Below are 52,365 nucleotides of genomic sequence, written 5' to 3' on the forward strand. Positions count from 1 at the left end.
GTGAAAGCTGTTTAATGATGCCTCTTAAGCAATTACGAATACTCGATTGTTGTGGTGGCGTGAGGGCAAGCGCCACATGATTGGCTTGAATTCGCACCATAATCGCGTCTTGATTCGGTTGTTGTTGCCATTGCGGAGTATTGACCCAGAGATGATTACCGTCATCGAGCATTAACTGAGTCATGGCATATTGTGGGTGTTGGTTTGCGACTCGGGTGTGGATTAAGGCGCTTAACTCTTGTGGTGGCATCCAAGGCCGCATCTGTTCACTGTTCCAAACTTGTGCCAGTGGGCCTGCGGCAATTAACTCGCCTTGGTTGAGAACCAGCATATGATTAGCGAGTTGTAAGATCTCATCTAAGCTATGGCTAACATAGACGATAGGCAGTTTTAGGTTGCGAGCAAGCGTTTGCAAATAAGCGATTAATTCGCGTTTACGGGGCAGATCAAGTGAGGCTAGTGGCTCATCCATTAGCAGTAAGTCAGGTGAGGTGAGTAAGGCGCGACCAATGGCCACTCGCTGTTTTTCGCCTCCAGAGAGAGTAATGGGGTAACGATCAAGTAGATGTTCGATACCGAGTAATTTGACGATATTGGCAAATTGGGTGGGGTCTTGGTGGCGATTACCATAGTTAAGATTGCCGCGAACTTTATAGTGCGGAAATAAGCGAGATTCTTGAAATACATAGCCAATATGGCGTTTTTCAGGTGGGAGATTCACTTTGCCTTGTTGGTAAAGGACTTTATCACCTAATTTAATTTCACCACTGTCAGGCGTCGATAATCCGCCTAGAATATTCACTAATGAGGTTTTACCAGCACCTGAGCGGCCAAATACCGCGGTAACACCAGATAACGGCAACTCGGCATTGATATTCAGCAGGGTTTCACCTAACTGTTTTTTGATATTAACGACTAGCATACTGATGCGGTTCTCTGTTGTGCTTTTTTGGTGAGCCATTGTGATGCCATGAGTGACATAAGGGCGATAACGACTGAAATAACACATAAACGCATGGCTTGATATTCTGCGCCCGGTGTTTCAATAAATGAGAACATCGCCAGTGGGATGGTTTGGGTTTGCCCCGGAATATTTGAGACAAAGGTGATGGTGGAACCAAATTCGCCTAAGCTGCGAGCAAACGCGATAATCATACCGGAGACAATTCCCGGTGACATTAATGGTAAAGTAATGGTGAAAAAAACGCGCCATTTCCCGCTGCCAAGTGTACGTGCAGCCTGCTCAAGACGAATATCAACCGCTTCGATTGATTGCCTGATCGCACGTACCATTAATGGAAATGAGACGACAGCCGCTGCTAACGCTGCGCCGCGCCAACTAAAGCTAAAACTGATACCAAACCAAGCATAAAGATAGTGACCAATCAGGCCTTTTTTCCCCATAGAAACAAGTAATAAGTAACCCACTACCACTGGCGGTAACACCAATGGTAGGTGGATGATGCTATCGACTATCGATTTACCACGAAACTCTAAGCGGGCTAATACCCAAGCGCAAAAAATACCAAACGGAAGGCTGGCAATTACTGCAACACTGGCCACCTTTAAACTTAATAATAATGCGGTAACTTCATAGTCAGTGAGCACCATTTAGTTCACTCCAAAGCCATACTGAGCAAATACCGCTTTAGCCGCTGGAGTTTGCAAATACTGGTAGAAGGCTTGAGTCGCTGCATTTGGGTGTTGTGCCACAATGGCCAGTGGATATTCAATTGGCTTATGGCTATTTGCAGGGAAGGTTGCCACGACTTTCACATCTTTAGCAATTTGTGCATCGGTTGCGTAAACAATTCCTAATGGTGCTTCACCGCGCTCAACTAACGCTAAGGCTGCGCGAACATTGTTAGCACTAGCGAGTAATGGCTGTGCTTGTTGCCATAACCCTAAGTTCTCTAATGCCTGTTTGGCATAACGACCCGCAGGCACGTGCGCAGGATTACCTACCGCTAAACGACTATCACCGACAGCGGCTTTAATATCCCATTTGCTATTCAACTGAACTTGCTTGATTGGGCTCGATTTTGGCGCAATTAGGACTAATTGGTTTTTCAGTAAGGTCACTCGAGTTGTAGCATCAACCGCTTGATGGTCTACCAAATAATCCATCCATTTTTGGTTGGCTGAAAGGTAAATGTCTGCGGGCGCACCTTCTTCAATTTGACGTGCTAGCGTTGATGATGAGGCAAAAGAGAATAGCACTTGAGTGGGGTGGCTTTTATCGTATTGTTGGCCAATTTCTGTTAAGGCATTTGTGAGTGATGCCGCCGCAAAAACGGTGACCTTATCTTGTGCAAAGCTTTGGCTCATACCAAGAGTCAGTGTTAACAAGGCTAATGCGGACGTTTTTAAGAGGCGAATAAATGATGATGCAAACATAGGGTGATCTGCCTGAGTTGAAAAAGTTAAGCGATATATACATTACTACATATCGATTGCGCAAGTTATTTACTGCTTTTCCGTGAACATCGTGGTTTTTATAAACGGAATGGGTAGAATATGAGGTTATATTATTGTTGGATAAAATAACGACTCATGGACTTAAAGGCCTCATTAACACTGTCATCTCAGGATAAGCTATTTGCTAACCCTCGCCGAATCGCATTACTGCAGCAAATCGCTGTCACAGGTTCAATTAGCCAAGCGCAAAACTAGCAGAAATAAGCTACAAAGCGGCTTGGGATGCCGTTAATGATATGAACGTCGCTTTCAGCCATAAGGTCGTCAGTAGTGAAAAAGGCGGCAAAGGCGGCGGTGGTGCTAAGTTGACCCCATTTGGGCTGCGTTTATTACAAGTTTATTCAATTACAGAGCAAGTACAGAATATGGCGCTAGATGCGTTATTGGATGATGCTGTTGGCATGGATAACTTGCTTGAATTAATGGCGCATTTCTCATTAAAGACCAGTGCTCGCAATCAGCTTACTGGTGCAATTAGCGCCATTCATCGACAAGATTTAAATGATCAAATTGAAGTGCAGCTTGGCAGTGGTCAAATGGTGACTGCCGTTGTAACTCATGCGAGTAGTCAACGTCTTGGTTTAGCCTTGAATAAATCGGTATTACTATTATTTAAAGCCCCAGCAGTCACAATTAGTGCTACTCCTATTGTTGAGTGTGGCTACAATCAAATCGAAGGTCAGTTGCAGCATATCAATCATCTAGCGATAAAGTTGAATTGGCGTTACAGATAGGCACTAATAGCCAAGTACACGCACTAATGAGTAATCAAGTCCTTGATGGTATGCAACTTAGCCTTGGTCAAACCTATTTTGCCCGTTTTGATGCCAGCCAAACCATTGTGGCTTGCATGGATTAATACCTATTCATCAATAATGAAGGGTCATCAGATAGATGACCCTTTTTGTATGTGGGTTATTTGGTTGTATTTGTTACAAAGCCATAAGATTGCAGTATCTGTTGCCCTTTAGGTGACAGAATATACATAGCGAGTTGCCATGATGGAGTCATTGCATCTTTATCTACAATCAGACCGTAATTAGCGCCAACAGCAAGTGCTGCTGGAATTTGAATAATGTTCAGCTCTGGAACCTGTTTTTGAGCTAATACCGCATTGGTACAATAAGTTAAGAAAACATCGGCTTGCTTCTCACTCATCACCCAACCATATTGATTTAACCCTTTTGGTGCTTTAGGGCTTGTTGGGCCACCTGTCAATTGCAATGCTTTGTCAGATAATTTCTGGTAACTGCCGGGGATTAATTGTTCTGCCAATTCAAATAGCTTCCAAGCATAGTCGCCACTAGGATCGGCTTTGGGTGTCGATGTTCCTAGCTTGGTATTTTGATCAAGCATCACATCAAGTAAGGTTGCACTGCTGACATTCACTTCTGGCTGAGTGAGGGCGCATAATTGATTGCGGGCAAATAATACAACAGGGCCGCCCCAATCTGCTTGTTGCAGTGCTTGTGGATGTTTCATATTCGCTGATGCAAATACTGTGGCATTGGCATCTGCTTCAATCTCTTTACGTAATAGTCCACTCGGGCCAAATTTATTGCTCACAGTCACTTTATATTGCTGTTCATATGCATGAGTCACATCATTGAGCGCGGCTTTTAAACTGCCAGCGGCATAGAGTTCCACAGGTTGTGCAACCGCGGCGAATGAGCAGAGAGAAAGTGCTGTTATTAGATAGAGTGGGCGACTAATTTTCACTTGATGATCCTTATTTATGGTGAACAATTACGGCTTAATTGTGGGAAAAATTTAGTGCAATGACGAGTGATGAAGCGCAGGCATAATGCCAATATTAGAAGATTAATAATGTGCTTTAATTAACATAGTGAAGAGAATTTGTTGGTATTAATAATGCATTGATTTTGATTGTTGTTAGTGCTTGGCTAAATTAGAATATTGTATTATAAACAATATGTTGCGAGTTACTTCTCAGAGTTTATAAAATTTATTATTACATGATATACAAGTTGTTTTAGCTCACAGTTATATCTTGTTATAAGCCTATATTGACTATTTTTTAGCAATTGGTGATTAGAATTTTATGAGTCAAGTTGATGTTCTCGGTCAGTTATCTGACGAAATGAAACAAGTCATGGATTATATCAATCAGCATGCGGCTCCTATTAGTGACGTTGCTGAGCCTTTAACGTATCCACAAATGCGCCTTAATTATCAGCAAGAACGACAGTTTTGGAATGAGGGTGGGCCAGAAATGGCAAAGACCCTTAATGAACAGATCCCTGTAGCTGACGGTCAAGTCGCAACTCGTGTTTATTACCCCAATAATAATCCCACCAATAATTGTATTTTCTTTATCCACGGTGGTGGCTTTATTGTGGGTAATTTGGATACTCATGATAGGGTGATGCGTTTAATTGCAGCTCAAAGTAATTGTGTCGTTATCGGTATTGATTACAGCTTGTCACCTGAAGCTAAATTCCCTCAAGCGATTGAAGAATGCGTCGCCATTACTCGTTATTATCGCCAACATGCTGCTGAATATGGCATTAACCCTCAACAAATGGGGTATGCCGGTGACTCTGCGGGTGCCTATCTATGTTTAGCGACATTTTTATGGCAGCGTGATGCAGGTGATGATGTCAGTTTTGTCAAAGGACTATTGTTATATTACGGTTTGTATGGCTTAAAAGATTCACGTTCAATGCGCTTATATGGCGGCGAATGGGATGGCTTAACGCCTGCCGATTTAATCTATTATCGTGATATGTATTTGGCTGATGAAACTCAGGCTGAGTCACCATACTACTGCTTATTCAATAATGATTTAACTAAGAATATGGCGCCTTGTTTTGTTGCCTCATGCGAATATGATCCGTTAATTGATGACAGTGAAACTTTATATGCCATCCTCAAAGATCATCAAATTTGCTGTGAATATAAGATGTATCCCGGCACTTTACATGCATTTTTGCATTACTCAAAAATGATGCCTACCAGTGTAACTGCATTGGATGACGGTATTAAGTTCTTCTTAAGCCAGTTAGATTAATTAAATCTAGCCAAGCCTTAACTCAGATGATGATTAAAGGTTTGGCTTTTACCTTTATTTTCATCCACTTCCACTCTCTATTCTTAACATGATTGAATTCCCTCTAAATCCAGTTACCATATGCTCATATTTAATGAGTTAGCACTAGCAGAGATACCCTATGAAAGCCCATTTAATTACGCGTAAAGGGTGGGAAGCTTTAGATAAAGAATTAAAATATCTTTGGAAAGAGTATCGCCCTGAAATCACCTTAAAAGTACAAGAAGCTGCGGCGCAAGGTGATCGCTCAGAAAATGCCGATTACACCTATAATAAACGTCTATTACGGCAAATTGATCGCCGCGTTCGTTATCTTGTGAAGCGTTTAGAAGAGCTTAAAATTGTTGATTATGGACCCGAGCAAGAGGGCAAAGTCTTTTTTGGCGCATGGTTTGAGCTTGAAAATGAACAAGGTGATGTGGTGCGTTACCGGATTGTCGGTAAAGATGAACTTGATACCAAGCTAGGCTATATCACCATTGATTCACCGATGGCTCGAGCATTATAGGCAAGCAAGTTGATGATGAAATTGTGGTGCAAACGCCGTTAGGACCAAAAGAGTGGTATGTGAATAAGATTCAATATCAAGCTTTTGAAGAAGATAGCAGTAATTGATAGTGCCAAAGATGAAACATGCCTTATGGCTGTGGTATCGTGGCGTAAATTTTATATAAATTAATGAATTCAGGCTCCAATCCTTATGCACAATATTGCAAAGATTATTGCTCAAGAGCTTAATGTTCGTGAGCAGCAAGTTAGCGCAACCATCACCTTATTAGATGATGGCGCAACCGTTCCTTTTGTTGCTCGCTACCGTAAAGAAGTCACTGGTGGACTTGATGATACTCAATTACGTTTGTTGTTTAGTCGCCTCGGTTATTTACGCGAATTAAACGAACGTCGCCAAGTGATCCTGTCTAGCATTGAAACTCAAGGTAAGTTAACCGCTGAGTTAAAACATGAATTATTAACGGCTGATAGCAAAACCCGTTTAGAAGATCTTTATTTACCTTACAAGCCTAAACGCCGTACTAAAGGGCAAATTGCGATTGAAGCGGGAATTGAACCGCTTGCAGATCAATTATTGGCAGATCGCCAAGCTGATATCGAAGCAGTTGCGAGCCAATATATTAATCTTGATGCAGGTTTTGCTGATAGCAAAGCTGTACTTGATGGTGCTCGCTATATTTTAATGGAGCGTTTTGCTGAAGATGCTGCGTTATTGCAAAAGGTACGTCAGCATTTAAGCCAACAAGCGATGTTGGTGAGCAAGGTCATTAAAGGCCAAGAGAAAGCGGGCGCTAAATTTAGAGATTACTTTGAACATAGCGAACCATTTGGCAAAGTCCCTTCACACCGTGCATTAGCTATGCTTCGCGGTCGTAATGAAGGCATGCTTAGTTTAAGCATGAATGCGGATCCTGATACTGACGCTAAACAAGGCAGTTATTGTGAAGTGATTATTAGTGATCACTTTAAACTGAATATTGGCGAAGGTGCGGTTAATCAGTGGCTGAAAACGGTAGTAACAGCGACATGGCGCGTAAAAATTGCATTGCAGATGGAAACTGAATTTCTATCTAAAATGCGCGAATATGCTGAAACAGAAGGTATTAAAGTGTTCGCTCGTAACCTTGCTGATCTGTTAATGGCACCGCCTGCTGGTGCGTTAAATACCATGGGGTTAGATCCTGGATTACGCACTGGAGTTAAGATTGCGATTGTAAACAATACTGGTAAGTATGTGGCTCATAGCGTGATTCATCCGCATGCACCGCAAAACCAGTGGGACAAATCACTGCGCACATTAGCTAACTTAGTGAAAATGCATAAAGTTGAGTTGATTGCGATTGGTAATGGCACTGCATCGCGCGAAACTGACAAATTAGCGGCTGAATTAATTAGTTCACTTAAAGCGGAACATCCAACACTGACCAAAGTGATGGTGAGTGAAGCCGGTGCATCGGTTTATTCGGCATCTGAGTTAGCAGCGGAAGAGTTTCCTGAGTTAGATGTGTCAATTCGTGGTGCAGTGTCAATTGCGCGTCGTTTACAAGATCCGTTAGCTGAATTAGTTAAAATTGAGCCAAAATCAATTGGTGTGGGTCAATATCAGCATGATGTGAGTCAGAGTCAGCTCTCTAATTCATTGGACGCTGTGGTTGAAGATTGTGTAAACAGTGTCGGTGTTGATTTGAATATGGCATCGGCGCCGTTGTTAGCGCAAGTAGCGGGTTTAAATAAGACATTGGCACGTAATGTGGTTGCTTACCGTGATGAACATGGCCAATTCAACAACCGTAAACAGTTACTTAAGGTGACTCGTTTAGGCCCTAAAGCATATGAGCAAGCGGCTGGATTCTTACGTATTAGCGCCGGTGAAAACCCATTGGATAGCTCAGCTGTTCACCCAGAAGCATATAAGTTAGTGCAAGATATCGCTGTTAAAGCCGGTGTTGATGTCGCTCATTTAGTGGGTAACTCTGAGGTATTAAAACAACTTAATCCTGCCGACTTCACCACTGAGCAGTTTGGTTTACCGACGGTAACTGATATTTTGGCCGAGCTTGATAAGCCGGGTCGAGATCCTCGTGGTGAGTTTAAAACCGCACAATTTAAAGATGGTGTTGAAGATATTAAAGATCTTAAGTTAGAGATGGTACTTGAAGGTGTCGTGACTAACGTGACCAACTTTGGCGCTTTTGTCGATGTTGGTGTTCATCAAGATGGTTTAGTGCATATATCTTCGTTAACTGACAAGTTTGTGAGCGATCCTCATACCGTTGTTAAAGCGGGTGATGTGGTTAAAGTGAAAGTGATGGAAGTTGATGTTGAGCGTCGTCGTATCGCGTTAAGTATGCGTTTAGATGAAAAGCCGCAAGCTAAAACGGCAACAACTCGCACTGCGCCATCTAAAGCTGCGCCTAAGTCACAGTATAAAGCCCCTAAACAGACCGCCAATGCGGCAATGGGTAATGCTTTTGCTGATGCATTTGCAAAGTTAAAGAAATAGCCTAACGTGGCTCCTTCTTCTAAAAAAAGCGCCTGTGGCGCTTTTTTTCTATCTGGTATATATCAACCGCTGGTTGAATGTGTTTAATCTTATTATGCTGCTATGATTTAAAATTAACATAAAAATAACAAGTAAGGGTAGCAATGAAAACGACTAACCCGCTAAAGTTAATTATATTTTTTGGTCTTATTTGTTTGCTGGTAATGACCCTAAGTCGGTTGGGATTAAGTTTATGGCAATTTGATCGAGTCGCTCAAGTTGATGGCTTTATCCCCGTATTTTTGCAAGGTTTTCGGGTGGATATAGCCACTTTATGTTGGTTATTAGCTCTGCCAGCATTAGGGTCACTGATTTTTGCTACGGGTGGCCGCATCGGTGAGTATTGGCGAACGATCTTACGGTTATATTTAACCCTATTATTGCTGCAAATCGTATTTATTGAATGTTCAACTCCCTCCTTTATTGAAGAGTATGGTCTACGTCCTAACCGTTTATATGTGGAATATCTGGTTTATCCAAAAGAGGTATTCTCGATGCTATGGGCTGGCCGAAAATTTGAAATATTATTAGGTTTAGCTATTGCTGTTAGCACGGTATGGGCTGGCTGGCGTTTATCTGCTGGATATCAAGTCAGCTCACATAAATTTAGCTGGCGCATCATTAATTTATGTTTAGTGGTATTGGTGGTGGTGTGTGGTGCGCGTTCGAGTGTCGGACATAGACCGTTAAATCCAGCTATGGTCGCATTTAGTGTTGATCCACTCGTTAATGGCTTGGTCGTTAACTCAAGTTATTCTGTGCTTTTTGCCATTAGCCAAATGCGTAATGAAGCCGATGCGAGCCAAATATATGGAGATATGGCAACTGATGAGATTATTGATTGGATAAGGCTTGAAGCCGCTCGACATCAAGATCATTTTATTTCTAGCGATTTCCCTTCGTTATCGGTTAATCATCCCTCTGCGCCAGCGAAAGCTAAAAATTTAGTGATTATTCTGCAAGAAAGTTTAGGTGCAAGATTTGTGGGATGTCTAGGTGGTAAACCATTAACGCCCAATATTGATGAGTTATCTAAACAATCATGGAATTTCAATAGGTTGTATGCGACAGGCACTCGCTCAGTCAGAGGTATTGAAGCTATTATTACGGGCTTTACGCCAACACCTGCTCGCTCAGTAGTTAAACTAGGTAAAAGCCAAACTCATTTTTTCACGATTGCCCAGTTGCTAGCAGAGCAGGGCTATCACACTTCATTTATCTATGGTGGTGAAAGTCACTTTGACAATATGCGTAGTTTTTTTCTAGGTAATGGCTTTAATCATATTATTGATGAAGATGATTTTGTGGATCCCGTCTTTAGCGGTTCATGGGGCGTCAGTGATGAAGATTTAATGGTTAAAGCTGACAGTACTTTTAGCCAGCTGCAGCAACAAGGTAAGCCTTTCTTTAGTTTGGTTTTTAGTTCAAGTAATCATGATCCATTTGAGTTCCCAGATGACCGTATTGAGTTATATGAACAACCCAAACAAACCCGAAATAATGCCGCTAAATATGCCGATTATGCTGTGGGTGAATTTTTTAAGTTAGCGAAACAATCCAATTATTGGGATGACACACTTTTTTTGGTGATTGCTGATCATGATAGTCGTGTCGGTGGCGCACAACTTGTGCCTATTTCGCGATTTCATATTCCTGGAATGCTGATTGGTAAACAGATAGATGTACGCCAAGATGACCGATTAGTCAGTCAAATTGATATGGCGCCTACACTATTATCTTTATTGGGCATTACAGCTCATTATCCGATGATTGGTCGAGATTTAACCGCACAAGCTGACGATTGGCCGGGGCGAGCAATGATGCAATATGATCGCAATTTTGCTTATATGCAGGGTAATGATGTTGTTGTATTGCAGCCGAATAAGCCTGTAGTTGGTTTTGAATATAATTTTAATAATCATGATCTTATACCAAAGTCACAACCTGAAAAATTAGCCGATCGCGCACTGGCTATCGCACTATGGGGCAGTATGGCTTATCAAAATAGTTTATATCAAATACCGACTAATTAGGCGTAAGCAGTTAATTTTGCTGCTGGTCTTGGGCTGACTTTAGTTTGATAAAATTGGTTAAGATTGGCACTGATTTTTTGATAACGTTCGCTCAATTCGCGATTGGTAAGTTCGTTGGTGCTGGGTAAAATGCTGATACTCTTTTGCCGAGATTTAGCTGCAAGCGAGAGATCTTGGCGAGATAATACCGGTTTAAATGGTAGCGGGCAGGTTTGCTGCCCCTGTTTTTGGGCATGTTGTCGTTGTTGTTGCTGTTGTTGACCTGCTTGTTGCTGTTTCTCATTAACCTGCTTTTGCTGTAACGACTGCTCAGTGCGCTCATGCTGAGCATTAAACTGGCGCTCTTCATGGGCTTTGGTTGGCTCTTTAGGTGGGATAATCGGTGGCCGTTGCTGGTTATCAAGGCGCGCAGCATCAGTGGCAACGTTAGTCGTTGTCAGTGGCTGCTGCGGATAATGACTGACCAGTAACATATTGGCTCGATAGCTGGTTAATAAATGTGCTAATTCAATGATAATATATTTGCAGTAAAAGTAAATTTTTTAATTGATAAGCAACCACTTATACAACTTTTGTATGCACTCATGACGATGTGAGATAAAGGGAGCATGTGATGCTTTCGCGAGTATTTCATTATCACCATTATCAGGCATCAGTTCGATAACGCGTTTGGGTACCAGTCCATCTAAACGTCCCCAAATGCGCAACCACGGTTGCGATATCTCGCTAATTTGCTGACGAAGATCGACATCTTGTAGCATTTCTAAGCCTTGATTTAGGGCGATAGGTTGGGCTTTAGGTTTAGTTTCTAACAGCTGCTTTAACTGCTTAATATCGGCTCTGGCATCTTCACTGCCCATTGCTTGAATGGCTAAGAAGCGTTCTATGGTTTTGTCAGTATGTAGGCTCAATTGATGTAAAAATTGCTCAAGAATTTTAGGTGCAATCCCCGGCCATTGCTGTGTTTCGTTAGCCATAAAGCAGGGGGATGAAGCCACCGTAATGAGTTTACTCACTTTATTGGGATACTTGATGGCAAGATCCATAGCGACTAATCCACCCAACGACCAACCAAGCACAATTACCTTATCCGGTAACTGCGCGGCAATCATATCGGTCCATTGTGCTAGCCCACCAAAGCAAATCGGGCTGTCGCCAAAGCCCGGCAAGTCAATATTGAGTACCGTATAATGTTGGCTGAGCTCTTGAGCTAATGGGCCAAATACCGCTGAATTGACCCCCCATCCATGAAGTAATACGAGGCTTGGACCTTGTCCTTGTTGTTCTATATGAAGTGGTGCTACTTGCATGGTGAGTGCTCTTGTCAAAATAAGAAACTATGGTACCTAATAATATGAAGTTATTGCCAAAATTATTACAGGCTAAATTATCATATTGGCGTTTATTATTACCTAATCGCTGTATTTGTTGCGGCTTAAAAATTGAAGAGGCGCAAACGGGTTTATGTGGCACTTGTATTACTGCGACCTGTTACCAAACGCCAATTTGCTTAGGTTGTGGTAAACCATTGGATTTTATTGCTGATTACTGTGGCCACTGTTTAGCAAAGCCGCCACTAAAAGTCGTTGCTGCCTGTAGTTATCATGCGGGGCTAGGTGGACATATTGCGTCAATGAAATATCAGCAGCAGTTAGTGGTGCTTAGCCCCTTAATTGATGCTTTAACATTACGCATTAAAGCGCTAGCCAAGCAAGGCGCAATTACCTTACCGCAAGCGATTGTCGCGGTGCCGCTGCATCCCAAAAAATTAGCCTCGAGGGGCTTTAATCAAGCATGGTTGATCGCTGAGGGGTTAGCGCTAAGGCTTAATTTGCCGCTGTGGGATAATCAAGTTGTTCGCTTAAAACAGACGCCTGCACAAGCAGGGCTATCCGGTAAACAACGACGGCAGAATATGCATAAGGCTTTTGCACTACGCTCTGTTTGCCCATATCAACGCATCGCCTTGGTTGATGATGTGGTGACAACTGGCACGACAACCAATGAAATTAATAAACTGTTTGAGCCAGATTATATTGATGTGCAAGTGTGGTGCTTAGCCAGAGCTGAAGCACCATCTTTAAAATAATAATTAATGCAGGCCTTGTGGCATAAAATAGAGGGCGTTATTGATTAGCCTTTCAGATCCTAGCCAGAAATTTCTAAACATTAAGTTATCAGTTATTGCCACTAAAGCCCCTTTACCTTGTTTAACAACGACGATCGCAGGCGTATTGGCAAAAGCATGCTGATATTCATCAGCTAAATAACCACTGCTAAGCGGAGCCGCAGAGTAGCGGGCGGCAACAACAAAAGGCTCATCAATAGGTTTAAAGCCTAACACTTTATTTTTCATTACTTTGAGTTGGTTATCTTGGTAGCCGTATGCTATTGGATGACTGGTGTCTAATTGTAAGTTCACAATCGCGCCGCCAATGGCTTCTTTGGCTTGTAATTGCTTGCGCTCAGCAAAGCTAATGTCGTCAGTGATAAACAGTGATTGATAAAAGCCTTTATGGCGCATCTTAAAAGATAATATGTCATGTTTTTCTAACCAGACTAAAGCCCCTTTCTGCGCGATGATTGTGCCGCCCTGTTGCATAAAGTTTTTAAGCTTTGTTGCACTATTATTGCTGAGGGTACGGTAGTTGCCATCCGCTAAAATAATGTGGCTATAGTCATGTAAATTAAGCAAATTGAAGTGATGCGTATTGATTAGGCTAACATGTTGGCCCAAGGTTTTATCCAAGTGATACCACAACTGACCTACCTCAGTACTTTTAGTACCGCGGTCGCTGAGTATTAGAGGCATGACGGGTTTAATTAACTTAAAGTTTGGGCTGCCAAGATCGCTACCGGTAATGGCTGCAAAACTAGTTGTAGAGACAATATTTAACTTAAATTGCTGATTAAGATCTAAGATTTGTTGTCGCAATTGTTGATTGTCACTAAGAGGGATAATCAAGCTTCCTTCGCTAAAATCAACCACACCTTGTGGCGTGGCTGCACTAAATGCTGAGGTGGCAAATTTAACCCTAATTTGTTGTCGCAGTAATGCTGCTAGCATGGGCGCCGCTCGGTGCTGCTGCCAATCAATCATCAATACCACTGCATCTTGTTGCCACTGAGAAAGCGCTAGGCTTGGCGCTGTATCACTGAGTTGGTTCTGTGTCAGCTTGGCGCTTTTATCTATCTCTAAATCAAAAGCCGCCGCAAGATCCCAGCTTGATACATCGTAAAATGTGGCGTCATCAAATTCGGTTCTTCGGTCAAATAGCGCGAGTACGAGATCTCGTTGTGGTTGGTTGAGCGGAATAAATAAACTGCTAGTTTGTTGATAATCATGCTGTTGCTGGGATTGCGTTGCTGTTAACCATTTAAATGCAATTTGGTGCTGGCTAAGTAGTGATTCTAATTGTTGGCGCATGCCGATGTCATTGGTATCGATTAAGTAACCACGACTAGAAGTGCCTTGTTTCTTGTTACTATTAAAAAAGTCAGTTTGATAATCAATTAAGGTTTGTTTGAGCGCTAAATTGCCCTTTAAGGTCGAAATTGAAGTGGTGAATTGATTATCTATCGCCTTGGTTAACGTCAAAAGGCCATTAACCGTGTTTTGCTGTTGGCCACGGGCGCTAGCTTGTTCGAATAAAACGCCGATGGCACCATTAATATCTGGGTAAGTGGAGCCTTTGCCATAAAAGAAATCATCAAATGATTGTTTTGAATAATAAGCCTGGCCTTTTCGGTCTAGTGCTTGGCGGTGGAAGTTGGCTAACTCATCGGTAATTTGTTGGTTTTTATTGGGCGTTAATGGGTGAGTTCGCAGCGGTACACCTGGCTGAAAGAAGTAACTGGAGTGATGACCCATTTCGTGAAAATCGCCGACATAGTGCGGCTGCCATTTATGAAATAACGCCACTCGTCCTTGTGATTCTGGATGGCGTAAAAACAACCAATCGCGATTGAGGTCTGCCAAATAGTGGTTGAATCGGCCTTTAGCCCAACCTTGCTTGTGTTCTCTATGGTAGGGATCGCCGTGTAATGTTTGATTGCGATTATTGTTCGCCCAATTGGCAAATCGATCCATGCCGTCAGGATTCTGTGAAGGGGTAATCAAAATCACGGCTTGTTCTAATAGTTGCTTGACCCAAGGCTCTTGGCTGGCGGTTAGGTAGTAACTCAGAGCCATTGCAGCATGACTGCCACTGGCTTCATCGCCGTGGATTGAATAGGCTAACCAAATAACCAAGGGACCCTGCTGTGGTTGGCCTGATTTGACCTGTGAACGCGCGAGTAAAATCTGCTTAAGTTTAGCTTGATTGGCCGCTGAGGTTACCACCAAAGTTAACTGTTGCCGCTGTTCATGACTTAAACCGGTATCTTCTAGACTGGCTTTATCGCTTTGTTGGGCTAATTGTTTCAAGTAGACATTAATTTGATCGTGTCGAAGATGCCAAGTGCCGATAGGGTAACCTAGAAATTCAGTGGGCGTTTCAATCTTACTGTCATACATTTTAGCGGGCAGTTGGAAACTGGCCCAGCTGCTCATTGAAAAAAAACTGCATATAAGCGCGAATAAAGGTAGTAGCTGTTTCAACATTCCATTGCCAGATTAGATACTCATTTGCTTAATAAATTAACAGTTTGTCGTTTAAGTGACCAGCCTTGGTTGGGGTTTAAACGAGATCTCGAATTAAAAAATTGGGAACTGATAGAGCTCAGGACTACAACAATGTTACAGAGCGAGGTATTATGTAGTTAATTCTTACTGAAATACTCAGGAATAACCTGATGGAGCCGCAAGCAATGATTACCATTTCCGATGCAGCTCAGGCACATTTTGTTAAGCTATTAGCAGATCAGCCTGAAGGAACTAATATCCGCGTTTTTGTTATCAGCCCAGGTACTGCTTCGGCAGAGTGTGGTGTGTCATATTGCCCACCTGATGCAGTTGAAGCTGATGATATTGAAATTGAATTTAATGGCTTCAATGCCATGGTTGATGAAAAAAGTGCGCCATTCTTAGAAGAGGCTAGCATTGATTTTGTGACTGACCAATTAGGTTCACAATTAACGCTTAAAGCGCCTAACGCTAAAATGCGTAAAGTGGATGACAATGCGCCATTAAAAGAGCGTGTTGAATACATGATCCAAGCTGAGATTAATCCGCAGCTTGCTAGTCACGGTGGCCACATCATGCTAGTTGAAATCACTGAAGAGGGCATTGCAGTGCTTCAATTCGGCGGTGGTTGTAACGGTTGTTCAATGGTTGATGTGACCTTAAAAGATGGTATTGAAACACAGATGCTAGATCGTTTTGCTGGTGAGTTAACTGGCGTACGTGATGTCACTGAACACCAACATGGTGACCATTCTTACCAATAATTGATTATTGTGTACAATATAAAAAACGCAGCTTAAATAGCTGCGTTTTTTTATGTCTTTAGGCTTTAAAAGTCTGACTAAATTTATAATGAAGCAATAGGGTTAAGCTACGTGCGAACATAAAGCAGCTCATTGCTAACCATAATGCATGATTCCCTTGTGATTGGAATAACCACCAAACAGGGAAGAACACACCAATACTGGCAATAATCATACTATTACGCATAATTCGGCCTTGTGCTGCACCAATATAAACCCCATCAAACAGATAACTGCAAAATGACAGAACCGGTAGAGCAATGACCCAAGGTAAATAGGCTAATGCGGTTTGTTTTACTGCATCGATATCCGTCATTAAGTCGATAAATGGAGCACCAAAAAGCCAGAAGAATAGACTAAAGCAGACGGCGATAATAGCAGACCATAACCAAGCGAGAGTGACTGCATCACGCATCTGCTGGCGATTATTTTGACCATAACTACGGCCAACTTCTGCTTCTGCATAATAAGCGATACCGTCTAAGGCATAAGAGATTAATAACATCAGGTTTAATAGCACAGCATTGGCGGCTACCGTTGCATCACCTAAGCTGGCACCATGTAAGGTCATAAATGCAAAGGTGACTTGCAAACATAAACTTCGAATAAAAATATCGCGATTTAATCTGAGTAATTGACCATAACCTGAAAAGTTAAGATGTTTTTTAAGTTGGTCTATATGGAAGTTACTGTCTTTTCTTAATTGGCCCGTGACCATATAGCTCGCCACAATAAAGCCAACAATATCAGCACATACTGATGCCCATGCAGCCCCTTTTACGCCCCAATCAAACACTAATACGAATAATAGATCGAGAATAACGTTAGTTAAGTTAGCAAAAATTAATTGCCACATAGCCGCTTTAGGTTGTTGTCGGCCTAATAGCCAGCCCAGTAAAGCAAGGTTCATTAATGCAAATGGACTCGACCAAATACGAATAGAGAAATATTGCTGACAATAAAGTTGTACCGCTGCACTGGCATCTGAAAAACTTAATGCTAGCTGTAAAATAGGCCATTGAAGTAGAATAACCGCGCTGCCAAGCAATAACGCTAAGCTGCAGCTTTGAACTAATAATTTATATTGTTGGTCATTATTTTGGGCACCATATGCTTGTGCGACTAAGCCTGTGGTTGCCATGCGCAAAAATCCGCATAACCATAATATAAGGGTAATAATCATCGACCCTACAGCGACGCCACCAAGGTAATAGGCATCGCTTAAATGACCAACTACAGCGGTATCGACCAAGCCTAATAATGGGATGGTGATATTCGACAAGATCATCGGTAAGGCTAATGCTAATAATTGCCGATTTTTTTGTTTATTAAATAATAATTGAGCCGCTGTCATAATTCTCTTGAGGTTAATAATTAAATGATTAAGACCCTATTAATTGGGCTTTTATTGCTTGCATGCACGTCTGCTCAAGCTGCGGTTATTTTGCAGTATCATCATGTATCTGCAACGACGCCAGCATCAACCAGTGTGACGCCGAAACAATTTCGTGAGCAGATGCAGTATTTATACGACCATCAATTTAACGTGCTGCCATTATCAGACATAGTTAATGCGATAAAGTCACAACAGACTTTACCAGCTAAGACGGTGGCGATTACTTTTGATGATGGCTATCGCAGCATTGCTACAACAGCGCATCCTATTTTAAAGGAATATGGTTTTCCCTACACCTTGTTTGTATCGGTTGAACCCATTAAGCGTAAATATGGCAACATGATGACGTGGAATGAGTTAATTGAGTTGTCTAAAGATGGTGCTGAAATTGCCAATCATAGTTGGGGACATGAACATTTAATCCGCCGCTTACCGCAAGAAACACAAGCGCAATGGATAAAACGGATTGAGCAGAATATTGATCAAACTGAAGCCGCTATTGCAGAGGCTACTGGACAAAATTTAAAAATGTTGGCTTATCCTTATGGCGAATATAATGCTGATATAGAGGCTATGTTGGCGAAAAAAGGTTATGTCGCATTAGGCCAGCAATCAGGCGCTGCAGGGATCTATTCTTCATTAACGGCCTTACCAAGATTCCCGGTTGCAGGTGTTTATGCCAATTTAGATACGTTAAAGGTTAAGCTGAATAGCCTTAATATGCCTGTAATTAATCAAAATACGAGTAATCCTGAACTCACTAAAAACTGGCGCCCTAAACTTATCGTGACCTTGGATATGACAGATATTTATCCGCACCAAATGATGTGTTTTATTCAAGGGCAAGGTGCGCAAAAGCCATTATGGTTAGGTAAAAATCAATTTAGTATTCAAGCAGAAACTGACCTGCCAGCAGGACGCTCTCGTTACAACTGTACTGCACCAAGTAAAACTAAATCGGGTTATTACTGGTTTTCACAAGCTTGGGTGCGTCCTTTTGATGATGGTTCATGGCCCAAAGAATAGCGAAATAGTAGAGAAATAAGATAAAAGGCATCATTAATGATGCCTTTTATCTTTGTGTATGCAAGAGCTTAGTAATAATCAATAATGCGCTGCATATCTTCAATCAGTGCATCTGGATTAAATGCCCCTATACCGCCAAGTTCTGATGGCGAGGGTTTTAAAATAGCAACTCGTTGGCCTTGTGGTGAAATAACCACTAAGCCGCTGCTATGGTCAACATCATAATTTTCACCTTCACCTACCATGGTATAGATAAAACCAAGCTGCCGACTAAAAGGAAATAGATCAACATGGGGCCCGTGTAGTGCAATAAAAGCAGGATTAAAGAATTCAATATATTGCCTTAATTTAGCTTGGTCATCGCGCTTAGGATCGACTGATAAGAAAATAAATTGAATATCTGCGAGTTGTTCTAACTCAGGATAAGCCGCCGTCAAATTGGTCAGTGTGGTCGGGCAAACATCCGGGCATGATGTATAACCAGCAAAGATTAAACTCCATTTTTTTTTAAATTGCTGTTGCGTGAATGGCTCCCCATATTGATCGGTTAAGACAAAAGGGGTGATATTTGTCGGTTGGTCATAGAAATAGCCACTGATTAAAGTGGGCTTCTCACTACTTACTAGCCACTCTTTAGCGACAATACCTAAAATAAAAGTACTTAATAGTAATGCGGCAATTACTAACTTATTTTTCATATACGAGCCTATACCCAAAAATAGTGATCGACCAATAATGCAATAAACAACAGCATTAATTGATAAATAGAATATTTGAATACATTCATCGCTAAACCGGGACGGTCAGCATATTTTAATTGCCAAGCTTTATAGATAAAAATTGAACTTAAAATACTTGAGCTAACAAAATAGATTGGGCCGCTCATACCGACTAATACTGGCAGTAAACAGGCTAACGTCATTAATATGGTGTAAAGCAAGATACAGGTTTTAGTAAATTCAATGCCATGGGTGACAGGTAGCATAGGAATATTTACTTTGGCATAGTCATCTCTGCGGTGGATAGCGAGTGCCCAAAAATGGGGCGGTGTCCAAGTAAAGATGATAATCACTAATAGCAATGCATGACCATGCAGCTCATTGGTCATTGCTGTCCAGCCTAGAAGTGGTGGCATTGCCCCAGCTAATCCGCCAATCACAATGTTTTGCGATGTAGCACGTTTTAAATAGCTGGTATAAACCACCGCATATCCAAGTAGACTCGCTAAAGTTAGCCATGCCGTTAGTGGGTTGGCCCACAGATATAAAATGCCAAATCCGATGATTGCCATACTGATAGCAAACACTAAAGCCTTATTGGCACTGACTTTACCTTTAGGAAGTGGGCGATTGTAGGTGCGAGCCATTTGCGCATCAATCTGGCGATCAATTAAGTGATTCATTGCTGCGGCAGCACCAGCCATCATGCCTATTCCAATCATTCCGGCTAAAAGTGGTTGCAAGGGTAAAGCGCCCGGCATCGCCAAACACATTCCCACTAATACGGTGAGTAACATGAGTGCAACCACTTTGGGCTTAGTCATTTCGAAATAGGCACGCCATTGCCAATCAAACTTAATATTCGGGCGAGTCAAGCTAATCGGTTTGGCCATAATGGACTCCCTATGCTTTACGCCAAGTAGCGTAATTTAAATAAACAAGATTGAGTAATAATAAAGCGGCTATAGCGTTATGTGCGACAGCAATGGCAAGTGGTAAATTGAGTACGATATTGCTAATACCAAGTGATATTTGCAGTGTTAATAAGACGAATAAGTAGATAGCCGCTTGGCGCATCATATTTGAATGCGCGTGACGAAATAGTTTGATAGCAAGTGTTAATAACACGATAGCGGTGATCATGGCACCAATACGATGACTGATATGAATAGTCATTCTGGCAGGATACTCTAATACACCAAATTCAAAAGTTTGGTGAGTGCCTTGGTCGATACTAAATGCTTGTATAAAATCAAGTTTTGAATACCAGCCAGATTCGCATAAAGGTAATTCTGTACAAACTAATGCAGCATAATTAGTTGAGGTCCAACCGCCTAAGACGATCTGAATAATAAGTACTAATAATGCAATGAGCGCCAGAGGTGCTAATTTTCGAGCGCCAATATCACCACCAGGAATTCGCAATGGTTTAGTCCGTAAATACAATATAAAAAGCAGTGAGAAAATCGTAAATCCGCCGACCAAATGCAACATGACAATAAATGGCATTAATTTCATGGTGACAGTCAGCATACCTAGTGCGGCTTGAGCTATTACAATAATAGCGATGAATAATGGCAGTACTTTAGGGGCATGATCTTGTTTCCAGCTCATGATTAATAGCGCTAATATCACCAGCCCAAGTAAACCGGCAATATAACGATGTATCATCTCTAGCCAAGCTTTATCTGCTTCAACCGGGCGCTCGGGAAAAGCTAACTCAGCCGAGGTTATATCTTCATTTTCTGACGGCACCATTAATTGACCATAACAACCTGGCCAGTCTGGGCAACCAAGTCCAGCGTCAGATAGACGTGTGTATGCCCCCAGCATGATGACGAGTAAAGTTAGTACCAGACTGAATTTTACTAATCGATTCAATCTCATTAACCAACCCTTGAAAGCTTAAGTAATTTTCGCAAGTCACTGAGAATCGCTTTACCTTGTAATATTGCTTGTTGATGTTCTGGTTCTAATTGATAGCGCATAACCAGTTGCCCCAAAGGATCTACAATCACGATTTGCTGCCCTACAAATTCAACCAAGTCATTGGAGGCATAGCCAAATAGCCACTGTTCTAGATCATTGACTGCGGGATCACTGCTTTGAGTGAGAAGAAGCGTTGGTTTGACGCGAGATTGATATGGACCGAGTGCAGTGTGACTTTGTTTTATCACGTATAAGTTAGTCTGACATTGTTGATTACAGTGCTGGGGAACAATATAAAATAGTTGCCAAACACCTTGTTGAGGATTCGTCATGGCAAAAGACTGGTAATGAGTTTCAGGTGTGATCAGTTTGCCTTGGTTGGTACTGCCACCTTGATAAAAATTTAATTCAAGAATAATTTTTGCGGCAATAACAGGCACAGCAAATACCAATAAAATAAGTATTAACTGGCGACGACCTTTACGTTGTGGGGAGTCCATATGCTCTCCTCTTGTTAATAATATTAGTGCCCAAAAAATCCTAAGATATAGTGTTAACCTATACTGACTCGATAAGTATGGCAATGTATTTATTGATTATTTTTTGTTCTACCCTTGAGTTTGAATAACACCACTAAAATGATAAATGCAGCAGCTAAGCCAAACCATTGCACTGCATAACCTAGGTGTTTTTTGGCTGGCATTGGAATGGGCTTCCAAGGTTTCACCAGCTGATTAAATTGGCCTGCCTGCAGTTGTAGCGCAAAAGGCAAAATGGGCTTATTAAGTTGTTGGCTAAGCAGTTTGATATTTAAATTTTGAATACGTAATGACTGCGCAAAAGGTTCTGCGAATAGTTGATAGCTGACTGGATTTAACTGCTTTTGATAAAGCTTGCCCTCGATCACTATTGGGCTAGGAATACGCTTTATCTTAGGGAGTTTACTGCGGTCATGTTGGCCAGCAATAAAGCCAAGCTCGACCAGTAATAGCGGCGCATGAGTTTCAATTTGCATTAATTGGTAGACTAAATAGCACTTGACCTTGATAGGTTTGATTATCTAAATAAATTAATGGGCTATAACTGGGGCTAACCGTGGTTTTAGCTTGGTATCCGGTTACATCAGTCGTCAGCGTTAATAATTGTTGTGAGGTTAGGGGCGGCTTATTAGCTCTTAATGCATAGTCAGCTGCTAATTGTTGTTTATGTTGCGCTCTATCTAGCTGCCAAAATCCTAGCTTGACCAATAATAAGAACAAGGCCAAAGTAATAACTGTCAGTAGTAACGACAACCATTTTCGACCCACAACAGGAGCGGTTATGTCGGTAGCATTGTTATTTAAACTGGTTTTATTACTGCTATTGTTTTTCATTATTTTTAATTTAGCTCGAGCCTTATTTATGATGGTGAGAGGTAAAACACAGCGACCAATGAGTGACTATCTTGGTCGCCGAGTGTTGTTTTCCGTTATTGTTGTGGTGGTGCTTTTATTGGCATTAAGCTCAGGCGTCTTAATGCCTAATGTTCGTCCCTACTAAAGTACATAAACGAAGATAAATAGGCAGAGCCATACCACATCCACAAAGTGCCAATACCAACTACCCGCTTGAAAGGCAAAGTGCTGCTCAGGGCTGAAATGTCCTTTGAGTACCCTAACAAATAGAATAATCAAAAACACCGTTCCTAAAGTCACGTGCATGCCATGAAAGCCCGTTAATAAGAAGAAAGTATTACCATAGACACCTGCATCTAAAGTTAATCCCATCACTTGATACGCGTGAACATATTCTTCAACCTGTAAGGTTAAGAAGGCAATCCCGAATAGAATTGTTGCGCCTAGCCATAGCTTTAAGGGGGTACGCTTATTTTTTTCTAATGCAACGTGGGCAAAGTGCAATGTAATTGACGAGATTAACAGTAAAATTGTGTTGTATAAGGGTAATCCGGTCCACGGCATTGCTTGAGTTTCTTTGCCATCGGGAGTCATGATTAATGGCCATATGGCTTCAAACCCCGGCCAAAGTAGCGCGTGGGTCATCTCATTGTTTGAACCTCCGGCTAACCATGGTACTGACACCATTCTGGCGTAGAATAATGCGCCAAAAAAGGCGGCAAAGAACATCACTTCAGAAAAAATAAACCAACTCATTCCTTGTCGGAAGGAGCGGTCTAACTGCTCTGAGTACAATCCTTGTTGCGATTCGCGGATTACATCTCTAAACCAGCCAAACATCATAAAAATAATGACGGCAATACCCGCGGTAAGAATATAGCCGCCACTTGATTGGTCATTGTTTAATTGTTGTACATAAAACCCTGCGCCAAAGGCGATTAGAAATAACCCCACAGCACCAACAATGGGCCAAATACTTTGGGCGGGGACATAATAATTTTGAGGTTTAGTAGTCATCTTGCTGCTCCTTGAGTGAGTGCAGTACCGAGATGACGCTCGGTGATGTCATAGAGGGAGTAAGACAGAGTAAGGGTATTGATATGCTCAGGTAATGCGTTATCTACATAGAATATTAGTGGTAGATCAGCACTGCTATTGGCATCAAGAGGTTGTTTATTAAAACAAAAACACTCGGTCTTATTAAAGTATGCTGCGCCTTGCCCTGGTGAGACAGAGGGCACTGCTTGGCCAATAATATGAGTGCTACCGTTATTGATTGCTGAAAATGAGGTTCGGATTAATTCACCCGGATGAACCTGCATCTTGGTGACTGTGGGTTCGAACTCCCATGGCATACCATTTTGCACATGGGAGATAAATTCGATGGTCACTAAGCGATCGGTATCTATAACGGTGGGCTCATACACTGCTGCATTAGCATTGGTTTTGCCATTAATGCCTAGTTGCTCGCATAACACATCATAGAGCGGCACTAGTGCAAAACCAAAACCAAACATGGCTACAGCACCCAATAAGAGTAATTTAACCAGCTTTTTATTCGCAGCAGTTTGACTCATTTATTTCACCTCTGGAGGTGTGCTAAATGAGTGATATGGCGCAGGGCTTGGGATTGTCCATTCTAACCCTTCAGCTCCTTCCCACGGTTTTGCGGGGGCTTTCTCTCCGCCTTTAATACACTTTAGGACAACAGCTAAAAAGATTAATTGGGATAAACCAAAGGCAAATCCACCAATAGATACGATTTGGTTTATGTCTGCAAATTGCACCGCGTAATCAGGGATCCGTCGCGGCATACCCGCTAAACCAAGGAAATGCATAGGGAAAAACAGCACGTTAACGGAGATTACGGAGCACCAAAAATGCAGCTTGCCTAAGCGCTCATCATACATATGGCCAGTCCACTTCGGTAACCAGTAATAAGCAGCAGCCATAATTGAGAATATCGCGCCAGTCACTAGTACATAATGGAAATGAGCGACGACAAAATAGGTATCATGATATTGGAAATCAGCAGGGGTAATGGCGAGCATCAAGCCAGAGAAGCCACCGATAGTAAATAAAATGATAAAGGCGATTGCAAATAACATGGGCGTTTCAAAGGTTATCGAACCACGCCACAGGGTTGCTACCCAGTTAAAGACTTTTACCCCAGTCGGCACCGCGATTAACATGGTGCAGTACATAAAGAATAGTTCAGCAAATACAGGCATACCTGTAGTGAACATATGATGCGCCCATACTAAGAAGGATAAAATCGCAATACTGGCTGTGGCATAAACCATTGAAGAATAGCCAAATAGCTTTTTACGACTAAATGCCGGAACAATGGCTGAAATAATACCGAATGATGGCAAAATCATAATGTACACTTCTGGGTGACCGAAGAACCAGAAAATATGCTGGAACATCACCGGATCGCCACCGCCAGCAGCATCAAAAAAGCTGGTACCAAAGAATTTATCAGTTAGTACCATTGTCACTACGCCGGCGAGTACGGGCATCACGGCAATTAACAAGAAAGCGGTGATTAACCAAGTCCATACAAACAGTGGAAGTTTCATCCACGTCATGCCCGGAGCACGCATATTGACGATAGTGACAATGACATTGATGGCACCCATTATTGAACTGATGCCCATAATGTGGACTGAGAACACAAAGAGTGCGGTACTGTCATTACTATAAGTTGTGGATAGTGGCGCATAGAAAGTCCAACCAAAGCTAGGACCGCCCCCCTCCATAAAGAGTGAGCCTAACAAAATCAGAAAGGCGAAAGGTAAAATCCAAAAACTCCAGTTATTCATTCTTGGCAGTGCCATATCTGGCGCACCAATCATCATAGGGATAAGCCAGTTAGCAAGACCGGTAAAGGCAGGCATTACCGCACCAAATACCATAATCAGACCATGAACTGTCGTCATTTGATTAAAGAAATTTGGGTCAACGAGTTGTAAACCTGGTTGGAACAATTCGGCACGAATGACCATCGCCATTGCACCGCCAATAAAGAACATGATTAAACTAAACCAAAGATAAAGACTGCCTATATCTTTATGGTTAGTGGTGAGTAACCAACGCATTATTCCTTTCGGTGGCTGGTGGTGGTCATGCTCCTGATGCGCTTCAGGTTGGCTATCGATTTCGGGAGTCAGCGTTTTCATTTTGCCTCCTGCTTAGCGTGATTATTGATATCTGCGGCTTGTACCATATCGCCAGTATCATTGCCCCAAGCGTTTCTTTCATAGGTGATGACAGCAGCGAGTTGTTGTGCGGTAAGTTGTTTAGCAAAAGCTTGCATCGCAGTACCTGCTTTACCATTGATAACCACATCGAGATGCTGATTGAGCATATCTGTCTGAGTTGCTACAGCACTGTCTTTCAGCGCAGGGAATACACCAGGAAGTCCCATACCATTAGGTTGATGACATGCAGCGCAGCTGGCGAGATAGACAGCTTCGCCTTCCGTCATCAATTGTTCCATTGATAGTGTTTGACTGAGGGCTGCCTGAGCTTGTGCCTTTTCAGCCTCAGCTGTTTGCTTTTGAGCGCTTAGCCAAGCTTCATACTCTTGTTCTGAAACGGCTTTGACAACAATGGGCATAAAACCATGATCTTTACCGCAAAGCTCTGCACACTGGCCTCGGTAAGTTCCGGGCTTATCGATTTTGGTCCAAGCTTCGTTAATAAAACCGGGGTTAGCATCTTTCTTTACTGCAAAAGCGGGTACCCACCATGAGTGGATGACGTCATCAGAGGTCATTAAGAAGCGGATTTTTTTATTAATTGGCAGCACTAAAGGTTTGTCTACTTCAAGTAAATAATGCGGACCTTTTGCCTGTTGGTTTTCGATTTGTGCTCTAGGAGTAGACAGTAAAGAATAGAATTCAATATCCTGGTCGAAATAGCGGTAGTGCCATTTCCATTGTGAGCCAGTGACCTGAATAGTGATATCTGCATTGGTTGGATCTTCCATCGCGATTAGGGTTTTAGTCGCAGGAATTGCCATTAAAATGAGGATGATAAATGGAATAACGGTCCATGCTACTTCAACCTTGGTGCTTTCATGGAAGTTCGCAGCTTCTGCACCTTTTGATTTTCGATGATAAATCAATGAGTAAATCATCACAGCAAAGACGACAACACCAATAGCACAGCAAATATATAGAATGGTCATATGCAGGTCATATACCCGTTCACTTATATCTGTTACACCACGTGTCATATTGAGCGGCATCTCTTCCGCCAATGAGGCTGGTGTTATTATTAACGCCAGTAATATAAACAAGTTGCGTATCACAAGACATCTCCTCTGTTCATTGCAACTGCAATTACAAGGAAAAGTCACACAGTAATTCATAGCCCTATGCAAACTTTTTCGGTTTCCCAAAAAGCAACGATGGCTTCAAAGTGCTGGCATAGTGATATTTCTATATCTATTTGGTGGTAACTTGCTCTGCCTGCACCTACATCTGAGCACTATCTGCTTCAATATTTTTGAAAAATAGTAACTTAGTGTTAATTCTTAATTGATTGTTATATCAACATAGAGCTAACTAACCCTAACCTACCATTGTTTAAATATTGATCAAGAATGTTTTTTTTGCGAATGTAAACTAAGGTTCTGCAGAATATCAGCCGAACCTTAGTACATATGAACTAGTGCATACTGTTAGAAATAGTATGATTTTGATTGGATATAGAGTTTGAGAGCGTAGCTGTATGAGTTTGATCTTCAATGATGAAACCAAACGCTCTTGCATGTTTAGTGACGAGTTGTAAGCGACGATTCTCTTTTGCGTCGAGTTCATCACACCAACTGATCACTGCACTTGATGTACCGCTTGTTAATGCTTGTTCCATTGCCCAAAGTGTTTCAACTGAGTCTTTGGTATGCACTAATAAAATACGATCCATTCTGACGCCTGCTGCGGCAAGTAACTGCTTATAAGCAAAATTAGGTGGGCTAATCAATACAATCCATCGCCCTTGTTGGCTTAAACGTGCTAACTGACCGCTTAATTGCTGTAATTCATGCTGGCCACGGGTTGCGCTCGACATGGTTGCAATAGCATTGTTAGAGTTAGTCGTTAATGGCAAGTCTTGCCATAAACCCGGATGTCTTGGTGCCTTACCTAAAATTGAACTCATAGCCAGTCTCCGTTACGAATGACGCCTACAGCAAGTCCTTCAATATTAAATGCTTGATAACTTAGGTCGACAACAATAGGTTGATAATCTTCATTTTCTGCATGCAGATAAATGATATTACCTTTCTTCTCAAATCGTTTTACTGTCACATCGTCTTCTACACGAGCGACGACGACTTGACCATTTCGGGCTTGATTGACTTTATGTACTGCCAGTAAATCGCCTTCTAAAATACCAATATTCTTCATACTGTCGCCACGAACACGCAGTAAAAAGTCCGCATTGGGCTTAAACATACCGGGATCAACTTGATAATGTTGCTCAACATGTTCTTGAGCCAAAATGGGTTCACCCGCTGCAACTTGGCCAATTAAAGGCAAGCCTATTTCGGCATCATTAGCTTCTTCTGCCGTTAGACGAATGCCACGTGAAGTGCCGGGAATAATTTCAATGTGGCCTTTTTTTGCCAAAGCTTTCAGATGTTCTTCTGCTGCATTGGCACTTTTAAAGCCTAGTCTACGTGCAATTTCTGCTCGTGTTGGTGGCATTCCGGTTTCTGCAATATTACTTTTGATGAGTTGCAGAATTTCGGCTTGGCGTGCTGTTAATGGTCTCATAGTTGTCCCTGTCTTTTCATACAGTAACTGTCAGTATATACAGTATTTTATACAGTGCAAGTATTAACCAATAAATTTGTCAGAGAAATTTATAAAATGATTCAGAATTGAGCAGTAAACAAAACTTAACTGTTATTTTTCAAACAGTTTATTACTTGGTAGAAGATATGAGAGTTGATTGTTTGTGTGAGTATGAAAGCATAATTTAGCAATTATATAGTGGTTATATAACGGCCAATTTTTGATAATTACGACGAATTCAACAGTGAATTAGCAACAATGCAATGTTGTCTGGTATTCTAGCCGATAATATCGTGGCTAATTATAGAATCAATCATGTCAAAAAAAGACTCTATTTGGTTTAAATCATTACGTTGGATCCAGAATAAATTGGTACACACCATTGTGGTACCGCAAGATCCTTTTAGCGATCTAAATTTAGATCCGGCTAAACCGTTAGTGTATGTCCTTAAAACAGAATCATTAAGTGACGTTGCTGCACTTTACGAGGTCACTAAAAAATTAGGCTTGCCTAGCCCATATGATGAGCTGCAAGTTGATGGTTTACGTACGCCGAGAATCGTTTGTATCGAAAGTGCCAAACCGGTACGTGGCGAACGTGATGCTAATCTATTTTTATCTGGCTTTATGGAGCTATTACACGCGCATCAACAGAAGCCTGATTTAGATGTGCAATTGGTTCCTGTCAGTCTTTATTGGGGTCGAACTCCGGGTAAAGAAGATGACACCATGAAGGCCGCAGTGCTTGAGCGTGAAAATCCATCTCGTATCCGTAAAGCCTTAATGATTCTTTTCTTAGGTCGTCATAACTTTGTGCAGTTCTCTAATGCTGTATCACTACGTTATATGGCTGATGAACATGGTACGGATAAGAAAATCGCGCAAAAGCTAGCACGTGTTGCAAGGGTACATTTTAATCGTCAACGTAAAGTGATGACGGGCCCTGAACTGCCAAATCGTCAAGCGTTATTTGACAGCTTGTTGCATTCACAAAACTTGAAAAAAGCGATTGCTGAAGAGGCTGCGAATAAGAATATCTCAGAAAAAGAGGCTCGCGAAAAAGCAGTCGCATATCTTGATGAGATTGCTGCTGACTATTCAAATAGCTTGATTCGTATTGCTGAGCGCTTTTTAACTTGGTTATGGAATAAGCTGTATAAGGGCATCAATATTAAAGGTGCTGAACAGGTAAGACAGCTGCATCATGATGGCCATGAGATTGTATATGTGCCGTGTCATCGTAGTCATATGGATTATCTATTACTCTCTTATATTCTGTATTTTGAAGGCATGGTGCCGCCGCATATTGCCGCGGGGATTAACCTGAACTTCTGGCCTGCGGGTCCAATGTTCCGCCGTGGCGGTGCTTTCTTTATTCGCCGTAGTTTTAACGGTAATAAACTTTATACCGCCGTATTTAGAGAATACTTAGATCAGCTATTTACTAAAGGCTATTCAGTTGAATACTTTACTGAAGGTGGCCGTTCTCGTACGGGTCGTCTATTAACACCTAAAACAGGTATGTTAGCGATGACCATGAATAGCGTATTACGTGGTGTGGAACGCCCTGTGACACTGGTGCCCGTTTATTTAGGCTATGACCATGTTATGGAAGTGGCGACTTACCACAAAGAGTTAAGTGGTAAGAAAAAGAAAAAAGAATCGGTATGGCAGATTTTTGGTGCAATTCGTAAGCTGGGTAATTTTGGTCAAGGTTATGTGAATTTTGGTAAACCAATCACACTGCATAATTTCTTAAATGGTCGAGTTGAGAATTGGCGTGATGATGTTAAGGCCGATCCCGATCAAAAGCCAACATGGTTAACCCCAACGGTTAATGCTTTAGCAAATCAAGTGATGACAAATATTAATGGTGCTGCAGCCGTAAGTTCTGTCACCTTAATTAGCATGGCATTGTTAGCAACAGAACAAAATGCAATGGAACGTACTCAGCTTGAAAAGCAGTTAGATCTGTACTTAAAGCTACTGAAAGAAGTGCCATATACACAATATAGTTCTGTTACTGAGGGGGATGGTAAAGCGCTGGTACAAGAAGGCTTAGAACTGAAAAAATTCGTGCTTGAGACGGATCCTTTAGGTGATATTGTGGCGATTGATGATGCGATTAGCATTACCATGACCTATTACCGCAATAACATTATTCACTTAATGATTTTACCATCGTTAATTGCTTGCTGTTTTACCCATTACCGTAAAATGACTCGTGATCAGCTAGGTCAAATAATCAGTGATTTTTATCCGCTATTACAAGCTGAGTTGTTTATGCAGGTTGATGACTTAACCAGTTATGTTGAACAACTTATTGCGGTGTTGGTTGAACAAGGTTTACTTGAACAGCAGGATGATAAGATTTTTGCCGTTGAGCGAAATAATCAGGCATTAATTTTATTAGCAGAAACCGTTAATGAAACCATGCAACGTTATTCAATCATCTTTAACTTATTAGCGGCACATCCTGGCATGGAGCGTTCTGATCTTGAGAAAGAAAGCCATTTATTAGCACAAAGACTGGGTGCGCTTCACGGTATTACTGCACCAGAGTTCTACGACAAGAAACTTTATGCAACACTCAGTATTAAGCTTAAAGAGCTAGGGTATTTATGTGATACCGATTTAGATAATACTGAGCATGTTAAACGTATTCGTAATCATACTAATGCATTACTACGTCCAGCAGTGAAGAAAACAATTGTAGATAGTGTGGCGACGGAGCATACCACTTAAAATGGCAAATCATATGAACGGTGCTAAGCGCCCTGTTGCTGGAAAATCTGTATTAGGCGGAGCAATGATTATTGCTGGTACCACTGTTGGTGCCGGTATGTTTTCATTGCCAGTTGTTGGCGCTGGTATGTGGTTTGGCTATGCCATGATCATGTTGGTCGGTATTTGGTTCTGTATGTTGATGTCAGGTCTACTATTGCTTGAAACCAACTTGCATTTTGAACCTGGTGCTAGCTTTGATACCTTAACGAGAGAAACCCTTGGTCAATTTTGGCGCATCGTTAGCGGCCTTTCAATTGCTTTTGTACTGTATATTTTGACCTATGCGTACATCAGTGGTGGTGGCTCGATTGTTAATCATAGCCTGCAAAACCTAGGTATTGAATTACCACAAAGTGTTGCAGGATTAGTGTTTGCATCAGTGTTAGCTCTGATAGTCTTAGTCAGTACTAAAGCTGTCGATCGTATTACCACCATTATGCTTGGTGGTATGGTGATTACCTTCTTTTTGGCCATTGGTAATCTATTGCTAGATGTTGATGTGACAAAGTTAATGCAGCCTGATGGTGAGGCTCGTTTTGTGCCTTATATTTTAGCGGCATTACCTTTTGGTTTAGCCAGTTTTGGTTATCATGGCAACGTGCCAAGCTTAGTCAAGTATTATGGCAAACAGCCAAATACTATTATTAAAGCGATCTTCATTGGTACCTTCCTTGGACTCGTTATTTATACCTGTTGGTTAGTTGCAACCATGGGCAATATTCCTCGTAGCCAATTTATCGCGATTATTGCCCAAGGCGGTAATATGGGCGTATTGGTCGGGGCATTAGCAGATGTGATGTCAAGTCAATGGCTTAACACCATGCTGACCCTATTTGCCAACCTTGCTGTGGCATCATCATTTCTAGGCGTTACACTGGTTTATTTGACTTTTTAGCGGATCTATTTGGATTTGATGATTCAATTAAAGGTCGTACAAAGACTGCCGCTATTACCTTTATTCCACCGACTGTAATGGGTTTACTTTTCCCTAATGGCTTCTTAATTGCCATTGGTTTTGCCGCATTAGCTGCTGCAATTTGGGCCGTGATGGTACCCGCAATGATGGCTTACAAAGTACGTAAAATGCATCCGGATTATCAAGGCTTTAGAGTTCCTGGTGGGACACCGCTGATAGGTTTAATTATATTTTTTGGGATTGTCACTGCGTCATGCCATTTACTTGCGATGGCTGGCTTACTTCCAGTATATGGTTAAATAATGCAATTGGTATAACCCATAAAAAAGCGCCTTAGGCGCTTTTTTTATCAGATAAATTCAAGTAATTAAAATGTCTTAGGTGACATTTTTACTGTGTTATGAGCCATATGAGATAGGTAATCATTAAGCTCATAAGCCGCTTGAATCGCCCCAAGCGCATCAGCATAAACAATGTGCTTTAAGATTTTTGAGTGGCATCTTGCGGCCATTTTAAGGTCAGAATTTTGATTTTTATAAGCAAACCAAAAACGACGAGAGAGACCTTGCAAAGGAATTATTGCGAGCTGCAGATACTCGTTATTAGCGGCTTCAACTAGAATAAGATGAATGTTTTTCAGTAGTTCAGCGAACTGATGATCATCTTGATTATTAGCGCACTCAATTAACTCTTTTCCCATTTCTACCATACGTTTTTTTTGCGCTTCGCTAGCGCGCATGGCAGCAAATTTTACGCATAGCGCTTCAATATCGCGACGTACTTCTAGAATTTTTAATTGAGTTTCCAATGAAATCATTGGCACCATGATGCCGCGGCGAGGATGGATCTCTACCATGCCTTCATATGATAAGCGTTGCAGTGCTTCTCGAACTGGGGTTCGACCCAGATCTAAACGTTCACATAGCTGTTTTTCACTGATCATACTTCCAGGTGTTAATTCTCTGAAAACAATCAATTTCTCAATTTTATGATATGCGTATTCTGCCTTGTTGGCCGCATCAATATTGACCGTCATTCGCGCTCCATTTATCACAGTGATCCTAATCACGCTCTCGTGAACATCATTCTTGTAGTGGTGTATTTTAACAGTTATTTGCAAATTATCTGAAGTTGCTATTTCAGAAGATATTAAGCAAGTTCAATTCTCGTGGTATCTCCGTAAACGTTGAGAAACCTCATGCATAAATTGGGCTTGCTTAAGACTTTCTATATTCGATTTTGATCCTATTTAATTAAGCGCGACTGATTTTAATAAACCGATAATCATTTATAGCCCTTATGGCTTTGATTAAATCATTTCTACTGATCCTGCGACTTCAATTCACTTGGGTATATATATCACAAATAGTATGGATAACTGAGTTAATCTCGCCGAACACTCTCTTACGATGATTCATATCTGATTACTTGATATGCAAATATCGATTTATTGCTGATATATCAGGATTATTTAATTGTGTGACATCGATCATTAGTTAGTAAATATCCAGTGATTTACATCACAAATCAGTGTGGATCTGTTTAATAAATAATATTAGATCGTTATATTAGCGCTAATCTTAACTGATATATCAGTTATATATCAAAAATATTTCAGAGGTTACTGTGAAAGGTTGGCAAATAATTCAACGCTATGAGTCTGTACCTGACTTGCCAGTGTTAGCAGCAATTGATGTGTTGGTCGTTGGTGGTGGGCCTGCTGGTGTGGCTGCCGCGCAAGTGGCTGCAACGCAAGGTAAACAAACCTACCTAATTGAGAAGTATGGCTTTTGTGGAGGTGCTGCGGTAGCTGGTTTATCTGGCACGATTTGCGGTATGTATAAAGCCACAGATGACACGCAAGCTGCACCTGAGCAAGTGGTATATGGGTTTACTGAAAAATTCCGTCAGGCGCTAGTGCTACGTAATGGTGTTACTGCGCCGCAGCAATATGGCAAAACATTTACTGTAACCCATGATCCACTTGTTTGGCGTGAAGTTGCAGACGACATGTTAACCGAGGCTGGCGTTAATATTCTTTACCATACCGCGGTTATTGCCGTGATTATGGACGGTGACAAATTCCAAGGTGTTGTTATTGAATCTAATGCTGGTCAAAGCATCATTCTAGCGAAGATCATTATTGATGCATCTGGCGATGCAGCAGTGGTTGCTCGTGCAGGTTTAGATACTTATTTTGGTGACGAAGGACGTATTCAAAACCCAACCATGTTCTTCCGTATTGCCGGTGTTGATATGGATAAGTATTTGGCCTATTACGGTATGGATACTATCTGCCCACCTAAAGTGACTGAAAATATTCAAAAGGCTAATGCTGAACTTGGCTGGGAATTACCGCGTCACAAAATTTGGATTTTCCCAACAACTCGCCCGAATGAATTAATGGTGAATGCGACCCGTCTTGCTGGTCAAGATGGTCGAATGTTGAATGTGATTGATCCCGTTGATTTTACTGAAGCTGAAGTATTTGGTCGTCGCCAAGTGCGCGCTTATGCCAAATTCTTAAATGAGTTTGTGCCGGGCTGTGAAGAGGCTTACGTAGTTGATACTGGCGTTGAAGTTGGCATTCGTCAAACCCGCTCGATTAAGGGGATTGAAACCTTAACAAATGATGATGTGGTCAGTTGCCGCAAGCGCAGCGACGGTATTTGCCGTACGCCTTGGCCGATTGAACTGCATTCAGGTGATAAGCCGAAACTGCATTGGTTAATTGATGATTACTACGACATTCCGTTCGGTACGCTAATCCCACAAGTGGGTGAAAATATTATTGTTGCTGGTCGCTGTTTAAGTGCAGAGCATGAAGCATTAGCTTCAGCACGTGTTACCGCTCAATGTTTTGAGCTTGGTCACGCAGCCGCTGTTGCAGCCGTGCTTGCCATTAATACTCAACGTAAAATCCGCGACCTTGATGTTGCCGTTATCCGCGCCACCATGATCACCAATGGCAGCGCTCTGTAATAATAAGAAGAATAATAAGGTTTATCATGAAATTTGATAATTTAGATCACAAGCTATTTTGGCCCTCGATCTTAGTAACATTTTTGTTATTAGGAATGGCAGTGATGTTCCCTGAAGCGACAAATAACGTTGCTCATTCAGGTATGAAATGGGTAACTAATGATATTGGTTGGTTTATTCAACTAGCAGGCTTAGGCGCGCTAGTATTCCTGATGTGGTTAGCGTTGAGCCGCTTTGGTTCAATTAAATTGGGTGCTGATGACGATCAACCTGAATTTAGTTATTCAACATATTCCTTTATGATTTTTACTGCAGGTGTTGGTGCGGCATTAATTTTCTGGGCTGTTGGTGAACCTATGTATTATATGCAGAGCCCACCGATGTTTGCAGAAGCTGGTAGCCCTGAAGCATCACAATGGTTAATTACGTATACATTATTCCATTGGGGACCAATTGGCTGGGCTATTTTCTGCTTACCATCAGTACCATTTGCATATTATTTACATAAGAAGAAAAAGCGTAATTTACGTTTAAGTAATTTATTAGAAGATTTAATTGGTAAGAAACATGCCAATGGACCAGTTGGTTATGTGATTAACGTTATTGCTATCTTTGGTACATTAGGTGCATTTTCAACATCAATGGGCTTAGCGGTTGATCTGATTGGTTCAGGTATTTATAAAGTTACTGGTATTCCTAATGATATTTTATTGCAAGTCGGCCTGATTGTACTGTTTATCGTTTTTTATGCGATCGTTATGATTGCAGGTATGAAGGAAGGTGTGGCTAAACTGGCTAATTGGTGTGTTTATGCTGCATTTCTATTAGGTATCTTTATTTTACTTGCAGGCCCAACAGCTTTCATTTTTTCATACTTCTTCGATAGTTTAGGTGTGATGATTGATAGCTTTGTACGCATGAGTTTATGGACAGATCCTGTTCAACAATCAGGCTTTCCTCAAGCTTGGACTATGTATTACTGGGCATGGTATTACGCATATTTAGTCATGATGGGGATCTTTTTAGCTCGAATTTCTAAAGGCCGAACAATTAAACAATTAGTACTGACGACTATTTTCTTTGGCTCTGCTGGCTGTGCTTTCTTTATTGCGATTTTTGGTAGTTATTCTGTTTACAGTGAACTGTTTAACGTACTGCCAGTATTGGAATGGATGAATGAAAGTGGCGTATCCATGGCAGTAATTGAAGTGATTAATGCTTTGCCCTATGGTGCCGCTCTTTTAGTTGTATTCTTGATTGTAGAATTCTTCTTAATGTCTACAACTATGACATCAGCAGCAGTCTCTATCTCTATGATGACAACTAAACAACTGGATGCCGATGCGGACCCTGATGTGGCGGTGCGTTTAATTTGGGCAATTGGTATTGGTGCTGTATCTATGGCTGCATTCTTCATGGGTGGCAGTATCGATACCATTAAATCAATGTGTATTATTGTTGGTGTGCCAATGATTATCTTAAATATCATGATGGTAATGTGCTTAATGAAATGGATTAAGCAAGATCACCCTGAACTTGTTGCGGCTAAGGTGTAGTTTATGCGTGCGAATATTGCTTCTGTTGAATTTATTCCTGTTAATGTGGCTGCCACGAATTGGAGTGAAAATACTGTTATTGTCAAAGTGACAGATGAAAATGGTTTATACGGATTGGGCGAGGCTGATGGTCCGCCAGAATGTATGAAAGCTTTTTCTGAGATCGAAAATGAGCATAAGTGGCTTAATAACATCAAGGATGCTGTGATTGGTTATGATCCATTAGAGTTTCGTGCTAACTGGAATCGGATGTATAACACGACCCAGTGGATTGGTATGCGCGGCTTGGGGTTATTTGCGATATCAGGTATTGATATGGCGCTATATGACCTAGCGGGTAAGCAATTAGGTGTTCCAGCTTATAAGTTAATGGGTGGGGCGCAAAAATCTAAATTAACGCCTTATTTCACCTTGTACCCATCAGTAGCCGCTAATGCAAGTCTATCTGAGATAGTTGAAGCCTATAAACCGTTAATTGAAAAAGCTAAAGTGAATGGTGCTAAAGCTGTAAAAGTGTGCATTATTCCAAACGATAATATTACCGATAAAGAAGTTGTCGCATACTTGCGTGAATTGCGTGAAATCATAGGTTGGGATATGGACATGATGGTTGATTGTTTATATCGCTGGCATGATTGGCAAAAAGCACGTTGGACCTTTAGACAGCTAGAAGATATTGATTTGTACTTTATCGAAGCTTGTTTACAACATGATGATTTAATCGGACATCAAAAGCTAGCAGCTGCAATTAATACGCGTTTATGCGGCGCAGAGATGTCTACTACTCGTTTTGAAGCATTAGAGTGGCTTGAAAAAACGGGCGTATCTGTTATCCAATCTGATTATAACCGCTGCGGTGGTATTACGGAGTTATTACGCATTGCCGACATGTGCGAGCATCATAATGCACAATTAATGCCACATAACTGGAAGACGGGTATTACTGCGGCGGCTGCTCGCCATTTTGGTAAAGTTTGTCATATTTCTGAATATATTGAGTACTTACATCCAGACTTTTGGCAGGGGGCATTGACTCAGAATTTAACCTTAAATGAACCCGCGATCATTGACGGTGAAATCGCTGTGTCAGAACAAGCAGGTTTGGGTATAGAACTTAATATTGAGTATGTAAAGCAGGTGACTGGCTACCAGTTTTAACACCATGCATGAGTATCTAAAGGCCGCAGTCAATTGCGGCCTTTTTTGTTAAAAATTAACATTTATAAGCGAGATTTTTTGGACTGACAGAGAGCTGAATACTTGCTGATTTAGCAAGTTGGTAACTGACAGTATACAATGTTAGGTGCCGTTCTGAATAAATGCTTTAACTGAATAATTATTCTAAATATATCCGTTACCGTTTGAATTTAGCATGAATATATTTAAATTGTGATTTTAAAATCACCTATTTTGAATAGTTAAATATAATTACCTCCCTGTAATTATATTCTCTGTGTGATTTAAGCTTGATCGATTTTAAAGTAACGAGGGCAATTACCTTGGCGTGATTTATTGACTCGTTTTAGTAAATCACTGATTGGTGTCGTACCATCTTTAATCTCTTTTGGCAGATTAATTTGAATTTCGGTCAGCATATCTTTGCGACATTGAAGACGAATTCTTTTATGACTTTGACGACCAAAACTTTGATCAAATGCTTGTTCAAAATCTTTACGACTGACCTTATCACCAATATTATCTTGAATAAATTGAGTCACAAATGTCGACTGATTGACTTGTTGGACTAATGCTGTTGAAACTGCAAAATAACCATTAGCATCACGGCTATCACAGCTACCATGTTTCCAATATTCATGACGTTGCAAACAAGTACCATATTTTGCACTTGGCATCACGGTATTCAGCTCTTGTCTAATATCATTATCTAATGGCACTTTTGGATAGCCACAAAATCCCTTTGGTTTAGTTTCTACGATGCCACAAAAGCCATATTTAATGCCACAACTGCGTTTGTTGGGCCATAAACCATGCAGGGTAAAGTGACCCGCACCATAGCTATCATCATCAAGTTTACGACACTCTGTTTTACGCTTTCCACCGAGTTCACAAAATGCCGGTTGCCAGCTAATGGCTAGCACATATGAGTCATAGTTGCCGCGGGTACTACAGCTGCCTTTATCACTATTCGCTGTTTGCTGCTTTTTACTTGAGTTACTGGTGCCGAGGCTAGCGCCAGAAATGGTACCGCATTGTGCTTTGACCCAGCGCATTGCTGAGTGACTTGCAGTTGTTTTAATGCGTAGCCAAGTTGGATTCGCACTATCGCCCAAATATTCATGAATTTGGTATTGTTGCTGTGGTTTTGTATTGATATTTTCAGGGTTTGTGAGCTTATTTTTAGATTGATAAGCTGCACATTCTTGAGTGGCAGTAAAGGTACCCTGCATTGGTGCTGCAACGGTTGTGGTACTGACCAATAGCAATGATAAGAAAGTAATAATTACGCGCATTATTTTAATTATGGTAATAAATTGAATGGCGCGAAGTATAGTCGAGCTATCCAATATACTCAAACTTACTAAATTGAGATTTAGCGATAAAAAAAGCCGCACAATGGCGGCTTTTTATGGGGGTTAACTTCGTATTTAAGCAGGCATTTTTTTATCGTCTCTAGCGGCGATAAAGCCGTAGAAGATATAGCCAATAAAGGTCACAATTGCACCGTAGAATACAGCCTGCTGGCCACAAGCATAAACGCCATAGATGCTGTAGGCTACCGCAAATGTACCGACAACGGCTCCAATTCTGTACTCTTTTGAAGAGACATTGTTGTTGCGTAAAATAGCTTCCAGACCAGTAAGCGATAGGATGTATGGCACCATGTTAATAAATACCGCTAAATTAACCAGTACGTTGAACTGTTTGATCAGTGTTGGCGAGATGGTTAAGACGGCTAAACCAAGCTCTAGCGCTAACATGATAAGCATGCCTTTTACTGGAGCATTATCTTTGGTTACAGAAGAGAATATTTTAGGGAATAGGTTAATATCAGCTGCTGCTTTAGATACTTGAGCGTTGGTAAATTGCCAACCGAGTAGAGAACCGATACAAGCTGTTACTGCGAGTGCTGTAATGATTAAACCAACAGTTGGGTTAAACATATAAGTGTAAACTAAACCGAAGGGAGCGTCTGAAGCGGCTAGGGCTGCATTAGGTACAATACCCTGAATTACTGCGGTTGAAGTAATATAAACAATGGCTGTAAAACTGGTTGCTAGCATACAAGCAAGTGGTACATTTTTCTTAGGGTTCTCAACGGTAGCTGAGTTTGCACCAGCAGATTCAATACCTAGGAAAGCCCATAGCGTTAACGCAATACCGCTTGAAATTGCATCCATCGTACCTTCTTGATGTGGATTCCATGCAGAAGCGAAGATTTTTGGATCAAACCAGAACCAACCAATAATTGATAAACCAACAACCGGGATAATTACGCCCCATACGGTGAAGGTTGAGATTTGGCCAGTAATCTTAGGTCCTTTAAAGTTAGCTACCATCGTAACCACTAGAATCACGACTACACCGATGAACGTATTAAATGAGCTCGCTTTTAACCATGGAATAAACTCTTCCAAATAACCCACACAAGATACTGCAATTGCCACCGCACTAATAACGAGACAGACATAGTAAGTATAAGAAGCAATAAAAAATGATGATTTTCCATGTGCTTCACTGGCATAGGCTGACATGCCTCCGTCCCTGTCGCAATACATACCACACTTAGCAAAAGCATAAGCAATACACATTGCGCCAACGGCGGTAACTAACCAAGAGAGTAACGAGATTGCCCCTGTTTGAGCCAAACTTGCTGGCAGCATAATAATGCCTGAACCCATCATATTGACTGTTACAATTGTGGTGAGTCCCACCAGTCCCATTTTATTTGCTTCAGAAGCCATTCTTAAACTCCAAATATAAATAAGCGGTAAAATTTTAAAATTGTTATTTAGGTTATAGTCCAAAAATGGAGTTCATACAAAGCGAGCTCTATATATGAATATAAAATTCATGTGACTATTTAAGTACAGATAATAAGATTTCATTCGTTACACTGTGTATCATGCAATATTGATGATGTTTACTTTCAGTGACTTATGATCTTAGTCTGAATGAATAAAATTGCATTAAAAATATGGATGTTTTTTTATGTGAATTATAATTTATATTTAAAATAATGGTTAAGTGTTGATTTGATACATATTTTTATATTTAATCAATTAAAGTTTGTTTATTTTAATTTTAACCTTGGAAGTATTGCTCGAGTTAATCTATAACATAAAGGGTGATTATTAACTTACAGGTTAATGGAGTTTATTTGAATGAGTAGCTACGGAAAAAAATATACAGCCTTAATTCTTGAAGATTTATCCAAAGAAGGTGTTGTAGCTAATGCAATTAGTCGTTTAGTTGAAGAGTTAGAAAACGAAGGCGCAAATGTGATTGTTGCGACTTCTTTTGATGATTGTTATTCACTGTTTAACGCTAACACAGCAATTGATTGCTTAATGTTAACGTCACGCATGAGTGGATCTCAACAAGAAGAAAATGAAAAGTTTTATGTCTTGATTGAGAAGCTAAATCGACGCCAACAGAATGTTCCTGTGTTCTTACTTGCTGAACGTAAGAAGATCACGTTGAGCGTTAACCGCGAATTAATGGAAAAAGTCGATGAGTTTGCATGGATTTTAGAAGATACTCCTGATTTTATTGCGGGCCGTGCGTATGCAGCAATGGCACGTTATCGCGAGCGTGTACTTCCACCATTGATGTCAGCATTAATGAAGTATGATGATGTTCATGAGTATTCATGGGCAGCACCAGGTCACCAAGGTGGTGTTGGTTTTACTAAAACTCCAGCGGGTCAGCGCTTTTATAGCTATTACGGTGAAGGTATCTTCAGAACCGATATGGGCATTGAGCGTGGCAATTTAGGTTCTCTACTTGACCATACTGGGTCATTTGGTGACAGTGAAGCCTATGCGGCTAAAGTATTCGGTGCGAATAAGTCATATTCATTGGTAACCGGTACTTCTGGTGCGAACCGTACCATTATGGCTGCTTGTATGAATGAAAATGATTTAGTGATTGTTGACCGTAACTGTCATAAGTCAATTGAGCAGGGCTTAATGCTTTCAGGTGCGTTACCTATTTATATGGTACCAACCCGTAATCGTTACGGCATTATCGGTCCAATTTTCCCTAATCAAATGGATCAAGCAGCACTAAAAGCCAATGCTGCTGCCAGTGTCTTAACCAAAGATCGTAAAGATCAACGTGCAGTGTATGCGGTACTCACTAACTGTACTTATGATGGTCTTTGTTATAACGCTAAACGTGCACAAGATATTTTAGCTGAAAGTAGTGACCGCGTTCACTTTGATGAAGCTTGGTATGGCTATGCACGCTTTAACCCTATTTATGCTGACCATTATGCAATGCGTGGTGAGCCAATGGATGATTATGAAGGCCCAACCGTTTTCGCGACTCATTCAACTCATAAATTATTGAACGCACTATCACAAGCATCTTGGTTACACGTGCGTCATGGTAAGAGCTCGATTGATTTTTCACGCTTTAACCAAGCGTATATGATGCATGCAACAACTTCACCATTATATGCAATTAGCGCCTCAAACGATGTGGCGGTATCGCAAATGGATGGTAACCGTGGTTTATCATTAACGACTGAAGTTATCCGTGAAGCGATCGATTTCCGTCAAGCAATGGGTCGTTTATATCGTGAGTATCAAGAAGATGGTAACGATTGGTTCTTCAAACCTTGGAATGCTGAGACAGTAACAGATCCTGCAACAGGTGAAGAATATGCCTTTGAAGATGCACCAACTGAGTTATTAGCAACTGAACAAGATTGCTGGGTAATGCATCCTGGTGATAGCTGGCATGGCTTTGCAGATATGCCTGCTGACTGGTGTATGCTTGATCCAATCAAGGTCAGTATTCTAGCTCCGGGTATGGGCGATGACGGTCAATTACTATCATCTGGTGTACCAGCTGCTTTAGTGACATTGTTCTTAGGCCGTTTTGGTATTATCCCAACTCGTACCACTGATTTCCAAGTGATGTTCCTATTCTCTATGGGTATCACGAAAGGTAAGTGGGCAACGTTAGTTAATACATTACTTTCATTCAAGCGCCACTATGATAGCAATGCACCGTTATCAGAAGTGCTACCTGATTTAGTGAAGTCTCACCCTGAAGCATATGGTGAACTAGGCTTGAAAGATTTAGGTGATAAGATGTTTAACTACTTACGCCAACACAATCCTTCAGAGAAGTTAAACCAAGCTTATTCAAACTTACCTGAAGCTGTGATTACACCTCGTAAAGCATTCCAAGCCATTGTGGATAATACGGTTGAGATGGTGCCATCGCACCAATTAGAAGGTCGTGTTGCCGCAAACGCTGTTATTCCTTATCCACCTGGAATTCCAATGCTAATGTCTGGTGAAAGCTTTGGTGACCATACAAGTCCTCAGATTAATTATCTGAAGAGCTTAGAAGTTTGGGATAAAGAGTTCCCAGGTTTTGAGCATGAGACTGAAGGTACTGAAGTAGAAGACGGCGTTTACTACGTAATGTGCGTAAAGTAATACCTTGCTAAGCAATTAATCAAAAGGCCTCATTTGAGGCCTTTTTTGTTTATGCTTGCAGCTTGCGCTTATAGATTAAGAGGTAAAGTACCGGCAAGACAAACAGAGATAGTAATGGCGCAGTAACCATACCGCCAACCATTGGCGCGGCGATTTTTTGCATCACATCATTACCACTACCTGCACCCCACATAATCGGCAGTAAGCCAAAAAAGATGGTTGCGACTGTCATTGCTTTAGGGCGGATACGCATGACGGCACCTTCCATTAGCGCATCTTTTAAATCTGCAACTGTATGATATTGATCTTTAGCTTGTTTATATTTGATCGCATTATTGAGATACACCAGCATCACCACACCAAATTCGGCGGCAACACCCGCCAGCGCAATCATACCGACAGCAACCGCGACTGACATATTAAAATCTAATAGGTACAGCAACCAAGTACTGCCGACCAATGCAAACGGTAGGGTAGCCATAATTAAGCTAGCTTGTAGGCTACTACCAAAGGTAAGCATTAACAGAATAAAGATAACGCCTAATGCCATTGGGATAACCTGTTTTAATTTGGCATCAACCCGTTGCATATACTCATATTGACCAGCAAAAGTGTAACTATAACGCGGAGGAAGCACTAACTCGCTATTCAGTACTGTACGTGCTTCATCAATATATTGGCCGATAGAGGTGCCTTCAATATCCACAAATACCCATGAAATTAAACGACCATTTTCGCTTTTTAGCATAGGTGCGCCATCACTAATTTCAATATTGCTAAATCGCCTAAAGGTAAATAGTGACCCGTTTTAGTGATAACAGGTAGCTCTTGTAGCTTATGAATATTATCTCTAAGTTCACGTGGGTAACGTAGGTTAATAGGATAGCGTTCAGCCCCTTGCACTGATTCACCAATTTTCATGCCGCCAATTGCATGACGTACCACATCTTGAATATCAGCGAGGCTCATGCCATAACGCGAAGCAACATCAAGTTTTGGACTGATATCGATATAACGGCCGCCACCAACACGTTCAGCGTAAGCTGACTTTGTGTGAGGTAATTTAGTTAAAATGGCTTCAACTTCAGTACCGATTTTCTGTAATTCATCAACATTAGCGCCGGTAATTTTTATGCCAATAGGGGTTTTTACACCAGTAGAGAGCATATCAATACGAGTTTTAATCGGTTGTACCCAAGCATTGGTTAAGCCCGGCACTTTAACGGTTTGTTGTAATTGCTCAATAATCTTGTCGAGTGTCATGCCATCACGCCATTGCTCCTGTGGTTTGAGCATGATAGTGGTTTCAAGCATAGTAAGCGGCGCAGGATCGGTCGCAGTTTCTGCTCGCCCCACTTTACCAAACACCCGTGCAACTTCAGGGACAGTTTTGATTAAACGATCGGTCTGTTGCAGGATTTCAGCCGCCTTACTGGCACTAATACCGGGCAGTGCAGTAGGCATATACAGCAGGTCACCCTCTTCAAGATCCGGCATAAACTCACTGCCCATTTTAGTCAGTGGGTAAGCTGCACTAATTAAGATGATAAGTGCGAGTACTAAGGTTGTTTTTGGGAATTTTAATACCCAATTAAGTGCCGGGCGGTATAGCGCAATTAAGAATCGGCTAATCGGATTACTGGTTTCTTTAGGGATTTTGCCGCGAATAAAGTAACCCATTAATACCGGCACTAGCGTGATTGATAAAATCGCCGCAGCAGCCATGGCAAAAGTTTTAGTATAGGCCAGTGGACTAAATAAACGGCCTTCTTGGGCTTCTAAGGCAAATACCGGAATAAAGCTTAAAGTAATAATTAACAGTGAGAAAAACAGTGCTGGGCCGACTTCAATAGATGAGGCGGTAACCACTTGCCAATGTTCTTTGGTTGTGGGGCGACGCTGATGTTCTTGCTCAAAATGCTCAAGGTGCTTATGTAAGTTTTCAACCATTACAATCGCGCCATCAACCACTGCACCAATTGCAATTGCAATACCGCCTAAACTCATAATATTGGCGTTAATTCCCATCTTGTTCATCACAATAAAGGCGATAAGGATTGATAGTGGTAAGGTAATAACCGCCACTAATGTTGAACGTGCATGCATTAAAAACAGTAAGCAAACTAAGCCTACGACTAACATCTCTTCAACAACTTTACTGAATAAGTTATCAACTGAATTTTGGATCAATTGTGAGCGGTCATAGGTCGGAACAATCTCAACCCCTTTTGGTAAACCCGCTTTCAGTTCATTTAATTTGGCTTTTACCGCTTCAATTGTTGCTAGCGCATTTTCACCATAACGCATGACGATAATACCACCAACCACTTCACCTTCACCATCAAGCTCGGCAATACCACGTCGTGCAGCTGGGCCTTTACGTAGGGTCGCAATATCTTTTAAAAGCAAAGGTGTGCCTGATGGACTGGTAATTCCCAGTGGAATTTGTTCAAAATCGGCTAATGTTTGACGGTAGCCTTTTGAACGCACCATATATTCAGCTTCAGCCATTTCGACGACAGAGCCGCCAGCTTCGCTATTGGACACATTAATGGCATTTTTTACACTGGCGATATCAAGCTTATAAAGTGCTAACTTATCGGGATCGAGGACGATTTGATAGGTTTGCTCCATACCGCCAACGGTAGCAACCTCAGATACGCCCGCAACACTTTGCAGTTCTAGTTTTAAGTACCAGTCCTGTAAACTTTTTAATTGTGATAAATCTAAGCTGCCAGAGCGATCGACTAAGGCATATTCATAAATCCAGCCAACACCAGAGGCATCAGGCCCCAGCGATGACTGCACTCCTTGCGGCAGACGACTGCTTACTTGGCTTAAATACTCAAGTACGCGGGAGCGAGCCCAGTAGATATCGGTACCATCTTCAAAGATGACATAGACATAGGAATCACCAAAAAAAGAGTAGCCTCGAACCGTTTTGGCTCCCGGTACGGCCAACATTGCTGTAGAAAGGGGATAAGTGACTTGTTCCTCAACCAATTGTGGTGCTTGACCTGGATATGAGGTTTTAATAATCACTTGTACGTCCGATAGATCTGGGAGTGCATCTAATGGCGTTTTACGTAATTCTTGCACACCCCAGAGGGTGATCATGGCAGCAATAATCAGCACCATGACTCGCTGTTTAAGCGAGCTTTCAATTATTCGCTGTAACATATCGGCTCCTAGTGCTGGTGGCCACTACTTAAACGCATCAAACTGCCTTTAAGACTGGCTTCAGAATCTAATAAGAATTGACCAGAGGTAACGACTTTATCGCCCTCAGCCAAACCCGATGTGATTTCAGCTTTATCTTGACTGAACATGCCAACCGTAACATTGCGTGCAGTAAAGGTTTTATCGTCAAGTTTGACAATCACTCGGTTAGCCTTACCTGTTTGGATCAGCGCTTCTTGTGGGATCACTAAGGCGCCACGTTTAGCACCGCCAAATAGCGATATTTTGGCAAGTGTTTTGGGACGCAATTCAATATCAGGATTATTCAGAATGATCCGCACTCGTAAACTACGAGTCACGGGATCAAGTTCTGGATAGATATAGTCAATGGTGCCTTTAATGTCGGCTAAATCCATTGCAGGTACTGAGACTTCTGCTTGCATCCCGACTTTGATCCAGCTTTGCTCATTTTCAAATACATCGGCAATAACCCAGACTTTGGATAGATCCACCAGTGAGAACAATTCAGTTTGTGGCTGAATATACATACCGTCACGAATAGATAATTTTTTAACGACACCATCATGCTTGGCATAGAATGGCACTCGATATAGCTTTTGCCTGATTTTGACAGCTGCTTAATCTGCTGTTTAGTCATCCCTAATAGTTCTAGACGCATTGCTGCTTTACGAACGAGTTCACTATAGTCAGCATTATTTCTAGAGGCTTTGTAGGTGGACTGCGCCAGTAAATAGTCGTCTTGGGCGCTAATTAATTCAGGCGAATATAGTTCATATAGCAATTGTCCTTTAGTGACATTATCACCTACAGCCGTTACCGCTAATTTTTCGATCCAGCCGCTTACGCGAGAATGAATATGGTTAATTTGGCTTTCATCAAAATCAATCTGGCCAACAGTTTTGACATATTTCCATAGATTCTTACGCTCTACAGGAGCCACTTTAAGGGCTAATGCTTGCTGCATATCACCCGAGACATTGATCTCAATTTGGCTGCTATTACCTGCAACTTGTACTTTTTCTAAATCCATTCCACAAATAGGGCAACTTCCCGGCTCATCGCTGATGATATGAGCATGCATAGCAGATGTATTTGATCCCACCTTCGCTATTGAGTGGTGCAGGCTTTACTGTGATTGGATCATGCGCCGGTTTTTCCGTTTTTAATTGGTGCTGACTATGGTCTGTGACGACTTGTTCTTCTTCCTCTTCTTTAACAAGAAACATTTTACAAATTGGACAGCGTCCCGGTTTGTCACTGGTTTCTTCAGGATGCATTGGGCAATAGTAATGCGCTGCATGCTGCTGATGGGTAGTAACTGGTTGTAATTGGTTCGCATATATAGTGAACGGTTGAGCCGCCAGTAATAGTGATGCTGCGCCAATAATTAATGGTTTAATTGGGTGCTTAATTGTCATGCCTCATCTCCACGGCTAATTAATGATGTTGGTGTGCTTTATGCGTGTTAGCAGGCTCTAAATCCATGCCACATTTAGGGCATGAGTCGCCTTTTTCGCCAACCACTTCAGGGTGCATAGGGCAATCATAATTAGCAGTTTGAGCTAGGTTTTCATTGCTATGGTTTGCATGTGATTTTTGACTGTTCGGGCAGTGTTTTTTGCCATTGTGGCCGTTGTGTCGGTCACATTTAGCGCAAGACTCGTCTTTATTTGCAGATGGACAGTGTTTTTTACCTTGGTGTTTGTCGCACTTATCGCAAGATTCATCTTGTTGAGCAGATGGACAATGCTTTTTTTGAGCGTGCTTGTTAGTAGGTTCTAAATCCATACCACACTTAGGGCAAGAGTCACCTTTTTCGCCTACAACTTCTGGGTGCATAGGGCAATCATATGTTGCTTGATGTTCGCTATGACCGTGATGTTGGTGAGCATTTGCAAATGCAGGTGCCGTTGAGAAAATCAATACAGCAGAAAATAACGCAGAGATTAGAGATTTCATATTACACTCCATCGAGAAGATGGCCGCAAGGTTGCCAATAAGAGCTGACCTATTAACGGCGATAAATTGCCAAAGTTTTAGAATTTTTTGATTGATTGTTAGCTAAACTAACAAGTTTTAAGCAATCGGAGGTCTAAAAGCCTGAGGTAGGGCTATCGAGTGGAAATGAGGCATTAACATGGCCAATACATGGTGGGTACCACTAAAGCTTGGCCAAGTTTCAGTGGCTGGTAATGTGCCTGTCACCGAGATTGTTTGGCAATGGCCACAATCAGACATGCACACACCATTACTACCATCACAACAGGGTTGCGATGATTGTTCATCACAGCAATCATGACGATTTATCATTGATTGTGGGTCACAGTGTGACATTTGATGACTGGTATGATGTTTAGCCATTTTAACATCGTCAGTTTCGCCCATAGCAATACTGCTCTGCCCAAATGTAACGAGTAGAGTGAGTATGATAAGTGCGTAATGACTCAATGTTTTCAGCATAAACCTTTCATTAATTCTGTTAATTGAGCTGATTCTAGCATAAAAAAAATATAGAACAGCAAGTTTGTTGTCATATTTAATCTTTAAAATAGATTAAATAATATATTTGTAATTGTTAGCATGCAAATTAATATGATCAGTGTCACATATTACAATGCAATAAATATTAGATATATCTTAATTATCTAATTAAAAATAGATGGCTCTATATCTATTTATTAATACTATTGGGTTATATATCACGAATAAAGTTCAATTCTATGATGAAATAAATATGATCAATATCTCATTTTTATAAATTTATATTAATTTCAGTGCTAAAACTTGTTCTGGCTCCAAAATTTCATTATCTGAAATGACATAATATGAAAATAATAATTTTGGAGAGTAGCGTAATGAATTTCTTGCGTAAACTATTAAAGCCGAGCGCTAAATTATCAATTCTTGCCCTAGTGGTAATTGGTATTGTGATTGGTGCCGTGGGTTTTTTTGCAACCCAACAGACTTTACACGCAACCAGTACTAATGCTTTTTGTATGAGCTGCCATAGTGGCCATTCATTAGAACAAGAAGTACTAGAGTCACCACATGGTAACAACAACGCAGGTATTGTGGTTCAGTGTCAACAGTGTCATTTACCACCACAACCACTACAGTATCTTGTTAAGAAAGTTATTGTTTCTAAAGATATTATTGGTTATCTAACTATCGATGGTTTTGAAACTCAAGATTGGTTAGAAACAAACCGTAAGCAACAAGCTGACTTAGCGTTGAAATACTTACGCTCAATTGATTCTGCGACTTGTCAAAACTGTCACAACAGTATCTACACTAATCCACCATCAAATATGAAGAAGATGGCGGTAAGAATGCATGCAATGAACTTCAAGAAAGATCCTGAGAAGAGAAAGACATGTGTAGATTGCCATAAAGGTGTTGCACACCCTTATCCAAAGAAGTAATTCAATAATTAATTCTTTAAAGAGCCCCTTATATAGGGGCTTTTTTTATTATTTAAAATTGTTAGCGACTAATTAAATTAGCTTATTCTAATAATCGTGAATTAAAGTATAGTTTGAGATAGTTGATGCTAATTAAATATTTCTTTTGAGATCGTTGTTTTTAATTGTTTATGCTAGTTAAAAATAACGATATTGAATGACGCTTTAAAAGAGAAAAAATACCTTATTAATCTTGCTTCATTTTGCCGCCTTCACCTTGTCGAAATTTCATTCCAGTCTTATCATGCAAGCCATTTTTTGAACAAAGGTACATTGCGTTAGCTTGTATTACTTTGAGCTATATCCAAGCTATTTGAAGTTGCAAGATTCAGTGGGAGTTTAATGTATTTTAGGTAAAGCATTGATTGAAGTTAATGGTTATTCCTTTATCAAAATCAATAACACAGCATAAAAAGCGTTAGAACCTACTCAAGAAAGCTTTAGGCAAGTCCAATTCGCCGCTATATCCACTTAAAAGGGTATGTAGATGTGCCTAGAACAAAGCTTGCTTAAAGTCTCTGAAATAGCATCGTCAGGTCGTTTGGATATACATTGCATGGATAATTAACAATGTCGGGCATCATCTTTTTTTATGTGGGTGTAGTGCTATTTACCAATGGTTTGGCACAGGTATGTAAATTTGAAGCAAGGTCTATTGCCGTCATCAATTTATTTGTTGGTGGTCTAACAGTATTTTGTAATGGCATTATTTTGTTTCATAGTAATGCCAGTACACCTATGGATGTTTTTCTTGGGGTAGCAACCGGATTCCTATTTGGTTTTACCTATCTGTATGTCGCTATTAATAGTTGGTATGACCTTGATGGTAGACCATTAGGCTGGTTCTGCTTCTTTGTCGCAATCAATACCATTTGGATTGGGGCTTATCTTTTAGATAAAGGGCCTGATAATGTCTATATCATTGCTGAAGCCATATTTTGGTGGTTGTGGGGTATTCTCTGGTTGATGTTCTGGGCGCAGCTTGTTCTGAATAAATTATCCAGTAAATTGATCGGTTATGTCTGTATCTTAGAAGGGATTGTCACTTGTTGGATCCCAGGCGTATTAATGCTGACAGGAAACTGGCACTCATAACCAACAAAAAAGGAGTAGTGCAGTACTACTCCTCTTCTTATCATTTATTTAGCTTGCTGATTTAACACCTGTTGGCGATATTCCATCAGGCTAAAAACACCAAACATAAATACCTGCCAATAATCTTTTTTAGAGAGAGGCAGTAGTGGTGCAAAAATTTTATGGAAGCTTATAACCTGCACCAGATGAATCACCAGAGTAAATGCCAACATCACATTTAAAATAACATTGATTACCCCCGAAAATGGAATAATCAAGTTATAAATCATAATGATAACCGCAACTATAGTGATCACTTTACCTGCAATAATAAGCCACTTCATAGATTTACGTCTTGCTGGTATCTAAACAAGCGGTAGCTAACTTGGCCTGCTTGTTTGTGTTTTACTTCTTGCCATGAACTCGGCGTTGTTAAATCCGTTAGTTCAGATTCTGTTTCAACATAGATCAGCGCATTGTCATTAAGCCAATGATGTTTCACTAAAAGTGAGATACATTCATTTGCCAAGCCTTTTCGGAAAGGTGGATCGATAAAAATGATATCGAAACCTTCGGCACAAGCATGATCCAACAGTTGTAAGCTGTTGCCCTGAGAGACCTTAGCATTGGGGCATTTTAAGGTTTGCAGGTTAGTTTGTAATTGCTTAGCTGCACTGGCCTGTAATTCAAAAATTTGTGCAAAATTCGCATAACGAGATAATGCCTCTAAACTCAGTGCGCCGCTGCCTGCAAAACAATCGAGTACTCTTGCGCCACTAATATCATTCATTAACCAGTTGAATAATGTCTCTCTAACACGATCGGTTGTAGGTCTTAAGCCTTCAAGATCGTGAATAGGTAATTTGCGCGAACGCCATTGGCCGCCAATGATCCTTACTTGACCACTGCCGGGTTTATTTTTGGCCATCTTGCCCCCGTGATTTTGCCTTAACAAAGAAAGTGGTAGACTATGCCACCTGAATCGCGTGTATCTTGCTTATAAGGCATATTTTATACCAATTTATAGCGAAACAGTGAGTACTAACATTATAACTTGCTTGAATCCGAATATAGGGTAAGTGATAATTTCAGACTAAATAAAAAATAATTTCTAATACAGCAACTTAAGCACTGGTAGCACACATGGCATTAAAAGGTTTGTTTTCTTGGTTTCGCAAAGATAAGTCAAAAGATGAAGCAGAAGCAGCTGCGCTAGAAGCGGCAGCTCAAGCTAAGGCTGAGGAAGAGGCCCGAATTGCCGCTGAACAGGAGGCGGAAGAGGCGCGTATTGCGGCTGAACAGGCGGCTCAAGCTCAGGCTGAAGAAGAGGTTCGAATAGCGGCTGAACAAGCGGCTCAAGCAAAAGCCGTAGAAGAAGCTCGAATTGCGGCTGAACAAGCGGCTCAAGCAAAAGCTGCAGAA

At 41.2% G+C, this 52,365-nt stretch carries 41 protein-coding genes and 6 pseudogenes (1 of these 47 cut by a window edge); 18 read left to right on the plus strand and 29 right to left on the minus strand.

What is annotated here, in order from left to right; all coding sequences use genetic code 11:
• The 3 genes in view from modC to modA are tightly spaced (each overlapping or abutting the next) and all read right to left on the minus strand, a layout consistent with a single transcriptional unit that may run on beyond the window.
• Positions 1 to 922: the 5' portion of a molybdenum ABC transporter ATP-binding protein ModC gene (gene modC, locus JCM15074_RS12395; protein WP_025821487.1), read on the minus strand. It extends 173 nt beyond the left edge of the window; only the first 922 of its 1,095 coding nucleotides appear in the window; it begins with the start codon at positions 920 to 922; the stop codon falls past the left edge of the window.
• Positions 916 to 1,611 (minus strand): molybdate ABC transporter permease subunit, encoded by a 696-nt coding sequence (gene modB / locus JCM15074_RS12400; protein ID WP_148300789.1) that lies wholly within the window; start codon positions 1,609 to 1,611, stop codon positions 916 to 918. The genes modC and modB overlap by 7 nt, the downstream gene beginning before the upstream one ends.
• The gene (modA, locus tag JCM15074_RS12405) at positions 1,612 to 2,397 is read right to left on the minus strand and encodes a molybdate ABC transporter substrate-binding protein (protein ID WP_025821489.1); all 786 of its coding nucleotides are present in this window, start codon (positions 2,395 to 2,397) and stop codon (positions 1,612 to 1,614) included.
• Between the two features lie 317 nt (positions 2,398 to 2,714).
• Between modA and JCM15074_RS24940 the strand changes: the two genes are divergently transcribed.
• Positions 2,715 to 3,212 (plus strand): TOBE domain-containing protein, encoded by a 498-nt coding sequence (locus tag JCM15074_RS24940; protein WP_234400222.1) that lies wholly within the window; start codon positions 2,715 to 2,717, stop codon positions 3,210 to 3,212.
• A gap of 181 nt (positions 3,213 to 3,393) precedes the next feature.
• Here JCM15074_RS24940 and JCM15074_RS12415 read toward each other — a convergent pair whose 3' ends face one another.
• Positions 3,394 to 4,197: a molybdate ABC transporter substrate-binding protein gene (locus JCM15074_RS12415; RefSeq protein WP_025821490.1), complete on the minus strand. Its 804-nt coding sequence runs from the start codon at positions 4,195 to 4,197 to the stop codon at positions 3,394 to 3,396.
• Between the two features lie 343 nt (positions 4,198 to 4,540).
• On the opposite strand from JCM15074_RS12415, the gene aes reads away from it, so the two are divergent.
• The 4 genes and pseudogenes from aes (at position 4,541) to JCM15074_RS12435 (ending at position 10,633) form a co-directional block, all read left to right on the plus strand.
• Positions 4,541 to 5,509, plus strand: a complete 969-nt coding sequence (gene aes, locus JCM15074_RS12420) for an acetyl esterase (protein ID WP_025821491.1) — start codon at positions 4,541 to 4,543, stop codon at positions 5,507 to 5,509.
• 160 nt (positions 5,510 to 5,669) lie between these two features.
• A pseudogene (gene greB / locus JCM15074_RS22070) lies at positions 5,670 to 6,163 on the plus strand (transcription elongation factor GreB).
• A gap of 85 nt (positions 6,164 to 6,248) precedes the next feature.
• Complete coding sequence (locus tag JCM15074_RS12430) at positions 6,249 to 8,561, plus strand: Tex family protein (RefSeq protein WP_025821492.1); 2,313 nt, start codon at positions 6,249 to 6,251, stop codon at positions 8,559 to 8,561.
• A gap of 143 nt (positions 8,562 to 8,704) precedes the next feature.
• Positions 8,705 to 10,633 (plus strand): LTA synthase family protein, encoded by a 1,929-nt coding sequence (locus JCM15074_RS12435; RefSeq protein WP_025821493.1) that lies wholly within the window; start codon positions 8,705 to 8,707, stop codon positions 10,631 to 10,633.
• Here the strand turns inward: JCM15074_RS12435 and JCM15074_RS12440 are convergent.
• Together JCM15074_RS12440 and bioH are read right to left on the minus strand one after the other, a co-directional pair.
• Positions 10,630 to 11,106 (minus strand): hypothetical protein, encoded by a 477-nt coding sequence (locus tag JCM15074_RS12440; protein ID WP_025821494.1) that lies wholly within the window; start codon positions 11,104 to 11,106, stop codon positions 10,630 to 10,632. The genes JCM15074_RS12435 and JCM15074_RS12440 overlap by 4 nt on opposite strands.
• Before the next feature lie 69 nt (positions 11,107 to 11,175).
• Positions 11,176 to 11,943 (minus strand): pimeloyl-ACP methyl ester esterase BioH, encoded by a 768-nt coding sequence (bioH, locus tag JCM15074_RS12445; protein ID WP_148300790.1) that lies wholly within the window; start codon positions 11,941 to 11,943, stop codon positions 11,176 to 11,178.
• A gap of 44 nt (positions 11,944 to 11,987) precedes the next feature.
• On the opposite strand from bioH, the gene JCM15074_RS12450 reads away from it, so the two are divergent.
• Positions 11,988 to 12,722, plus strand: a complete 735-nt coding sequence (locus JCM15074_RS12450) for a ComFC family protein (protein WP_148300791.1) — start codon at positions 11,988 to 11,990, stop codon at positions 12,720 to 12,722.
• Positions 12,723 to 12,725: 3 nt separating this feature from the next.
• Here JCM15074_RS12450 and JCM15074_RS12455 read toward each other — a convergent pair whose 3' ends face one another.
• Positions 12,726 to 15,185: a M14 family zinc carboxypeptidase gene (locus JCM15074_RS12455; RefSeq protein WP_234400223.1), complete on the minus strand. Its 2,460-nt coding sequence runs from the start codon at positions 15,183 to 15,185 to the stop codon at positions 12,726 to 12,728.
• Between the two features lie 257 nt (positions 15,186 to 15,442).
• Here JCM15074_RS12455 and nfuA point away from each other — a divergent pair, with 257 nt between their 5' ends.
• The gene (gene nfuA / locus JCM15074_RS12460) at positions 15,443 to 16,021 is read left to right on the plus strand and encodes a Fe-S biogenesis protein NfuA (RefSeq protein ID WP_025821498.1); all 579 of its coding nucleotides are present in this window, start codon (positions 15,443 to 15,445) and stop codon (positions 16,019 to 16,021) included.
• A 58-nt stretch (positions 16,022 to 16,079) separates the two neighbouring features.
• Here the strand turns inward: nfuA and JCM15074_RS12465 are convergent, their stop codons facing one another.
• Positions 16,080 to 17,414: an MATE family efflux transporter gene (locus JCM15074_RS12465; protein ID WP_025821499.1), complete on the minus strand. Its 1,335-nt coding sequence runs from the start codon at positions 17,412 to 17,414 to the stop codon at positions 16,080 to 16,082.
• Between the two features lie 24 nt (positions 17,415 to 17,438).
• On the opposite strand from JCM15074_RS12465, the gene JCM15074_RS12470 reads away from it, so the two are divergent.
• Positions 17,439 to 18,482, plus strand: coding sequence for a polysaccharide deacetylase family protein (locus tag JCM15074_RS12470; protein WP_025821500.1), 1,044 nt, complete (start codon positions 17,439 to 17,441; stop codon positions 18,480 to 18,482).
• 68 nt (positions 18,483 to 18,550) lie between these two features.
• Here JCM15074_RS12470 and JCM15074_RS12475 read toward each other — a convergent pair whose 3' ends face one another.
• From JCM15074_RS12475 to JCM15074_RS25260, 6 genes are all read right to left on the minus strand, one after another.
• On the minus strand, positions 18,551 to 19,180 hold the full coding sequence (locus JCM15074_RS12475; RefSeq protein WP_025821501.1) for an SCO family protein: 630 nt from the start codon (positions 19,178 to 19,180) through the stop codon (positions 18,551 to 18,553).
• An 8-nt stretch (positions 19,181 to 19,188) separates the two neighbouring features.
• Positions 19,189 to 20,094, minus strand: a complete 906-nt coding sequence (gene cyoE, locus JCM15074_RS12480; RefSeq protein ID WP_025821502.1) for a heme o synthase — start codon at positions 20,092 to 20,094, stop codon at positions 19,189 to 19,191.
• 10 nt (positions 20,095 to 20,104) lie between these two features.
• Positions 20,105 to 21,088, minus strand: coding sequence for a COX15/CtaA family protein (locus JCM15074_RS12485; protein ID WP_025821503.1), 984 nt, complete (start codon positions 21,086 to 21,088; stop codon positions 20,105 to 20,107).
• Positions 21,088 to 21,630 carry a redox-active disulfide-containing membrane protein gene (locus JCM15074_RS12490; RefSeq protein ID WP_025821504.1) on the minus strand — a complete coding sequence of 181 codons (543 nt, stop codon included), beginning with the start codon at positions 21,628 to 21,630 and terminating at the stop codon, positions 21,088 to 21,090. The genes JCM15074_RS12485 and JCM15074_RS12490 overlap by 1 nt, the downstream gene beginning before the upstream one ends.
• An 89-nt stretch (positions 21,631 to 21,719) precedes the next feature.
• Positions 21,720 to 22,145 carry an SURF1 family protein gene (locus JCM15074_RS25255; protein ID WP_051536891.1) on the minus strand — a complete coding sequence of 142 codons (426 nt, stop codon included), beginning with the start codon at positions 22,143 to 22,145 and terminating at the stop codon, positions 21,720 to 21,722.
• Positions 22,135 to 22,503, minus strand: a complete 369-nt coding sequence (locus JCM15074_RS25260) for an SURF1 family cytochrome oxidase biogenesis protein (RefSeq protein ID WP_084267001.1) — start codon at positions 22,501 to 22,503, stop codon at positions 22,135 to 22,137. Before JCM15074_RS25260 ends, JCM15074_RS25255 begins: the two co-directional genes overlap by 11 nt.
• Here JCM15074_RS25260 and JCM15074_RS12500 point away from each other — a divergent pair.
• A complete protein-coding gene (locus tag JCM15074_RS12500) occupies positions 22,451 to 22,669 on the plus strand; it encodes a DUF2909 family protein (protein WP_025821505.1) in 219 nt (72 codons plus the stop codon). The genes JCM15074_RS25260 and JCM15074_RS12500 overlap by 53 nt on opposite strands.
• Here JCM15074_RS12500 and JCM15074_RS12505 read toward each other — a convergent pair.
• From JCM15074_RS12505 to lexA, 6 genes and pseudogenes are all read right to left on the minus strand, one after another.
• On the minus strand, positions 22,666 to 23,541 hold the full coding sequence (locus tag JCM15074_RS12505) for a cytochrome c oxidase subunit 3 (RefSeq protein WP_025821506.1): 876 nt from the start codon (positions 23,539 to 23,541) through the stop codon (positions 22,666 to 22,668). The two genes, JCM15074_RS12500 and JCM15074_RS12505, sit on opposite strands and share 4 nt — an antisense overlap.
• Positions 23,538 to 24,101, minus strand: coding sequence for a cytochrome c oxidase assembly protein (locus tag JCM15074_RS12510; RefSeq protein ID WP_025821507.1), 564 nt, complete (start codon positions 24,099 to 24,101; stop codon positions 23,538 to 23,540). The genes JCM15074_RS12505 and JCM15074_RS12510 overlap by 4 nt, the downstream gene beginning before the upstream one ends.
• Positions 24,102 to 25,706 carry a cytochrome c oxidase subunit I gene (gene ctaD, locus JCM15074_RS12515; RefSeq protein WP_025821508.1) on the minus strand — a complete coding sequence of 535 codons (1,605 nt, stop codon included), beginning with the start codon at positions 25,704 to 25,706 and terminating at the stop codon, positions 24,102 to 24,104.
• Positions 25,707 to 25,708: 2 nt separating this feature from the next.
• A pseudogene (coxB, locus tag JCM15074_RS12520) lies at positions 25,709 to 26,839 on the minus strand (cytochrome c oxidase subunit II); the annotation flags it as partial.
• Between the two features lie 362 nt (positions 26,840 to 27,201).
• Positions 27,202 to 27,693: a cell division inhibitor SulA gene (locus tag JCM15074_RS12525; protein ID WP_025821510.1), complete on the minus strand. Its 492-nt coding sequence runs from the start codon at positions 27,691 to 27,693 to the stop codon at positions 27,202 to 27,204.
• Positions 27,690 to 28,310, minus strand: a complete 621-nt coding sequence (gene lexA, locus JCM15074_RS12530; RefSeq protein WP_025821511.1) for a transcriptional repressor LexA — start codon at positions 28,308 to 28,310, stop codon at positions 27,690 to 27,692. The genes JCM15074_RS12525 and lexA overlap by 4 nt, the downstream gene beginning before the upstream one ends.
• 336 nt (positions 28,311 to 28,646) lie before the next feature.
• Between lexA and plsB the strand changes: the two genes are divergently transcribed.
• Positions 28,647 to 31,076, plus strand: a complete 2,430-nt coding sequence (plsB, locus tag JCM15074_RS12535) for a glycerol-3-phosphate 1-O-acyltransferase PlsB (protein WP_025821512.1) — start codon at positions 28,647 to 28,649, stop codon at positions 31,074 to 31,076.
• A 1-nt stretch (position 31,077) separates the two neighbouring features.
• A pseudogene (gene mtr / locus JCM15074_RS22080) lies at positions 31,078 to 32,333 on the plus strand (tryptophan permease).
• A 68-nt stretch (positions 32,334 to 32,401) separates the two neighbouring features.
• Here the strand turns inward: mtr and JCM15074_RS12545 are convergent.
• Positions 32,402 to 33,070: a GntR family transcriptional regulator gene (locus tag JCM15074_RS12545; RefSeq protein WP_025821513.1), complete on the minus strand. Its 669-nt coding sequence runs from the start codon at positions 33,068 to 33,070 to the stop codon at positions 32,402 to 32,404.
• 590 nt (positions 33,071 to 33,660) lie between these two features.
• Between JCM15074_RS12545 and JCM15074_RS12550 the strand changes: the two genes are divergently transcribed.
• Genes JCM15074_RS12550 through JCM15074_RS12560 form a run of 3 tightly spaced genes read left to right on the plus strand, consistent with a single transcriptional unit; the run spans position 33,661 to position 37,730 of the window.
• Positions 33,661 to 35,016: an FAD-dependent oxidoreductase gene (locus JCM15074_RS12550; protein ID WP_025821514.1), complete on the plus strand. Its 1,356-nt coding sequence runs from the start codon at positions 33,661 to 33,663 to the stop codon at positions 35,014 to 35,016.
• 26 nt (positions 35,017 to 35,042) lie between these two features.
• On the plus strand, positions 35,043 to 36,572 hold the full coding sequence (locus tag JCM15074_RS22085) for a BCCT family transporter (RefSeq protein ID WP_037469675.1): 1,530 nt from the start codon (positions 35,043 to 35,045) through the stop codon (positions 36,570 to 36,572).
• 3 nt (positions 36,573 to 36,575) lie between these two features.
• Entirely contained in the window at positions 36,576 to 37,730 is a 1,155-nt protein-coding gene (locus JCM15074_RS12560; RefSeq protein WP_025821515.1) for a mandelate racemase/muconate lactonizing enzyme family protein, read from the plus strand.
• 302 nt (positions 37,731 to 38,032) lie between these two features.
• Here the strand turns inward: JCM15074_RS12560 and JCM15074_RS12565 are convergent, their stop codons facing one another.
• Both JCM15074_RS12565 and potE read right to left on the minus strand, forming a co-directional pair.
• Positions 38,033 to 39,043: a ribonuclease T2 family protein gene (locus JCM15074_RS12565; protein WP_148300792.1), complete on the minus strand. Its 1,011-nt coding sequence runs from the start codon at positions 39,041 to 39,043 to the stop codon at positions 38,033 to 38,035.
• 135 nt (positions 39,044 to 39,178) lie between these two features.
• Entirely contained in the window at positions 39,179 to 40,495 is a 1,317-nt protein-coding gene (gene potE / locus JCM15074_RS12570; protein WP_025821517.1) for a putrescine-ornithine antiporter, read from the minus strand.
• Positions 40,496 to 40,915: 420 nt separating this feature from the next.
• Here potE and adiA point away from each other — a divergent pair, with 420 nt between their 5' ends.
• On the plus strand, positions 40,916 to 43,207 hold the full coding sequence (gene adiA, locus JCM15074_RS12575) for an arginine decarboxylase (RefSeq protein WP_025821518.1): 2,292 nt from the start codon (positions 40,916 to 40,918) through the stop codon (positions 43,205 to 43,207).
• Positions 43,208 to 43,256: 49 nt separating this feature from the next.
• Here adiA and JCM15074_RS22090 read toward each other — a convergent pair.
• The 4 genes and pseudogenes from JCM15074_RS22090 to JCM15074_RS24030 all read right to left on the minus strand — a co-directional run bounded on the left by JCM15074_RS22090 (position 43,257) and on the right by JCM15074_RS24030 (position 48,868).
• Positions 43,257 to 46,387: pseudogene (locus JCM15074_RS22090) on the minus strand (efflux RND transporter permease subunit).
• A gap of 8 nt (positions 46,388 to 46,395) precedes the next feature.
• Positions 46,396 to 47,826: pseudogene (locus tag JCM15074_RS24025) on the minus strand (efflux RND transporter periplasmic adaptor subunit).
• Between the two features lie 19 nt (positions 47,827 to 47,845).
• Positions 47,846 to 48,367: a heavy metal-binding domain-containing protein gene (locus tag JCM15074_RS12600; RefSeq protein ID WP_025821522.1), complete on the minus strand. Its 522-nt coding sequence runs from the start codon at positions 48,365 to 48,367 to the stop codon at positions 47,846 to 47,848.
• Positions 48,368 to 48,484: 117 nt separating this feature from the next.
• Complete coding sequence (locus JCM15074_RS24030; protein ID WP_084267003.1) at positions 48,485 to 48,868, minus strand: hypothetical protein; 384 nt, start codon at positions 48,866 to 48,868, stop codon at positions 48,485 to 48,487.
• A gap of 395 nt (positions 48,869 to 49,263) precedes the next feature.
• On the opposite strand from JCM15074_RS24030, the gene JCM15074_RS12610 reads away from it, so the two are divergent.
• Both JCM15074_RS12610 and JCM15074_RS12615 read left to right on the plus strand, forming a co-directional pair.
• Positions 49,264 to 49,830, plus strand: coding sequence for a NapC/NirT family cytochrome c (locus JCM15074_RS12610; protein ID WP_025821523.1), 567 nt, complete (start codon positions 49,264 to 49,266; stop codon positions 49,828 to 49,830).
• Positions 49,831 to 50,439: 609 nt separating this feature from the next.
• A complete protein-coding gene (locus tag JCM15074_RS12615; RefSeq protein ID WP_025821524.1) occupies positions 50,440 to 50,964 on the plus strand; it encodes an AmiS/UreI family transporter in 525 nt (174 codons plus the stop codon).
• 44 nt (positions 50,965 to 51,008) lie between these two features.
• On the opposite strand, the gene JCM15074_RS12620 is transcribed toward JCM15074_RS12615, so the two are convergent.
• Together JCM15074_RS12620 and rsmD are read right to left on the minus strand one after the other, a co-directional pair.
• Positions 51,009 to 51,287, minus strand: a complete 279-nt coding sequence (locus JCM15074_RS12620) for a DUF1145 domain-containing protein (protein WP_025821525.1) — start codon at positions 51,285 to 51,287, stop codon at positions 51,009 to 51,011.
• Positions 51,284 to 51,871 (minus strand): 16S rRNA (guanine(966)-N(2))-methyltransferase RsmD, encoded by a 588-nt coding sequence (rsmD, locus tag JCM15074_RS12625; protein WP_025821526.1) that lies wholly within the window; start codon positions 51,869 to 51,871, stop codon positions 51,284 to 51,286. The genes JCM15074_RS12620 and rsmD overlap by 4 nt, the downstream gene beginning before the upstream one ends.
• Positions 51,872 to 52,086: 215 nt before the next feature.
• Here rsmD and JCM15074_RS22100 point away from each other — a divergent pair.
• Positions 52,087 to 52,365, plus strand: a pseudogene (locus JCM15074_RS22100) (signal recognition particle-docking protein FtsY); the annotation flags it as partial.

Origin of the sequence: Shewanella marina JCM 15074 (genome assembly GCF_000614975.1) — a bacterium.
GTDB classification, from domain to species: domain Bacteria; phylum Pseudomonadota; class Gammaproteobacteria; order Enterobacterales; family Shewanellaceae; genus Shewanella; species Shewanella marina.

What these genes read in the sequence shown, in the direction of transcription:
- JCM15074_RS12565 (WP_148300792.1), bottom strand. Translation starts at nt 39,043, where the DNA reads ATGCGCGTAATTATTACTTTCTTATCATTGCTATTGGTCAGTACCACA.
- JCM15074_RS12430 (WP_025821492.1), top strand. Translation starts at nt 6,249, where the DNA reads ATGCACAATATTGCAAAGATTATTGCTCAAGAGCTTAATGTTCGTGAG.
- potE (WP_025821517.1), bottom strand. Translation starts at nt 40,495, where the DNA reads ATGGCTTCTGAAGCAAATAAAATGGGACTGGTGGGACTCACCACAATT.
- adiA (WP_025821518.1), top strand. Translation starts at nt 40,916, where the DNA reads ATGAGTAGCTACGGAAAAAAATATACAGCCTTAATTCTTGAAGATTTA.
- plsB (WP_025821512.1), top strand. Translation starts at nt 28,647, where the DNA reads ATGTCAAAAAAAGACTCTATTTGGTTTAAATCATTACGTTGGATCCAG.
- JCM15074_RS12545 (WP_025821513.1), bottom strand. Translation starts at nt 33,070, where the DNA reads ATGACGGTCAATATTGATGCGGCCAACAAGGCAGAATACGCATATCAT.
- bioH (WP_148300790.1), bottom strand. Translation starts at nt 11,943, where the DNA reads ATGCAAGTAGCACCACTTCATATAGAACAACAAGGACAAGGTCCAAGC.
- JCM15074_RS25260 (WP_084267001.1), bottom strand. Translation starts at nt 22,503, where the DNA reads ATGAAAAACAATAGCAGTAATAAAACCAGTTTAAATAACAATGCTACC.
- JCM15074_RS12600 (WP_025821522.1), bottom strand. Translation starts at nt 48,367, where the DNA reads ATGAAATCTCTAATCTCTGCGTTATTTTCTGCTGTATTGATTTTCTCA.
- JCM15074_RS12490 (WP_025821504.1), bottom strand. Translation starts at nt 21,630, where the DNA reads ATGGACTCCCCACAACGTAAAGGTCGTCGCCAGTTAATACTTATTTTA.
- JCM15074_RS12615 (WP_025821524.1), top strand. Translation starts at nt 50,440, where the DNA reads ATGTCGGGCATCATCTTTTTTTATGTGGGTGTAGTGCTATTTACCAAT.
- JCM15074_RS12505 (WP_025821506.1), bottom strand. Translation starts at nt 23,541, where the DNA reads ATGACTACTAAACCTCAAAATTATTATGTCCCCGCCCAAAGTATTTGG.
- JCM15074_RS12620 (WP_025821525.1), bottom strand. Translation starts at nt 51,287, where the DNA reads ATGAAGTGGCTTATTATTGCAGGTAAAGTGATCACTATAGTTGCGGTT.
- aes (WP_025821491.1), top strand. Translation starts at nt 4,541, where the DNA reads ATGAGTCAAGTTGATGTTCTCGGTCAGTTATCTGACGAAATGAAACAA.
- lexA (WP_025821511.1), bottom strand. Translation starts at nt 28,310, where the DNA reads ATGAGACCATTAACAGCACGCCAAGCCGAAATTCTGCAACTCATCAAA.
- JCM15074_RS12450 (WP_148300791.1), top strand. Translation starts at nt 11,988, where the DNA reads ATGAAGTTATTGCCAAAATTATTACAGGCTAAATTATCATATTGGCGT.
- JCM15074_RS12440 (WP_025821494.1), bottom strand. Translation starts at nt 11,106, where the DNA reads ATGTTACTGGTCAGTCATTATCCGCAGCAGCCACTGACAACGACTAAC.
- JCM15074_RS12560 (WP_025821515.1), top strand. Translation starts at nt 36,576, where the DNA reads ATGCGTGCGAATATTGCTTCTGTTGAATTTATTCCTGTTAATGTGGCT.
- JCM15074_RS12500 (WP_025821505.1), top strand. Translation starts at nt 22,451, where the DNA reads ATGTCGGTAGCATTGTTATTTAAACTGGTTTTATTACTGCTATTGTTT.
- cyoE (WP_025821502.1), bottom strand. Translation starts at nt 20,094, where the DNA reads ATGGCCAAACCGATTAGCTTGACTCGCCCGAATATTAAGTTTGATTGG.
- JCM15074_RS24940 (WP_234400222.1), top strand. Translation starts at nt 2,715, where the DNA reads ATGAACGTCGCTTTCAGCCATAAGGTCGTCAGTAGTGAAAAAGGCGGC.
- JCM15074_RS24030 (WP_084267003.1), bottom strand. Translation starts at nt 48,868, where the DNA reads ATGCTGAAAACATTGAGTCATTACGCACTTATCATACTCACTCTACTC.
- JCM15074_RS12610 (WP_025821523.1), top strand. Translation starts at nt 49,264, where the DNA reads ATGAATTTCTTGCGTAAACTATTAAAGCCGAGCGCTAAATTATCAATT.
- rsmD (WP_025821526.1), bottom strand. Translation starts at nt 51,871, where the DNA reads ATGGCCAAAAATAAACCCGGCAGTGGTCAAGTAAGGATCATTGGCGGC.
- JCM15074_RS12485 (WP_025821503.1), bottom strand. Translation starts at nt 21,088, where the DNA reads ATGAGATTGAATCGATTAGTAAAATTCAGTCTGGTACTAACTTTACTC.
- JCM15074_RS22085 (WP_037469675.1), top strand. Translation starts at nt 35,043, where the DNA reads ATGAAATTTGATAATTTAGATCACAAGCTATTTTGGCCCTCGATCTTA.
- nfuA (WP_025821498.1), top strand. Translation starts at nt 15,443, where the DNA reads ATGATTACCATTTCCGATGCAGCTCAGGCACATTTTGTTAAGCTATTA.
- JCM15074_RS12455 (WP_234400223.1), bottom strand. Translation starts at nt 15,185, where the DNA reads ATGAGCAGCTGGGCCAGTTTCCAACTGCCCGCTAAAATGTATGACAGT.
- JCM15074_RS12510 (WP_025821507.1), bottom strand. Translation starts at nt 24,101, where the DNA reads ATGAGTCAAACTGCTGCGAATAAAAAGCTGGTTAAATTACTCTTATTG.
- JCM15074_RS25255 (WP_051536891.1), bottom strand. Translation starts at nt 22,145, where the DNA reads ATGCAAATTGAAACTCATGCGCCGCTATTACTGGTCGAGCTTGGCTTT.
- JCM15074_RS12435 (WP_025821493.1), top strand. Translation starts at nt 8,705, where the DNA reads ATGAAAACGACTAACCCGCTAAAGTTAATTATATTTTTTGGTCTTATT.
- JCM15074_RS12475 (WP_025821501.1), bottom strand. Translation starts at nt 19,180, where the DNA reads ATGAAAAATAAGTTAGTAATTGCCGCATTACTATTAAGTACTTTTATT.
- JCM15074_RS12470 (WP_025821500.1), top strand. Translation starts at nt 17,439, where the DNA reads ATGATTAAGACCCTATTAATTGGGCTTTTATTGCTTGCATGCACGTCT.
- modA (WP_025821489.1), bottom strand. Translation starts at nt 2,397, where the DNA reads ATGTTTGCATCATCATTTATTCGCCTCTTAAAAACGTCCGCATTAGCC.
- JCM15074_RS12465 (WP_025821499.1), bottom strand. Translation starts at nt 17,414, where the DNA reads ATGACAGCGGCTCAATTATTATTTAATAAACAAAAAAATCGGCAATTA.
- ctaD (WP_025821508.1), bottom strand. Translation starts at nt 25,706, where the DNA reads ATGAAAACGCTGACTCCCGAAATCGATAGCCAACCTGAAGCGCATCAG.
- modB (WP_148300789.1), bottom strand. Translation starts at nt 1,611, where the DNA reads ATGGTGCTCACTGACTATGAAGTTACCGCATTATTATTAAGTTTAAAG.
- JCM15074_RS12525 (WP_025821510.1), bottom strand. Translation starts at nt 27,693, where the DNA reads ATGAGTTCAATTTTAGGTAAGGCACCAAGACATCCGGGTTTATGGCAA.